56 protein-coding genes and 1 riboswitch (2 of these 57 only partly in view) are annotated in these 57,671 nt (G+C 37.0%); of the genes, 50 read left to right on the top strand and 6 right to left on the bottom strand.

The genetic code is table 11. The annotated features are described in order from the left end of the window. The 5 genes in view from coaD to holA are tightly spaced (at most 59 nt apart) and all read left to right on the top strand, a layout consistent with a single transcriptional unit that may run on beyond the window. On the top strand, window positions 1–369 hold the 3' portion of the coding sequence (coaD, locus tag ACFQ32_RS02300) for a pantetheine-phosphate adenylyltransferase (RefSeq protein ID WP_046324770.1). 111 nt of this gene lie to the left of the window's left edge; only the last 369 of its 480 coding nucleotides appear in the window; its start codon lies off the left edge, out of view; its stop codon occupies window positions 367–369. Next, complete coding sequence (locus tag ACFQ32_RS02295) at window positions 366–1,415, top strand: SepM family pheromone-processing serine protease (protein ID WP_046324771.1); 1,050 nt, start codon at window positions 366–368, stop codon at window positions 1,413–1,415. The genes coaD and ACFQ32_RS02295 overlap by 4 nt, the downstream gene beginning before the upstream one ends. Window positions 1,416–1,474: 59 nt before the next feature. Further along, entirely contained in the window at window positions 1,475–2,188 is a 714-nt protein-coding gene (locus tag ACFQ32_RS02290; protein ID WP_046324772.1) for a helix-hairpin-helix domain-containing protein, read from the top strand. Next, the gene (locus tag ACFQ32_RS02285) at window positions 2,157–4,445 is read left to right on the top strand and encodes a DNA internalization-related competence protein ComEC/Rec2 (protein ID WP_046324773.1); all 2,289 of its coding nucleotides are present in this window, start codon (window positions 2,157–2,159) and stop codon (window positions 4,443–4,445) included. The genes ACFQ32_RS02290 and ACFQ32_RS02285 overlap by 32 nt, the downstream gene beginning before the upstream one ends. Next, the gene (gene holA / locus ACFQ32_RS02280) at window positions 4,442–5,428 is read left to right on the top strand and encodes a DNA polymerase III subunit delta (RefSeq protein WP_046324774.1); all 987 of its coding nucleotides are present in this window, start codon (window positions 4,442–4,444) and stop codon (window positions 5,426–5,428) included. The genes ACFQ32_RS02285 and holA overlap by 4 nt, the downstream gene beginning before the upstream one ends. Before the next feature lie 78 nt (window positions 5,429–5,506). Here holA and rpsT read toward each other — a convergent pair whose 3' ends face one another. Next, window positions 5,507–5,758, bottom strand: a complete 252-nt coding sequence (rpsT, locus tag ACFQ32_RS02275; RefSeq protein ID WP_046324775.1) for a 30S ribosomal protein S20 — start codon at window positions 5,756–5,758, stop codon at window positions 5,507–5,509. 200 nt (window positions 5,759–5,958) lie between these two features. On the opposite strand from rpsT, the gene rpsO reads away from it, so the two are divergent. The 7 genes from rpsO (at window position 5,959) to yihA (ending at window position 13,827) form a co-directional block, all read left to right on the top strand. After that, entirely contained in the window at window positions 5,959–6,228 is a 270-nt protein-coding gene (gene rpsO / locus ACFQ32_RS02270) for a 30S ribosomal protein S15 (protein WP_034979304.1), read from the top strand. Window positions 6,229–6,388: 160 nt separating this feature from the next. Continuing rightward, a complete protein-coding gene (locus ACFQ32_RS02265; RefSeq protein ID WP_046324776.1) occupies window positions 6,389–8,173 on the top strand; it encodes a ribonuclease J in 1,785 nt (594 codons plus the stop codon). Continuing rightward, entirely contained in the window at window positions 8,174–9,007 is an 834-nt protein-coding gene (locus ACFQ32_RS02260; protein ID WP_046324777.1) for a hypothetical protein, read from the top strand. A 185-nt stretch (window positions 9,008–9,192) separates the two neighbouring features. After that, window positions 9,193–10,383, top strand: coding sequence for an elongation factor Tu (gene tuf / locus ACFQ32_RS02255; RefSeq protein WP_045928030.1), 1,191 nt, complete (start codon window positions 9,193–9,195; stop codon window positions 10,381–10,383). 143 nt (window positions 10,384–10,526) lie between these two features. Next, window positions 10,527–11,852 (top strand): trigger factor, encoded by a 1,326-nt coding sequence (gene tig / locus ACFQ32_RS02250; RefSeq protein ID WP_046324778.1) that lies wholly within the window; start codon window positions 10,527–10,529, stop codon window positions 11,850–11,852. A 123-nt stretch (window positions 11,853–11,975) separates the two neighbouring features. Further along, entirely contained in the window at window positions 11,976–13,253 is a 1,278-nt protein-coding gene (gene clpX / locus ACFQ32_RS02245; RefSeq protein WP_046324779.1) for an ATP-dependent Clp protease ATP-binding subunit ClpX, read from the top strand. Continuing rightward, complete coding sequence (yihA, locus tag ACFQ32_RS02240; RefSeq protein WP_046324780.1) at window positions 13,243–13,827, top strand: ribosome biogenesis GTP-binding protein YihA/YsxC; 585 nt, start codon at window positions 13,243–13,245, stop codon at window positions 13,825–13,827. The genes clpX and yihA overlap by 11 nt, the downstream gene beginning before the upstream one ends. A gap of 38 nt (window positions 13,828–13,865) precedes the next feature. Here yihA and ACFQ32_RS02235 read toward each other — a convergent pair whose 3' ends face one another. After that, window positions 13,866–13,988 (bottom strand): SPJ_0845 family protein, encoded by a 123-nt coding sequence (locus tag ACFQ32_RS02235; protein ID WP_255409580.1) that lies wholly within the window; start codon window positions 13,986–13,988, stop codon window positions 13,866–13,868. Between the two features lie 197 nt (window positions 13,989–14,185). Here ACFQ32_RS02235 and uvrC point away from each other — a divergent pair, with 197 nt between their 5' ends. The 8 genes from uvrC (at window position 14,186) to ACFQ32_RS02195 (ending at window position 23,210) form a co-directional block, all read left to right on the top strand. Next, window positions 14,186–15,988 carry an excinuclease ABC subunit UvrC gene (gene uvrC, locus ACFQ32_RS02230; protein ID WP_046324781.1) on the top strand — a complete coding sequence of 601 codons (1,803 nt, stop codon included), beginning with the start codon at window positions 14,186–14,188 and terminating at the stop codon, window positions 15,986–15,988. Window positions 15,989–16,054: 66 nt separating this feature from the next. Further along, entirely contained in the window at window positions 16,055–17,359 is a 1,305-nt protein-coding gene (obgE, locus tag ACFQ32_RS02225; protein WP_046324782.1) for a GTPase ObgE, read from the top strand. Between the two features lie 21 nt (window positions 17,360–17,380). Continuing rightward, the gene (locus ACFQ32_RS02220; protein ID WP_046324783.1) at window positions 17,381–19,300 is read left to right on the top strand and encodes an acyltransferase family protein; all 1,920 of its coding nucleotides are present in this window, start codon (window positions 17,381–17,383) and stop codon (window positions 19,298–19,300) included. Between the two features lie 11 nt (window positions 19,301–19,311). Next, entirely contained in the window at window positions 19,312–20,253 is a 942-nt protein-coding gene (gene rnz, locus ACFQ32_RS02215) for a ribonuclease Z (protein ID WP_046324784.1), read from the top strand. Then, on the top strand, window positions 20,246–21,040 hold the full coding sequence (locus ACFQ32_RS02210) for an SDR family NAD(P)-dependent oxidoreductase (protein ID WP_046324785.1): 795 nt from the start codon (window positions 20,246–20,248) through the stop codon (window positions 21,038–21,040). Before rnz ends, ACFQ32_RS02210 begins: the two co-directional genes overlap by 8 nt. A gap of 8 nt (window positions 21,041–21,048) precedes the next feature. Beyond that, window positions 21,049–21,270 (top strand): lipopolysaccharide assembly protein LapA domain-containing protein, encoded by a 222-nt coding sequence (locus tag ACFQ32_RS02205; RefSeq protein ID WP_046324786.1) that lies wholly within the window; start codon window positions 21,049–21,051, stop codon window positions 21,268–21,270. Between the two features lie 109 nt (window positions 21,271–21,379). Beyond that, window positions 21,380–21,571 carry a 50S ribosomal protein L32 gene (gene rpmF / locus ACFQ32_RS02200; RefSeq protein WP_034979275.1) on the top strand — a complete coding sequence of 64 codons (192 nt, stop codon included), beginning with the start codon at window positions 21,380–21,382 and terminating at the stop codon, window positions 21,569–21,571. A gap of 91 nt (window positions 21,572–21,662) precedes the next feature. Further along, the gene (locus tag ACFQ32_RS02195; protein WP_046324787.1) at window positions 21,663–23,210 is read left to right on the top strand and encodes a bifunctional metallophosphatase/5'-nucleotidase; all 1,548 of its coding nucleotides are present in this window, start codon (window positions 21,663–21,665) and stop codon (window positions 23,208–23,210) included. 37 nt (window positions 23,211–23,247) lie between these two features. Here the strand turns inward: ACFQ32_RS02195 and ACFQ32_RS02190 are convergent, their stop codons facing one another. Next, window positions 23,248–23,454: a YjzD family protein gene (locus tag ACFQ32_RS02190; protein WP_046324788.1), complete on the bottom strand. Its 207-nt coding sequence runs from the start codon at window positions 23,452–23,454 to the stop codon at window positions 23,248–23,250. Between the two features lie 107 nt (window positions 23,455–23,561). On the opposite strand from ACFQ32_RS02190, the gene ACFQ32_RS02185 reads away from it, so the two are divergent. The 16 genes from ACFQ32_RS02185 to ACFQ32_RS02110 all read left to right on the top strand — a co-directional run bounded on the left by ACFQ32_RS02185 (window position 23,562) and on the right by ACFQ32_RS02110 (window position 40,692). Then, the gene (locus tag ACFQ32_RS02185) at window positions 23,562–26,702 is read left to right on the top strand and encodes a DNA polymerase III subunit alpha (RefSeq protein WP_046324789.1); all 3,141 of its coding nucleotides are present in this window, start codon (window positions 23,562–23,564) and stop codon (window positions 26,700–26,702) included. A gap of 164 nt (window positions 26,703–26,866) precedes the next feature. Further along, a complete protein-coding gene (gene pfkA / locus ACFQ32_RS02180; protein WP_046324790.1) occupies window positions 26,867–27,826 on the top strand; it encodes a 6-phosphofructokinase in 960 nt (319 codons plus the stop codon). 29 nt (window positions 27,827–27,855) lie between these two features. Next, window positions 27,856–29,625, top strand: coding sequence for a pyruvate kinase (gene pyk, locus ACFQ32_RS02175; RefSeq protein ID WP_046324791.1), 1,770 nt, complete (start codon window positions 27,856–27,858; stop codon window positions 29,623–29,625). A 173-nt stretch (window positions 29,626–29,798) separates the two neighbouring features. After that, a complete protein-coding gene (locus tag ACFQ32_RS02170; RefSeq protein ID WP_046324792.1) occupies window positions 29,799–30,686 on the top strand; it encodes a CvfB family protein in 888 nt (295 codons plus the stop codon). Next, window positions 30,679–31,587, top strand: a complete 909-nt coding sequence (gene xerD / locus ACFQ32_RS02165) for a site-specific tyrosine recombinase XerD (protein WP_046324793.1) — start codon at window positions 30,679–30,681, stop codon at window positions 31,585–31,587. The genes ACFQ32_RS02170 and xerD overlap by 8 nt, the downstream gene beginning before the upstream one ends. 9 nt (window positions 31,588–31,596) lie before the next feature. Further along, window positions 31,597–31,956 carry a hypothetical protein gene (locus tag ACFQ32_RS02160; protein WP_046324794.1) on the top strand — a complete coding sequence of 120 codons (360 nt, stop codon included), beginning with the start codon at window positions 31,597–31,599 and terminating at the stop codon, window positions 31,954–31,956. After that, on the top strand, window positions 31,953–32,690 hold the full coding sequence (locus ACFQ32_RS02155) for a segregation and condensation protein A (protein WP_046324795.1): 738 nt from the start codon (window positions 31,953–31,955) through the stop codon (window positions 32,688–32,690). The genes ACFQ32_RS02160 and ACFQ32_RS02155 overlap by 4 nt, the downstream gene beginning before the upstream one ends. After that, window positions 32,680–33,288, top strand: a complete 609-nt coding sequence (gene scpB, locus ACFQ32_RS02150; RefSeq protein ID WP_046324796.1) for an SMC-Scp complex subunit ScpB — start codon at window positions 32,680–32,682, stop codon at window positions 33,286–33,288. Before ACFQ32_RS02155 ends, scpB begins: the two co-directional genes overlap by 11 nt. A 2-nt stretch (window positions 33,289–33,290) precedes the next feature. Continuing rightward, window positions 33,291–34,007: a pseudouridine synthase gene (locus ACFQ32_RS02145; protein WP_046325201.1), complete on the top strand. Its 717-nt coding sequence runs from the start codon at window positions 33,291–33,293 to the stop codon at window positions 34,005–34,007. Between the two features lie 29 nt (window positions 34,008–34,036). Further along, a riboswitch (FMN riboswitch) is annotated at window positions 34,037–34,151 on the top strand. 83 nt (window positions 34,152–34,234) lie between these two features. Then, window positions 34,235–34,921, top strand: coding sequence for an ECF transporter S component (locus ACFQ32_RS02140; RefSeq protein WP_046325202.1), 687 nt, complete (start codon window positions 34,235–34,237; stop codon window positions 34,919–34,921). A gap of 103 nt (window positions 34,922–35,024) precedes the next feature. After that, entirely contained in the window at window positions 35,025–35,501 is a 477-nt protein-coding gene (locus ACFQ32_RS02135; RefSeq protein ID WP_046324797.1) for a LysM peptidoglycan-binding domain-containing protein, read from the top strand. 38 nt (window positions 35,502–35,539) lie between these two features. Next, the gene (gene cmk / locus ACFQ32_RS02130) at window positions 35,540–36,226 is read left to right on the top strand and encodes a (d)CMP kinase (protein ID WP_046324798.1); all 687 of its coding nucleotides are present in this window, start codon (window positions 35,540–35,542) and stop codon (window positions 36,224–36,226) included. Window positions 36,227–36,286: 60 nt separating this feature from the next. Continuing rightward, window positions 36,287–37,492, top strand: coding sequence for a 30S ribosomal protein S1 (rpsA, locus tag ACFQ32_RS02125; protein ID WP_046324799.1), 1,206 nt, complete (start codon window positions 36,287–36,289; stop codon window positions 37,490–37,492). 58 nt (window positions 37,493–37,550) lie between these two features. Then, window positions 37,551–38,858, top strand: a complete 1,308-nt coding sequence (gene der / locus ACFQ32_RS02120) for a ribosome biogenesis GTPase Der (protein ID WP_046324800.1) — start codon at window positions 37,551–37,553, stop codon at window positions 38,856–38,858. 185 nt (window positions 38,859–39,043) lie between these two features. Beyond that, window positions 39,044–39,319: an HU family DNA-binding protein gene (locus ACFQ32_RS02115; RefSeq protein WP_046324801.1), complete on the top strand. Its 276-nt coding sequence runs from the start codon at window positions 39,044–39,046 to the stop codon at window positions 39,317–39,319. A 116-nt stretch (window positions 39,320–39,435) separates the two neighbouring features. Beyond that, the gene (locus tag ACFQ32_RS02110) at window positions 39,436–40,692 is read left to right on the top strand and encodes a tetratricopeptide repeat protein (RefSeq protein WP_046324802.1); all 1,257 of its coding nucleotides are present in this window, start codon (window positions 39,436–39,438) and stop codon (window positions 40,690–40,692) included. Window positions 40,693–40,832: 140 nt separating this feature from the next. On the opposite strand, the gene ACFQ32_RS02105 is transcribed toward ACFQ32_RS02110, so the two are convergent. Then, window positions 40,833–41,720, bottom strand: coding sequence for a YitT family protein (locus tag ACFQ32_RS02105; protein ID WP_046324803.1), 888 nt, complete (start codon window positions 41,718–41,720; stop codon window positions 40,833–40,835). An 84-nt stretch (window positions 41,721–41,804) separates the two neighbouring features. Here ACFQ32_RS02105 and ACFQ32_RS02100 point away from each other — a divergent pair, with 84 nt between their 5' ends. Further along, window positions 41,805–43,004, top strand: a complete 1,200-nt coding sequence (locus tag ACFQ32_RS02100; RefSeq protein WP_046324804.1) for a CCA tRNA nucleotidyltransferase — start codon at window positions 41,805–41,807, stop codon at window positions 43,002–43,004. Window position 43,005: 1 nt separating this feature from the next. On the opposite strand, the gene trhA is transcribed toward ACFQ32_RS02100, so the two are convergent. Beyond that, window positions 43,006–43,671, bottom strand: coding sequence for a PAQR family membrane homeostasis protein TrhA (gene trhA, locus ACFQ32_RS02095; protein WP_046325203.1), 666 nt, complete (start codon window positions 43,669–43,671; stop codon window positions 43,006–43,008). A gap of 121 nt (window positions 43,672–43,792) precedes the next feature. Between trhA and ACFQ32_RS02090 the strand changes: the two genes are divergently transcribed. From ACFQ32_RS02090 to ACFQ32_RS02040, 11 genes are all read left to right on the top strand, one after another. Then, a complete protein-coding gene (locus ACFQ32_RS02090) occupies window positions 43,793–44,653 on the top strand; it encodes a DegV family protein (RefSeq protein ID WP_046324805.1) in 861 nt (286 codons plus the stop codon). Between the two features lie 3 nt (window positions 44,654–44,656). Then, window positions 44,657–44,887, top strand: a complete 231-nt coding sequence (locus ACFQ32_RS02085; protein ID WP_046324806.1) for a YozE family protein — start codon at window positions 44,657–44,659, stop codon at window positions 44,885–44,887. A 51-nt stretch (window positions 44,888–44,938) separates the two neighbouring features. Continuing rightward, window positions 44,939–45,778, top strand: coding sequence for a ribosome biogenesis GTPase YlqF (gene ylqF, locus ACFQ32_RS02080; RefSeq protein ID WP_046324807.1), 840 nt, complete (start codon window positions 44,939–44,941; stop codon window positions 45,776–45,778). After that, a complete protein-coding gene (locus tag ACFQ32_RS02075) occupies window positions 45,775–46,530 on the top strand; it encodes a ribonuclease HII (protein ID WP_046324808.1) in 756 nt (251 codons plus the stop codon). Before ylqF ends, ACFQ32_RS02075 begins: the two co-directional genes overlap by 4 nt. A 45-nt stretch (window positions 46,531–46,575) precedes the next feature. Next, window positions 46,576–47,406: a DNA-processing protein DprA gene (dprA, locus tag ACFQ32_RS02070; RefSeq protein ID WP_046324809.1), complete on the top strand. Its 831-nt coding sequence runs from the start codon at window positions 46,576–46,578 to the stop codon at window positions 47,404–47,406. 81 nt (window positions 47,407–47,487) lie between these two features. After that, on the top strand, window positions 47,488–49,599 hold the full coding sequence (gene topA, locus ACFQ32_RS02065; RefSeq protein WP_046324810.1) for a type I DNA topoisomerase: 2,112 nt from the start codon (window positions 47,488–47,490) through the stop codon (window positions 49,597–49,599). 85 nt (window positions 49,600–49,684) lie between these two features. Next, on the top strand, window positions 49,685–51,001 hold the full coding sequence (gene trmFO / locus ACFQ32_RS02060) for a methylenetetrahydrofolate--tRNA-(uracil(54)-C(5))-methyltransferase (FADH(2)-oxidizing) TrmFO (protein ID WP_046325204.1): 1,317 nt from the start codon (window positions 49,685–49,687) through the stop codon (window positions 50,999–51,001). After that, on the top strand, window positions 51,002–51,928 hold the full coding sequence (gene xerC / locus ACFQ32_RS02055) for a tyrosine recombinase XerC (RefSeq protein ID WP_046324811.1): 927 nt from the start codon (window positions 51,002–51,004) through the stop codon (window positions 51,926–51,928). After that, window positions 51,928–52,452, top strand: a complete 525-nt coding sequence (gene hslV, locus ACFQ32_RS02050) for an HslVU peptidase proteolytic subunit (protein WP_046324812.1) — start codon at window positions 51,928–51,930, stop codon at window positions 52,450–52,452. The genes xerC and hslV overlap by 1 nt, the downstream gene beginning before the upstream one ends. An 18-nt stretch (window positions 52,453–52,470) precedes the next feature. Continuing rightward, window positions 52,471–53,880 carry an ATP-dependent protease ATPase subunit HslU gene (gene hslU, locus ACFQ32_RS02045; RefSeq protein ID WP_046324813.1) on the top strand — a complete coding sequence of 470 codons (1,410 nt, stop codon included), beginning with the start codon at window positions 52,471–52,473 and terminating at the stop codon, window positions 53,878–53,880. 18 nt (window positions 53,881–53,898) lie between these two features. After that, entirely contained in the window at window positions 53,899–54,789 is an 891-nt protein-coding gene (locus ACFQ32_RS02040; protein ID WP_046324814.1) for an aldose 1-epimerase family protein, read from the top strand. Between the two features lie 154 nt (window positions 54,790–54,943). Here the strand turns inward: ACFQ32_RS02040 and plsY are convergent, their stop codons facing one another. After that, entirely contained in the window at window positions 54,944–55,579 is a 636-nt protein-coding gene (gene plsY / locus ACFQ32_RS02035; protein ID WP_046324815.1) for a glycerol-3-phosphate 1-O-acyltransferase PlsY, read from the bottom strand. A 95-nt stretch (window positions 55,580–55,674) separates the two neighbouring features. Here plsY and parE point away from each other — a divergent pair, with 95 nt between their 5' ends. After that, window positions 55,675–57,633 carry a DNA topoisomerase IV subunit B gene (gene parE, locus ACFQ32_RS02030; RefSeq protein WP_046324816.1) on the top strand — a complete coding sequence of 653 codons (1,959 nt, stop codon included), beginning with the start codon at window positions 55,675–55,677 and terminating at the stop codon, window positions 57,631–57,633. A 16-nt stretch (window positions 57,634–57,649) separates the two neighbouring features. Next, window positions 57,650–57,671, top strand: the beginning of a protein-coding gene (gene parC, locus ACFQ32_RS02025; protein ID WP_046324817.1) for a DNA topoisomerase IV subunit A. It continues 2,432 nt past the right edge of the window; the window shows 22 of its 2,454 coding nt (coding positions 1–22); the start codon lies at window positions 57,650–57,652; the stop codon falls past the right edge of the window.

The following is a 57,671-nucleotide window of genomic DNA, read 5'->3' as shown; positions in this document are numbered from 1 at the left end:
AATACGGCTAAAAAATATCTTTTTAAGGATAACGAAAGGCAAAAATTATGCCAAGCTGCTGTTAAAAGCCTGCCAAATGTTGAGGTGCTGCTAAAGCCTGATCAGCTGACAGTTAATGTAGCACGAGATTTACACGCAAATGTTATCGTGCGGGGAGTCAGAAACACTACAGACTTCTTATTTGAACAACAGATTGCGGAAATGAATAGAAAAATGGCAAATGATATTAGTACAGTCTTGCTTTTTACTAAACCGGAAAATAGTTATGTTGCATCTAGTATTATTAAAGAAATTGCACAATTTAATGGTGATTTTAATAGTTTCTTGCCCAGCGAGGCTGCAAAGGCTTTAAAGGAAAAATTCTCATGAATAAAGAAGAAAATCATGCTAAAAGAAATAGTAAAACACGTAAATGGCTGCTTTTTATTCTGACTCTTTTTCTAGTTTTTATTGGGTTGAACTGGCCAACAAATTATTATATTGAAATGCCGGGAAGCGCAGTTCCAGTAGGACAATTTGTGAAAAGTAAGGCCAAGGCGCCCAATAATTTCTATCTAGTTACAGTTAGTGAAACTAGCCAGCCGGCATCTGTCTGGGAGTACCTTTTTAGTTATACTCAAAAATATGCCAGTCGCATTCCCAAGTCTGAATTACTGGGTAATTCAAGTAACAGTCAGTATCAGGAACTACAAAATTGGTATATGCAAACAAGTCAGCAAAATGCACTTTATTGTGCGGCTAAAAAGGCAGGTCTTAAGCCTAAACTGCATTATAAAGGCGTATATGTTATGCAGGTACAAAAGGGTTCCAGTTTTAGAAATAAGTTGCAAATAGGAGATACCGTTTTGGGAGCAAATGGTCATAAATTTCGCTCAACTGAAGAAATGATCAATTACTTTCAAAAGAAAAAGATTGGCTCTGAAGTTGTAATTAATGCTTTGCGTGAACAGAAAAAAATAGATTTCAAAGGGAAAATCGTTAAAGTTGCAGGGACAGGAAAGCCAGGTATTGGCATTCAATTGGTTGAACATTTACAGGTCGAAACCCATCCTCAAGTAACGATTAATGCTGGCGCAATTGGTGGCCCTTCAGCTGGTTTAATGTTTACCTTGACCAGTTACGAAGTTTTTTCGGGTAAACATTTGGCTCAAGGACATAAAATAGCTGGGACTGGAACTATCAGTCCTACTGGCAAAGTTGGCATGATTGGCGGCGTTGATAAAAAAGTAGTAGCTGCTGACAAAGCCGGCGCTGAAGTGTTTTTTGCCCCGACGGATACTGCAGGAATGAAAAAAGTCACCAGCAATTATTTATTAGCTAAAAAAACAGCTAAGCAGATTGGTACTAGAATGAAAATAGTTCCCGTTCGTACTTTTGATGATGCACTCCATTATTTACAACAAAAATATCAATAATTACTAAAAGCCCAAGTTTTTGGGCTTTTTTTGCGTACTTATCAATGGGGGTTGAAAAAATGAACTGGGAAAAAATTAAAGCTTTTATTGAGGAACACAAACAATATTTTTTCATTGGAATAGTCCTTTTGGGCATTGTTCTAGTAGTTTGGTCTCAAAGGCCAAACTCAAATGACACTTTTGACGAATTAGATTATAAAAATGAGAATACTGTGCAAAATAAAAATCAGTCCGGCAGTGACGCAAGTAAACAGTTGTCAAATACTGAATCTGTTACCAAAAAGGTAGCCGCGACTAAGCCTAAAGATGTGACCTGTGATATATCAGGCGCGATTAATCACCAAGGCGTTTATACTTTAAAAAGTGGAGCACGTTTAAACGATTTAATTGCCACTGCAGGGGGGATTAAGAATAATGCACAGCTAAAGAATGTTAATCGAGCATTGATATTGAAAGATCAAGATAAAATTCACATTCCATACAAAGGTGAAAAAATTAAAGCAGAACAAGTCGTTGAATCGGTTTCTTCCAATGCTTCTAATTCTGCCCCTGAGACAACAAGTGACCAAACTAATGCCGGTAACAAGGTGAATATTAATACTGCAAACGTAAGTCAACTGCAACAACTAAATGGTATTGGTGAAAAAAAGGCTCAGCAAATTATTGCTTACCGTCAAAAAAGCGGAGAATTCAAATCTGTTGAAGATTTAATGCAGGTATCAGGAATTGGAGAAAAGACTTTTGCTGCGCTTAAAGACCAACTGGAAATTTGATATTCTGCGACCTGGGTTTTTCCTGCTACTGGCCTTATTACTAATTAATTTAAGTTTCTTGAAATATCAATGCTATACCTTTGTGCAAAAATGTACTTGCCTATTAATAGTTTTTTATTTAGGTTTTGTACTTTTACTTAAATTTAATTCTTTAAAATGGCTAATTTTTATTATTCTTTTGGCAACTATTTTTGGTTTTCACTCTGACATGAGTAAAACTAATTTTGCACTTAAACCCAATACAGCTATTACCTTTTTTCCAGACAAAATGAAGATTTCCGATGACTGGTTTACGGTTGAAGGGCAGACGGCTGGAAGTAAGATTTTAGTTTCTGGCAAATTGAGTTCAAGTCAGCTAAAGCAATTAAATTATGGCTATAAAGTTATATTACATGATTTGTCTGGTGAGGTTAACCCAATTGAACCAGCTTCTAATTATGGAGAATTTGACCAGCAAAAATATTACCGCAGTAAAAAGATTACTCAGCAAGTTAATTTAACGAGCTTTAAGATCCAAATTAAGAAAGGAGGATTAGCAAATTACCTGCATTACTGGCGTTTTCAGTTAAAGAGATTTTTGCAAAAGTTTCCACCGATTTTGTCTTTTTTTAGTAATGAACTTATATTGGGAGAAAGCCCTGACCAGAAATTCCAAACAATACTCAATAATTATCGTGACCTCGGTGTCATTCATATCTTAAGCATTTCCGGTTTGCATGTTGGTATTTACACGCTAGTAATAAGCACAATGTGCTATTACTGTAAATTAACTGAAAAAGAAACTTTCATTTTTTGCTTGTTTATCTTATTAGTCGGTATTTTTCTAAGTAATGGTCAAGCTGGATTTATTAGAGCGAGTTTAACCTATATCTTGGGGCAAATTTTTTCGTTGCATAAGCTAAAAATTAATAAGGCAGATCTGCTAGGATTAACGGCTGTTTTGCATATGTCCGTCAATCCTCGACTCATGATGAGTACTGGAGCTCTTTTAAGTTACACTTTAGCCTTGGGCCTTGAAATGACTAAAAGCCTGACTAAGTTTAGACAGTCCTGGGCTTTAAACAATTTGTTATTGCCACTACTTTTATTTCATTTCTTTCAGTTTAATCTGCTAACGGTCTTTTTTAATTTGTTAGTAGTACCATATTTTAACTGGGTTGTTATGCCCTTGACTTTTTTTAATTTAATTATTTTTAACATTAGTCCCCGATGTAGTTATTTCCTTGAAAAGATACTTGAACAAGGTGAGAAAGTAATTGCGAAGTTTTCTAATAGTAAAATTGGTCTTTTAACATTTGGGAAAATTAATTGGTGGCAATGCCTGTTTTTATTACTGTTAACTTCTATATTGTTGGTATTAATAAATGAAAAGTCTAAAAATCAAAAACTAATCAGATATCTTTTTAAGCTGGCCTTAATTATATACGGACTAATCTTCTTAACGATTCATTTTCCCCTCAAGGGTCAAGTAACTTTTATTGACGTAGGACAGGGGGATAGTATCTTAATATCTACGCCTCTTTTTAGGCATGTTTATCTCATTGACGTTGGTGGAAAGTTAAATTTTAATGGTAAAAAAATAACCCCGCAGATTAATAAAATCACCGTGCCTTTTTTGAAAGCACAGGGAATAAATAAAATTGACGGAATTTTTATCAGCCATCAGGATGCCGATCACGTAGGGGACTTAAGGCCACTTTTGAGTCAAATTCGGGTAAAAAAATTGTATATGGCGCAAGGATTGATAAGGAATCCGTCATTTTGCAAAAGAATAATAGGCCGGATTCAAAAAGGGCAGATTGTACAGGTGTTAGCCGGTGAAACAATAAATGAGCCACCAATTTCCTTCAAAGTTGTATATCCCTTTAAGCCAGGTATTGGTAAAAATGAAGATTCACTTTCGTTATTATTTAAATTAGCAAACAAAAACTGGCTTTTTACCGGAGACCTGGGCCAAAAAGGGGAACTGGAAATATTGAGCCGTTATCATTTACATGCTGATTATTTTAAGTTAGGACATCATGGAAGTCGAACCGCTTCCAATAAAGAATTTTTGCAAGCTTTGCAACCAGAAAGAGTCTTTATTTCTGCTGGCCGCAAGAATCGCTTTGGGCACCCTCATCCAGAAACTATTGCTACTCTTCGAAGCCAACATATTCCATGGGCTTCGACTCAGGACTGTGGTATGATAACTTGGAACTATGGTGTTTTAATAAAACCCAAATTTAAAAGATTTTTGCCGGTGATTAAAAAATGACATTACTTTCTTTATTTAAAAACTCAAATAAAAAAATTTTGCATACTTTAATTAATGGAAATGATAGTTTTTTAAATGAATATCTTACTAGCTCGTATATACATGATGAGATTTTCGCAGACTATGAAAAAGTATCCGTTGATTGCGAAGCAGAGGGGCTAGACGAATTAATTGCTGATCTTACTGAATCAAGTCTTTTTAGCCAGAAAAAAGTAATAACAATTAAGAACCCTTTTTTCTTAACGTCAAAGGTTCCCAAAAAATATCAAAAGCAGATCACCCAGCTGCAAAATATTTTTGTAAATACTGCAAAACTTGAAGATGTCATAGTTATTGTCGCCTCTTACGAAAAATTAGATCGGCGCAAAAAAATAACGAAGTCCGTCACGCAAAATTTTAACGTTGTTGAGACTCAAGTTCGGCCTTATGATCTGAATAAAGTAATTAAAGCAATTATAACGACCGAGGGCTATCATATTACAAATTCTGCTGCAACATTGTTGCTTGAACGCAGTGACCAGGTTTTAGATATAGTTTTAAGTAATTATAATAAGCTGAAGATGGTAGCTGTTGACAGAAATATCACTACTGAAATAGTTGAAAAGAATGTTGATTTATCACTAGCACAAAATATTTTTGCAATTTTAGATTCAGCTTTAGCCCAAAACTACCAAGAAGCTATCGCTCGGTTAAATAATCAACTTCAAAACGGAAATAATCCAATTCAAATACTTGCGGTTTTTGAAAATCAATTAGAAATGATTTTGCTAGTTAAAATACTTAAAGCAAGAGGGAGAAGTGAAGCTGAAATTGTAAGAAAACTTGGTGTTCATCCTTATCGTGTTAAGTTGGCGCTAAAAAATAAGTTAGCAAAAGAAAAAGTAGCACAGCTATTAGAGCAAGCAATTAAACTGGATTATAATTATAAAAATGGTCAATATCGAGCCGATAATTTTTTGAAGCTCTTTATTCTTAATGTCTAATTACGTATAAATTTTGGTAAATAAAAAGACAGAAATGATTTTCACTTCTGTCTTTTTGATTATCATTTAATCAAATTATTATTTTGCAAGTTTAGCTAAACGGCTCTTATCACGGCTAGCTTTATTCTTGTGAATAAGTCCTTTTGAAGCTGCCTTGTCAATAGCACGAGCAGCAGCTACATGTAATTCGGAGGCGTTATCAGCACCGGCAGCTTGAGCAGTCTTAAACTTCTTAACGGCAGTTCTTAACTTGTTCATTTGAGCAGCATTGCGCTTTCTAGCAGCATCTTGAGTCTTAACACGCTTAATAGCTGATTTGATTTGTGGCATAAAATTCACCTCCATTGATCGTAATTCTACTTTATAGATTATACTGAAAGATAATTGCAGATGCAAGATAAATTATACTTGCTTTTTAAAAAAATTGTCTGTATTATACTATTGTTGTGAACCGTTAACGCTGTTTGCACGCTCACACCTGACGGTTAACGTTGTTAACGGCAATTATTTTAGTGAAAGGTGAAAATATTATGGCAATTTCAAAAGCTGAAAAAGATGAAATCATTCAAAAATTTGCGACTCACGAAGGTGATACAGGTTCAACTGAGGTTCAAGTGGCAATCTTGACTACAGATATTAACAATCTGACTGAGCATATGAGAAATCACTCACATGACCACCATTCTTATGTTGGCCTGCTGAAGAAAATCGGTCACCGTCGTAACTTGCTTCGTTATTTACAAAACAAAGATATTAATCGCTATCGTGAATTAATTAAGAAGTTAGGCTTACGTCGTTAATTTTAATTGAGATCTAAAAAAGCTGGTTCGAGTATTGAATCGGCTTTTTTATTTTTGTCATAATACCATTTTATGCTAGAATAAAAAAAGATACTTTTTACGTTGTGATCATCTGATCCATAAATAACAACTGAATAGCAATTAAAGAAAAGGAAATATAATGACTGATCAAGTTAAAATTATGATTCTGAGCGGTGTTCGTGAGCAAGGAAAAGACATGTTCGCTGTTCAAGTTAATGATGAAATTTTTGTTCTTGATGCCGGCCTTAAATATCCCGACAGTACATTGTTTGGAATAGATCTGGTTATTCCAGATCTGGATTTTTTCGAGCAATATGGTGATCAGGTAGTCGGCATCTTTTTGACACATGGACATGCAGATTCAATTGGGGCACTACCTTATATTCTACGAAAATATGACATTCCAGTTTTTGGCTCCCAATTAACAATTGAATTGGCTAAGATAACAGTAAGACGTGAGAATAAACGGTGTAAAAACAGTCTCTTTCACGTGATTGATGCGGAAACAGAGATTGAATTTAAAAACGCCAATATTTCTTTTTTCCCAACTACGCATTCCATCCCTGATTCTCTTGGCATTGACGTGCATACTCCAGCCGGAGAGGTGGTTTACACAGGCGATTTTAAATTTGACCCTTCCGCTGCTCCTAAATACCGGACTGATCTAGATCGATTAGCTGAAATTGGTCAAAAAAAGGTATTGGCTTTATTAAGTGATTCTTCAAATGCAGAGGCATCTTTACCAAATGTTGCTGAACAGGACATTGGAGATTATGTTACAAATGTTTTTCGTAATGCAAATGGTCGGGTAATTGTTGCTGCAAAAGCCTCGAATTTGATTAGAATTCAAGAAGTTTTAAACGCGGCCTATCAAACGGGTAGACATGTTTTACTAACAGGTAGAGATTTAGCCAAAATCGTTCGTACTGCAATGAATCTGGGTTATTTGAATGTCCCTAAAGGTTTATTAATGAGGGTTAAAAATTTAAAAGAAACTCCAGATGAAAAGACGGTTATTTTGGAAACCGGTCAAATGGGTGAGCCCTTAAATTCATTGCAAAAGATGGCTAAGAACCGTCACAGCATGATCACAATTCATAAGGGAGACCTAGTCTTTATTGCGACGACACCTTCTCATTCTGTGGAAACGGTTGTGGCACAAACCAGTGATCTGGTTTATCGTGCTGGTGGGACCGTTATTCAATTAGGTAAGGCAAAGCATACCAGTGGACACGCGACAGGCCGTGATTTGCAACTACTTATTGATATTTTGAAACCGCAATTTTTAATTCCCGTTATTGGTGAATATCGACTGCTTGAAGTACACAAGGACTTAGCTATTAGGGCAGGAATGGATAAAGATAATATTTTTATTACCAAGAATGGAGATTGCTTAAACTACGATTTCAATCAAAAGCGCCTTTATTTAACAGATCCGGTCCCAGGTGAGGATACGATGATTGACGGTTCTGGTATCGGGGATGTTGGTAATATTGTTTTACGAGACCGAGAAGTATTATCAGATGACGGTATTTTCATTGCTGTTGTCACAATTGATCGCCGTAAGAAAAAGATTATTGCTCAACCACAAGTTACCAGTAGAGGCTTTGTTTACATTAAGGCCAATCAGCAACTGATGCGTGACAGCATTGAACTGATTAAAAAAACTATCACTAATAACTTTGAACATAAAAAATTTGATTGGACTGAAATTAAGCAGGATGTTCGAAATGATTTGGAAAAGTTTCTCTACCGCAAAACGAATAGACGCCCAGTAGTTTTACCAGTAGTAATGGAAGTTAACCAAAACCGCCATCGTGCTATGCAAAAAAGAAACAACAAGAGCGAGTTGCCCAAGAAAGAAACTCATCATCCTGTTGATGTCAATAAAACCGGTCAGAGAATTATCAAGAAAGATAAATAAATGACCTCATTAAGTCAAAAAAATCTGCTTAGTTTAGCCAAAAAATCCGCAGCAAAAGGAGATTTTGCTCAAGCAATACAAAATCTTGAAGAGGCATTAAGAATTGGACCAAGTAATGAAATCGTACTTTGTCTTTGCGAGCTTTATCTCAAGGATAAACAAAATTATTCAGCTTATGAGTTAATTAAAGAAGAAAAAGACTTGTTTACTAATCCTAAAATTTTTCGTGAATACAGTAGAATTCTGAAAATGAATCACTTTTCTATTGAAGCATTAGAGGTAAAAAATATTACTGCCTACGAGTTACCGGATTTAGTTGAACCTGTTAGTAAGACAAAGCAGCAGCAAATAATGGTTACTTTCAAGCAAAAAAGCAAGCCGACAAAATTTGATTACGAACAATTATTTAAGTTAGATTTACCAAATTTTAAAAATTTTGCTCAGAGTTTGTTGCTGGATCCCAGTTTAAACTTTGCAATTCGTCTGGTTTTAATTGAGGATTTGTTTCGCCTGGGACTTCAGGAAACATTTAGGGTTTTGGTATTGGGGCAGGAAGAGCAATTTATTCCACAAAAAATAAATTTACTCGAAAAAGATGCGATATATCGAGAAGTTGTATCAGGCATCGGCGCTCGGTATTATCATAAACCGAGCCAGCTTCCTGCAGTTTTAGGCGAAGTAAATTTGATTTTAGGCAGTCTTTATCCTAAACTATATAAGTATGTTGATAATCCCGACAGTTTTGCCAGCGATATTGCTTCTTATATTGAAAATCATGATGGCCGAAGCAATCAAAAACTGTTTGAGAAAATCGATAATAATATATCCGAATAAAATTGGATAAAATGTCTTTACTTTTTCAAAGTATTTAGTATAATAGCAAAGGACGTTTTCATTAGGCATGGCTCTATGCATTAAAATACTAGGCATTTGCCTATGAAAGTAGTACAATATTCAACAGAGAACTATCCGTTACTTACTCAACGGACTTCTTGCAAATTTACAGGAGGGTCATTTTAATGGCAGAAAAAGAACATTACGTTAGAACAAAGCCACACGTAAACATTGGTACTATCGGTCACGTTGACCATGGTAAGACCACTTTAACAGCGGCTATTACTAAAGTTTTATCAGAAAAGGGCTTGGCTAAGGCAGAAGATTATTCAGAAATCGATGCAGCTCCAGAAGAAAAGGAACGTGGTATTACTATTAATACCGCTCACGTAGAGTACGAAACTGAAAATCGTCACTACGCCCACATGGATGCCCCAGGTCACGCCGATTACATCAAGAACATGATTACTGGTGCCGCACAAATGGATGGAGCTATTTTAGTTGTTGCCGCAACTGATGGTCCTATGCCACAAACTCGTGAACACATTTTACTTGCTCGTCAAGTTGGTGTTAACTACATTGTTGTTTTCTTAAACAAGACTGACTTAGTTGACGACCCAGAATTAATTGACTTGGTTGAAATGGAAGTTCGTGACTTGTTGACTGAATACGATTATCCTGGTGATGACATTCCAGTTATCCGTGGTTCAGCATTGAAAGCTTTACAAGGTGACAAGGAACAAGAAGAAGTTATCATGAAGTTGATGGACACAGTTGATGAATACATTCCAACTCCTGAACGTCAAACTGATAAGCCATTCTTGATGCCAGTTGAAGATGTCTTCACTATTACTGGTCGTGGTACTGTTGCTTCTGGCCGTATCGATCGTGGTACAGTTAAGATTGGTGATGAAGTTGAGATTGTCGGTTTGGTAGATAAAGTTCTTAAATCAGTTGTAACTGGTTTGGAAATGTTCCACAAGACTTTGGACTTAGGTGAAGCTGGAGACAACGTTGGTGTATTGCTTCGTGGTATTGACCGTGACCAAGTTGTTCGTGGACAAGTTTTGGCTGCACCTGGCTCAATTCAAACTCACCACGAGTTTAAAGGCCAAGTTTACGTTTTGAAGAAAGAGGAAGGCGGACGTCATACCCCATTCTTCTCAGATTACCGTCCACAATTCTATTTCCACACTACAGATATTACTGGAGAAATTGAATTACCAGAAGGTACTGAAATGGTTATGCCTGGCGATAACACAGAATTTACTGTTAAATTAATTAAACCAGCAGCCATTGAAAAGGGTACTAAATTCACTATCCGTGAAGGTGGTCGTACTGTTGGTGCTGGTCAAGTTACTGAAATTCTTGACTAGTTCGTTAAAAACAGTTTAAAAAGATGTACTTCTTCATAGAAGTACATCTTTTTTTGCCTAAGTTTGTTTTTTGCGAGCGTTTAATGTAAGATAATTTAGTATGTAACGATGCAATTTAACTTGACATTGGAGGTATTTAATTAATGTCTGTAAAATGGAATAAAACCGATAAAACTACCGGTGAACTTACTTTTGATATTCCCCAAGCTGATGTAAAGCGTGGGCTAGATCAAGCCTTTAAAAGGGTAAAGGGTAGCCTGCGTGTTCCCGGCTTTAGAAAGGGACATGTTTCTCGTGTGATCTTTGATCAATATTACGGTGAGGAATCTTTATATGAAAATGCATTAAACATTGTGCTGCCAAATGCTTATTCTGCAGCGGTTAAAGAAGCTGGTATTGCTGCTGTAGGTCAACCCCAAATTTTGCCGGTTTCAATGGAAAAAGGTCAAGATTGGCAAATGAAAGCCACTGTTACTATTGAGCCAGAAGTAAAATTGGGTGAATACAAGGGAGTTGAAGTTCCAAAACAAAACACTCGTGTATATGCTAAAGATGTTGATGCCAAATTAAAAGAAGAGCGTGAAAAGAACGCTGAATTAGTATTGAAGAAGAGCGCAGCTGCTAACGGAGATACTGTTACTATTGATTATAAGGGAACAGTTGATGGTAAGGCATTTGAAGGCGGCTCAGCTGATGATTATTCACTTAGTTTAGGTTCAAATACTTTTATACCAGGCTTTGAAGATCAATTGGTCGGTCATAAGGCCGGTGACGAAGTTGATGTTGTTGTCACATTTCCTGAAGACTATGGTGCAAAAGACTTAGCTGGTAAAGAAGCTCATTTTGCTACTAAGATTCATGAAGTTAAAACTAAGCAATTGCCTAAGCTAGATGACGAATTTGCTAAAGATGTAGACGATTCAGTTGATACTCTTGATGATTTAAAAGAAAAAATCAAGAAGGACTTAAAGTCTCAAAAAGAAGAGGCTGCAAGAGACGAAATCGAACAAGCTGCTATTGAAGGTGCAGTTGCTAATGCTACTATCGATAAGATTCCGGATGCTATGATTCAAGAAGATATCGACACGCAAATGAATCAATATTTAGGCAATATGCAGCGCCAAGGCATCAGCCCTGAAACATATTACAAGATAACTAATACGACAGAAGCACAATTGCGTTCACAATTCAGTAAAGATGCTGAAGAAAGGGTTAAAACTAACCTTGTCCTTGAAGCTATTGTCAAAAAAGAAGATATTAAAGCTTCACAAGAAGAAATTGACAAGGAAATTAAGGACCTGGCAGCCGAATACAACATGGATGAAAAAACTGTGCGCAATACTTTGACTGATGATATGCTTTCACATGATATCAATGTTCGTAAGGCTATTAAAATTGTTGCTGACAGCGCAAAGCAAGTTGCTAAATCCAAAACAAAAAAAGATGAAAAAAAGTCTGACGAAAAATAGGATTTTAATATCTAGGTAAAAAGGTGGTGTCAAACTGCCTTTTTATTTTTCTCCAAGCAAATAATTCATATACATAGCGCAATTTATGCTAATCTAGGACTTGTAGATATTAGGAGGAAAAGAATGGCATCACAATTTACTGATCAAGAGGAAATAAGATGTTCCTTTTGTGACAAAACACAAGATCAAGTTAAAAAGATGATTGCGGGTAACGGGGTTTATATTTGTAACGAATGTGTTGATCTGTCTAAAAGAATAATTGATGATGAACTAAAATCTGATTCTTTGAAAAAAGCACAAGATTTACCTAAACCAATGGAAATCAAAAAGCAGCTTGACCAATATGTTATTGGCCAAGAACGTGCCAAAAAGATTCTTTCAGTAGCCGTTTATAATCATTATAAACGGATTACTCAAATGGATGTTGACTCTTCAACAGAATTGCAAAAATCGAATATTGCTTTAATAGGACCAACTGGTTCTGGCAAAACTTATTTGGCACAAACTTTGGCACGAATTTTGGATGTGCCTTTTGCGATTGCTGATGCAACGACCTTAACAGAAGCCGGTTATGTCGGTGAAGATGTCGAAAATATTTTGCTTAAGCTTTTGCAAAATGCCGATTACGATATTGAACGTGCAGAACGTGGCATCGTTTATATTGATGAAATTGATAAGATTTCCAAAAAATCTGAGAATGTTTCAATTACAAGAGATGTTTCAGGTGAAGGCGTTCAACAGTCTTTACTGAAGATTTTGGAAGGAACTGTTGCTTCTGTTCCCCCTCAGGGCGGGCGTAAACATCCCCAACAAGAGTTAATTCAGATAAATACTACTAATATTTTATTTATTGTTGGTGGAGCTTTTGACGGTATTGAGCAAATCGTTAAAAGTCGTCTGGGCAAAAAAATAATCGGTTTCAGTGCCGAAAAAGAACTTAATAAGGTGCAAGATGATTCTTGGATGAAACATTTGACAACCGGAGATCTCGTCAAATTTGGCCTGATTCCAGAGTTTATTGGACGTATTCCGATTATCGCAACACTTGATAAACTTGACAGAAACGATCTGGTAAGAATTTTAACCGAACCAAAGAATGCTTTGGTAAAACAATATAAAAAGTTGCTATCACTTGATCAAGTTAACTTGGAGTTTACACCAAGTGCTTTGAACGCTATTGCAGATTTGGCAATTGAACGCAATATGGGGGCTCGTGGTTTAAGAACCATTATAGAAAATGCAATGATGGGTATTATGTATCAAACACCGAGTGAGCCTGATATTGAGAGTGTCAGAGTTACAAAAGAAGTGATAGAAGATAGTGCTGAACCGGTAGTAACTCGTCGCTCAAATGATGAACAAGACGACGGAGAAGAAATTAAGGCAGCCAATGATCATTAAAAATAGCTCGTATGCGATTAGTGCCGTGCGTGAAGACCAGTATCCAACAGATAATTTGCCTGAAATCGCGCTTTCCGGTCGTTCAAATGTAGGTAAATCCAGCTTAATAAATACACTGCTGAGTCGCAAAAACTTAGCAAGAACATCAGCACAGCCTGGGAAAACTCAAACACTAAATTTTTATTTGGTAAACCAAGAATTTTACTTAGTTGATGTACCCGGTTATGGTTATGCTAAAGTTTCGCAAAAAAAGCGACAGCAGTTTGGAACTATGATTCAGGATTACCTTGAAACGCGAGCAAACTTGCAAGGGCTAATTATCTTAATGGACTCACGGCATGAACCTACCAAAAATGATGTGGCCATGTATAATTATGCACTTTATCTGAATTTACCTATTTTGATAATCTGTACCAAAATTGATAAGGTCAAGAAAAATCAGCAAAATCAAGTTATTAATACTTTAAAACAAAAGATAAACTTAAATTATGACAATGTAAGTGTAATTACTTTTAGTTCTGTTCAAAAGTTGCATGTAAAAGAAGTATGGCAATGGATAGAAGAAAATCTGTAAATTTGTAAGAAAAAATGGTTCTCGTTGTAGAACCATTTTTATTTATTATCTTTGACTTTCTGATTGTTTTTAGATATTTTTTTCTTTTTATCTTCAGGAACAGTAGCAAATTTATCAAATAATTTTTCTAATTCATCTTGTTTTTTAAAAGTTAAACCCATAATAATTTTCCTTTCTATTTTTATTATATTAAAAATAGAATTAACAAGCTAGAAAAACAGGTTTTAATTAACTTGAAATAATTAATTTTATGTAAAATATTTTCATCCTTTACTTAATCTGATTCGTTAAGCAAAAGCAAATTTCAAATTACGAATTGTATGTTAAAATATGATAGCGAATTTGGGGGAGTGATTTTTTGGCAACTCAGTTAATTGAAAACAAATTAAAACTTTTGCCGGCTAAACCAGGCTGTTACTTAATGAAAGATGTTAACGGTAAGGTAATATATGTCGGTAAGTCGAAAAATCTTAGAAGCCGTGTACGGTCATATTTTAAGAGTACCCAAGTTGGCAGAAGGGCAGAACTGGTCGAAAATATTCGCGATTATGATATTATCACCGTTTCAACCGATAAAGAAGCCTTTCTACTTGAAGTAACTTTAATTAAAAAATACCAACCGTATTATAATGTGCAGTTAAAGCAAGGTACTGGTTATCCCTATATTGAGATTACTAACGAGCGGGATCCCCAGACCAAATTAACTAGTATTATTAGAAAAGACGGAGGCTATTATTTCGGACCGTATCCAAATGTCTACGCTGCACAGGCAACTCTTAAGTTTATTCAAAAAGTTTTCCCTTTAAGGCGCTGTCATGGCAAACAGGGAAGACCTTGCCTGTACTATCATATGGGACAATGTTTAGGTGCTTGTTTTAAAACAGTACCAAAGTCTGTTTATGAGGCACAAATAAAAAAGATCAAAAGCTTTTTAAACGGTGATATTGGCTGGGTTAAAAAAGACCTTAACCAAAAAATGGCTGTTGCATCCAAAAATCTTGAATTTGAGCGTGCTGCCGAAATTCGTGATCAACTTAATTACATTGAAGAAACAGTTGAGAAGCAGAAAATTATTTCTCACGATAATACTCAACGTGATATTTTCAATTTCTACGTTGATAAATCATGGATAGCTATTCAAATTTTCTTTTTAAGGCAGGCAAAGTTGCTTAGAAGTGAAACCAGAATGTATCCTTTGACCGATACTAATGACCCCGAAGATACATTTTCCTCATTTATTGTTCAATTTTACGGGCAAAGAAACAGAATCGTACCTAAAGAAGTTTTAGTACCTGCTAAAATTGATAATGAAGCCCTAAGTGAAGTTTTGCATGTACCGGTCAGAACGCCTAAGAGAGGGCAAAAACGGTCTTTGTTAAATATGGCTAAGGATAACGCCAAACTTAAATTAGATGAAAAGTTTCGTCTCTTAGAGCTGGGCAATAGGAAAACTAAAGGCGCACAAAAAGAAATTTTCGATTCTTTAGGACTGCCATATGGTCACGTGATTGAAAGCTTTGACCATTCGCATATTCAGGGAGCCGACCCTGTTTCTGCTCTAGTTGTCTTTAAAGACGGTGAACCTGATAAAAATTCCTATCGCAAATATAAACTAAAAGGTGAAGTAGAACACCAAAATGGTGGCGATGAAGTGCGCAACACTCGTGAAGTGGTGCGCAGAAGATACAGCAGACTACTTAAAGAACATAAACCCATGCCAGATTTGATTTTGATGGATGGTGGCCAAATCCAAGTAGATGCTTGTGAGGATATTTTACGCAATGAATTAAATCTTAATATTCCTGTTGCCGGTATGGTAAAGGATAACAAGCACAGGACTAATCATTTACTTTATGGCGATCCTATTAATGGTATACCCTTGAAACTAATTCCTTTAGATCCTAAATCTCAAGGCTTTTATTTAATGACTAGAATTCAAGATGAAGTACATAGATTTGCAATCACTTTTCACCGAAGAACACATGCTAAAAATGCTTTGTCCAGTAAACTAGATGCGATCAAAGGAATAGGTCCAAAAAGTAGAAATAAGCTTTTAAGACAATTTGGCTCTCTAAAGAAGATTAAGGAAGCTTCTATTGACGAGTTACGTTCTGCTGGTTTAACTTTGCCTCAGGCGCAAACAGTTAAGTTAACCTTATAACAAGTGATATTAAACATAATAGTGTGGTATAGTAATGTAGTTAAGAAAGACGGAAGGAGATTCTATATGCCTACATTTGTCGATCAAACTAAGATTGAAGTCCAAGCTGGTAAAGGCGGAGACGGCATGGTCGCTTTCCGCCATGAAAAATATGTGCCGAATGGTGGCCCTGCCGGCGGCGATGGTGGCCGCGGCGGAAGCATTATTTTTGTTGCCGATAGTGGCCTTAGAACATTAATGGATTTTCGCTATCGCCGTAAGTTTAAAGCAGAAAATGGTGAAAATGGTCGTATTAAGTCCCAATATGGTCGCGGAGCTAAGGACTTATACTTAAAAGTGCCAATTGGAACGACTGTTTATGATTTCAACACTAATGAAGAAATTGGTGATTTAACTAAGAATAAACAAGAATTAGTTGTAGCCCGCGGTGGCCGTGGTGGTCGCGGCAACATTCACTTTGCAACGAGTGTCAATACTGCGCCCGAAATTGCAGAGAATGGGGAACCGGGAGAAGACCGTGTTTTACGCCTGGAATTGAAAGTTTTGGCTGATGTCGGACTGGTGGGCTTTCCCTCAGTTGGTAAGTCAACATTATTATCAGTCGTAACTAAGGCTAAGCCGAAGATTGCAGCGTATGCTTTTACCACCCTAACACCAAATTTGGGTATGGTAATTTTACCTGATGGCCGAGATTTTTCAATGGCTGATTTACCCGGCTTAATTGCAGGAGCCAGTCAGGGAGTCGGGCTCGGTCTACAGTTTTTGCGTCATATTGAGAGAACAAAAGTAATTTTGCACTTAGTAAGTATGGATCCTAACAATGGGCGAGATGCAATCAAAGACTACCAGACTGTTAGGCAAGAACTACTTGAATATGATCAAAGTCTTAAAAACAGGCGCGAGATTATCGTAGCTACTCAGATGGATCTTCCAGGTTCCGCTGAAAAGTTGCAGCAATTTAAACACGACTTAGAAGATCAACAAATTAAAAAACCTGTATATGCTGTTTCCAGTGTGACACATCAAGGCGTTGATCAGTTAATGCAGGATACAGCATCACTAATAGAGCAGGTAGAAAAAGAGCAGCAAAAGCAGGAACCACAATCTCAGCAAGTTGTAAAAGAATATAAGTATCAAACACAGCAAAAGAACACTTTTACAGTCACAAAACTGGAAGACCATGTTTTTGAAATTAAAGGTGAGAGTCTGGAAAGACTAGTAGCTCGAACCAATCTCGATTACCAGGATGGTGTCATGAGATTAGCTAGAAAGCTTAAAAATCTAGGAGTAGATGATGCTCTGCGTGAAAAAGGAGCCGTTGACGGCGATGATGTAATCATTGGCTCATTCAATTTTGAATTTGTCCAATAAAATAGAAAAGTTTTGAAAAATATGGCAAAAAATCGATACATTACAGGATATTCTGGACTTAGGGCTTTAGCGGTAATCGGTGTGATACTTTATCACCTCGACCCTAATACTTTTGCAGGCGGCTATCTTGGTGTACCGATTTTTTTCGTACTATCAGGATATTTAGTTACCTGTCAGATGCTTAAGTCATATGAGGAAAGTGGCTTTTACGATGCTAAAAAGTTTTACTTGAGCAGATTAAAAAAGATTTATCCGCCATTAATTGCGGTATTATGGCTATCTGCGGCATATATAATTCTGTTTCAACGCAATTTATTGGCCAAGTTAAGTCAAATAGTCGTGACTAATTTACTCAATGTTTATAATTTTTGGCAGATTTTAAACGGACAAAGTTATTTTGAACGTTTTGCAGCTAATGAATCACCTTTTGTTCATTTATGGACAATGTCCATTAACGGTCAGTTTTACATATTATGGCCGCTAGTTATTTTTTTATTAGTGAAGTACGGTAAAAAGAGAAAAAACATTTTTAAAATTATTTTGTTTTTCACTTTACTTTCTGCAGTTGAAATGACGGTATTGTACAACTCTGGCGCCGACATCAATCGCATATATTATGGCACCGACACTAGATTTTTTTCTTTGGGCTTAGGGGCGGCTTTAGCAGTTATTTGGCCAATGGACAAGTTAAAACCTACTATAAAGCATAATGATTCAATTATTTTGGATATCATTGGTATGATTTGTCTCGTTGGTATAATCGCTTTGCTGTTTAATCCGTTAATGGCTGCTGAAAAGCCCTTTACATATTGCGGGGGAATGCTTTTGTTTACGCTGCTCGTAACTGTACTTGTCGGTATAATTGCTCATCCGGCAAGTCGCTGGAACAGGTGGTTAACTAATCCAATTTTTAACTGGATTGGATCTCGAAGCTATGAAATTTATCTTTACCAATTTCCCGTAATGATATTCTTTGAAGATAAAGTTTTTGACATGGCCGATCACGTGCAACTTTACCATCTAATTGAGCTTGTTCTAATCATTTTTTTAAGTGAAGCTGCGTACAGGCTGGTAGAAAAGCCTTGTGGAAAAATTTCAGGGCAAAAAGTTAAAAAATACTGGCAACAAATTTGGGATAAAAACACTAAAAATTATCTAATGAAAGCAAAAGCGGTACTGGCAGGTTTAATTTTTCTTACAGGGAGTACTGCAATTTTGATTTCACCAGCAGTTAAAGCGCAAAACTTTAATCAAAGTCAATTAGCGCGCAGAATTAGAGCTAATCGCAAACAACAAAAAAGAGATAATAATGAGTTAATAGCACAATATAAAAAAATTAGGCCTAAAGAGCAAAAAAAAGCTAAACTATTAAAAGAAGCTGAGCGAGCTGCAAAAAAGCATCCCGTTAATAAGTCTTTTACAAAATTTGGTATTTCACAAACGGAGTTACAGTTGGCACGAAAGGTAGAATTAACTGCAATTGGTGATTCTGTCATGGCGGGTTCGAGTGCAGACTTAAATCGTCTGCTGCCTAAAGCTGTGATTGATGCCGCAATTTCCCGGCAGCTGAATGTTTCCTTCGGCTTATTAAAACAATATCAAAATAAAAAAGTTTTAAGTAAAAATGTCTTAATCGGCTTAGGAACTAATGGCCCTTTCAAAATGTCCGATATAGATGATTTGATGAAACAACTAGGAAATAAACGACAAGTATTTTGGATTAATACCTATGTGCCGGCTAAACCCTGGCAAAATGAGGTTAACGGCTTATTAGCCAAAGCTGCCAAAAAGTATCATAATTTTGTAGTAATTGATTGGCACGCTGATGCAGAAAAGCATCCTGACTGGTTTTATGAAGATAGAACACACCCTACGCCATTAGGATCGAAGCATTATAGCGTCTTAATTGTTAAAAAAATAGTTGAAAAAGCTAAGTATTAGATAGGAATAAGATGGAGTTACAATTTTTAGGAACTGGAGCAGGACAACCTTCAAAGAAACGTAATGTATCAAGTATTGCTTTGAAAATGCTTGATGAGATCAATGAGATTTGGTTATTTGATGTGGGTGAAGCAACACAACACCAAATTTTACGAACCAATATTAGGTTGCGTAAAGTCACCAAAATATTTATTTCCCACAATCATGGTGATCATATTTTTGGGCTACCGGGATTACTGGCAACGAGATCTTTTCAAGGTGACGTGGGACCAATTACCATTTATGGTCCTGCCGGCTTAGAACAATTTGTACGGACGGCTTTAAAAATTTCTCGTACAAAAATTAGTTATCCGATCAAATTTGTCGTTTTGGACGAAGGTGGGTTAATCTATCAAGGAAAAGGTTTTAGAGTTTATACAGAAAAATTAGCCCACCGAATACCTAGTTTTGGCTATCGTGTAGTTGAAGATGATAAACCGGGAGAACTTTTAATGGATAAATTAGCGCAATATAATGTACCTAATGGTCCGTTACTTGGTAAACTTAAAAATGGGGAAGAAATAACTCTAGAAAATGGTACTATATTAGATGGTAAGAACTTTTTGGGACCTGATAAAAAGGGCAGAATAGTTACTATTATTTATGATACGCGCTCAACTCCTGCAATAGCCCAGTTGGCACAAAATGCGGATGTTTTGGTACATGAATCAACTTTTGCGGGTAATGAAACTAATTTAGCTCATTCGTACTATCATTCTACAGCCGTTGAAGCAGCAAAGATTGCACGTGATAATAATGTTAAATATTTATATTTAAATCATATTTCTGCCAGGTATTTGGGTGCTAAGGCCAAAAAATTGGAAAATCAGGCACAAAAAGTTTTTTCAAACACTAAATTGGCTAACGATTTTGATCGGATTGTAATTCCTATGAAAGGGGAAAAAAATGAGTGATTCTCTTAGAAATAAAGTAGTGGTAATTACTGGCGCTTCCAGTGGGATAGGTCACTCTATTGCGCTCGAAAGTGCTGGTAGAGGTGCAACAGTTATTCTAATCGCCAGAAATAAAGCCAAACTGGAAAAAGTGGCTTCTGAAGCCCATGAATTGTCGGGAGCTGCTTCTTATACAATAGCAACGGATATGAGTCAAAGTGATCAAATTGATACTGCTTTTACTAAAATTATTAAACTAACTAAGCATATTGATTATTTAGTCAATTGTGCTGGCTTTGGCAAATTTGAAAACTTTGTGGAATCTGATCGTCGCGAAGTTACTGCGATGTTTCAAGTTAACGTTTTAGGATTAATGTATTTTAGTCGTTTAGTGGGCCGCCTAATGATGGAACAAAAAGCTGGTCAAATCATTAATATTGGTTCGATTGCCGGCAAAATTCCTACTGTGAAATCGGCAGCCTACAGCGCGTCAAAAGCGGCAGTTATTCAGTTCTCCAATGTATTGCGGTTGGAGCTAAAACCATTTGGTGTTAAGGTGATGACGGTCAATCCTGGCCCTGTTTACACGAATTTTTTCAATATTGCAGATACTAGCGGCCATTATGCCGACAACGTCCAAAAATTCATGCTGGATCCGGATGATGTTGCTTGGCAAGTAGTTCATTTCTTCGGCAGTAATAAACGGGAACTAAATTTACCTGTCAGTCTGGCTGTTTTAGCGAAATTATATAACTTGTTTCCCAAGATTGGTGATAGGCTGTCACTTAAGTTTGCTTCTAGAAAGTAGTGCGGATTATGAAAAGTAAAACTAGTCAAATTAAACTTATTTTTACCTTAATTTTAACGTTATTGGCAGTGGTATTCGTTGTTTTGAATACTAATAATGTGGCTATTAATTTTGGCTTGTTCAAACTGAAATTACCTTTGATCATTATTTTAGTATTAATGATTATAATCGGAGTTTTGATTGGTTATTTTTGGGGCTCTTACGGTCATAATCAAGACAAGAATAACTAATATAGCTTGATTTATTTGGGATACAATAGTATCATTAACAAGCGTGAAGTATTTTGGGCGACTAAAAGCAGCCTAAAATCGTAATTCTACAAAAAAGGAGATCAGTTCAATGGCAGTTCCTAAAAGACATACTTCTAAGCAAAAGAAACGTTCACGTCGTGGTCATATTAAGCTAACTGTGCCAGCAATGCACTATGATGCAACTACTGGTGAATATCGCTTAAGCCACCGCGTTTCACCTAAAGGATATTACAAGGGTCGTCAAGTTGTTAGTCAAACTAACTCAAATGACAATCAATAATTAAGAGGCACCAAGAAGCGGTGTCTTTTTTTATGCAAAAAGATACTGATTTTTATTTGCTTAGTTTGATTAGAAAGATTAAAAAGACGAAATGAAATTAGTAATTTTACATTCTAGCGATATTCATGGTTTTATTATGCCTACTGACTATCAAAACCAGAATGACTATTCGGCTCCTTTCGGACTTAGCCGGCTAAAAAGCGCAATAGAAGAGCAAAAAAGAAAATATGGACCTGAAAACGTGATAGTTACGGATGCAGGTGACAGCCTGCAGGGTTCACCTTTAGCAGCCTATGTTCACGAAAGTAAAAATAACTCTGCATTAAAAAAGTTTGCTGAGTGCTATAACCAAATTAACTATGATGCGCGCTGTTTGGGTAATCATGATTTTAATTTTGGCTTGGATTATTTAAAACAGTATCTCTCATATAGCAAAGCGCCCTTTGTAAACAGTAATATTTTAGCCAAAAAAACTGGTCGACCGGCTTTTGGTCAAGATTATATCATTATAAATAAAAATGGCATAAAGGTGGGAATTATCGGAATTGCTACGCAGAGAATACCTTTTTGGGAACCAGCAGAACATGTTGCAAACTTGGAATTTATGTCTGCTTTTGCACAGGTTAAGCATTTAATACCATTTTTAAGGCCAAAAGTTAATGTTTTAGCTGTCCTTTATCATGGCGGCTTCGAGGCTGATATTGAATCAGGAATTAACACGGAACCAGCTACAGGGGAGAATGAGGGTTATCGTCTTTTACAAGAAATTCCCGCCATAGATCTATTGTTAACTGGGCATCAGCATCGCAAACTGAGTGCAGTAATAAATAAAACGGCGCTTGTCCAGCCGGGTTATCGTGGAGAAGCTCTGGGCAAGATAGTGCTGGAGATTGACAAGCATAGTAAGAAGATTAAATCAATGTCAGCTGAATTAATTGATGTAAGTGCTTATAAGCCCGCTGACGCAATTAATTCAGTCAGCTTAGCTTTAGACAAAAAGACGCAAAAATGGCTTGATCAGCCAATCGCTCATTTAGATAATCCTGCACCTGTAGCAAATGCTAATCAGGCAAGAATTGAGGGTTCACCTTTTATCAATTTGCTGCAAAATATGCAGCTTTATTTTACCCATGCAGATATTTCAGCAACTGCATTAATGAGCGAAACTGCCAAGGGCTTTGGCAAAAATGTTTCAATGCGCGATATTTTGTTAAATTATCCTTTTGCTAATCAATTGTGTGTTGTTAAAGTAACCGGTAAAGAATTACGCCATATTGTTGAATACTCACTTAAATTTTTAACTAAAGATCCCAATGGCCAGGTTAGCTTTGCCCCGCAATATCAAAGTCAACTTTTTAATTTTGATTTGTTTTACCCGCTTGTTTATGAAGCTGATATCAAAAAACCAGAAGGTGAACGTTTGACAAAGTTGGAATTACACGGACGAGCAATTTTAGCAAACAAAACATATCGCTTAGCTGTTAACAACTATCGTGCTATGGGTGGGGGTTTTTATCCTGAATACAGTATTAATAAGATTGAAAAAATTTGGGATAAAGATTATATAGAAATGTTTCAAGAATACTTAACTAAAGGTCAAATTAAAAGCGAAGTAACACATAACTATCATTTTAAGTAAGAAAAAAGTCATCAGCGGTAAGCTGATGACTTTTTTCTTACTTAAGTTTAGAATATTTGCTCTTGTCTTTATGAGAATGTGCTGTAATTGTAGGAATAATTGCTGCAAATAGCAAGCCGAAGATTAAACCTACAATAGCAGCCTCGCCAAAATTAAAAACATGTTGGGTTAACGGAGCGGCAATAAAGCCTACAATTAGCATGTAAACGACGCTCCAGCAAATAGTTACAATATATCGACCCATAGCGTTTCCTTCTTTCATACCCTTGAATTCTAACAAATATTATGCAGGTTTTCAATCCAAAAGATAGCTTTTTGGTATACTAAATTATATGGAGGGTGACCCGAAAAATGAAATATGCTGCATTACAGAATCTTAGTTCTTTCACACTTTTAGAAAGTCCAGTAAAAATTTATGATTTGGTTACTACTGCCAAAAAATTAGGCTATGAAGCTGTTGGATTGACCGATGTCAATGTCACATACGGGTTAGTTAACTTTTTTGAAGTTGCTCAAAAAGTTGGTATTAAACCACTTTTAGGGATGCAATTAAGATTAAACGGCTTAATTGACAGTGCTCACCAATATGATCTGATAGCACTGGCAAAATCTGATGAGGGTTACCGTAATATTTTGCGTTTATCAAGTAGAATTAACCTTTTGACGGATAATGGCAATAAGCAAAAAATCTTAACTTTAGCAGATTTGACTAAGGATTTGCATGAACTGATTTTGATAGAACCGGCAAATTCTCACAGTGAGTTGTTGAACTTGCAGGTACAAAATGACAAATTAGGGACAGATTTTTTGCGACAATTAATCAGTTTAGTACCTAAGTCAAGTTCTCTTTATATTGGTGTTTATGGCAATGAAAAGCAAAAAAAATACATTCAATATGTTAAAACTTTGTCAAAGCAATTTGAAGTACCATTAGTTAGCGTTGAAGATACTTGTTACTTAAAACCGCGTGACCAGTTTTTACGCAAAACTTTGCAGGCCATTAAAAAAGGAGAGGTGTTACAGGATACTGCCGAACTGGCAAAGCAGTCAGGTTCACATTATTTACCAGCCGTTCAGGAATTAAGTAAGCGCTACCATGAATTAGACTTGGATGACGCATTAAGTAATACCGGAAAGATAGCCTCTTTATGTAATGCTAAAGTTATTTTTCAAACGCCTGTCTTACCGAAATATAAGCAAAAAAAATTTACAAGCTCAAAGGATTACCTAAGGTATTTGGCCGAGAACGGCTTAAAGAGTCGTTTTAAGCAGCGCCAAGTTCCTGCAAGTTATCAAAAGCAGCTCAATTATGAGTTGCAGGTGATCGATCAAATGGGCTTTAACGATTATTTTTTGATTGTTTGGGACGTAGTAAACTATTGTCATCGAACTGATATTGTGATGGGTCCTGGCCGGGGATCGGCATGTGGATCTTTAGTTTCATATGCACTTAACATCACAGAGGTTGATCCACTTGAATATCATTTGCTTTTTGAGCGTTTTCTTAATCCAGCTCGCCACGAAATGCCTGATATTGATTTAGATATTCCTGACAATCGCCGTGACGATGTCATTAAGTACATGTTTACCAAATATGGTATGGATCACGCGGCACAAATTCTTACTTTTGGTACATTAGCGGCCAAACAGGTTTTGCGTGATACCGGACGGGTTTTTGGCTTGCAGGAAATGCAATTGAGTGAATGGTCAAAAAGCGTGCCTTTTGCAAAGGGTAAAATTAGTCTGGCTCAAGCCTATAAGGAATCTAAAAAAATGCAAATGCTGGTAAACGCTAGTGATACCAACAAACTGCTTTTTCAAACTGCCAGTGGCTTAGAGGGGTTACCACGACATTACTCAATTCATGCTGCTGGTTTAGTTGTCAGTGATAATTCTATTGCTGCCATTGCGGGCTTACAGGCAGGCCAACTGGGGATACCCTTAACGCAGCAAACTAAGAAATACGTGGAAGCTCTGGGTTTGTTAAAGATCGACTTTTTAGGGTTGAGAAACTTGACTATCCTCGGTGATACCGTAAAAATGATGCGTGAACAAGGTAAAAAAATCGCTTTTAATCAGATTCCTTTGGACGATCCGGCAACTTTAAATATTTTTCAAAAAGGCGAAACAGAACTAGTTTTTCAATTTGAATCTGCTGGGATTCGTAATGTGCTTCGGGAACTGCACCCAGATAATTTTGAAGATCTGGTAGCAGTTAATGCACTTTATCGTCCAGGTCCAATGCAGAATATTAACACTTTTATTGCTCGCAAAAAGGGTAAACAAAAAGTCACATATCCTGATCCCAGTTTAAAGACAATCCTGGCTCCAACATATGGAATTTTAGTCTACCAGGAACAGGTTATGCAGACTGCTCAGGTTTTAGCAGGCTTTTCTTTAGGCGAAGCTGATATTTTACGCAGGGCAATGTCAAAGAAGGACCAAAAAGTTATTGCACAGGAAAAATCTAAATTTATCTCTGGTGCTGTAAAAAAGGGTCATAGCATTCAAGTTGCCACTCGGGTATATGATTATATTGAACAATTTGCTAATTATGGCTTTAACCGTTCTCACGCTGTTGCGTATACTATGATTGCTTTTTGGCTGGCTTATTTGCAGGTTCATTATCCCGCTGAGTTTTATGCGGCGATGCTTAATTCTAATATCGGAAATCAAAATAAAGCAAGCGAATATATAATGCGTGCACAAGAAGACGGCGTTAAAATTTTGCCACCTGACATTAATAAAAGCACTTTATGGTATCAGGTAATTGATGGTCAAATTTTAGTTGGTCTCAGAGCAATTAAGGGTGTTAGAATTGATTTTCTTAAAGAGATAATCGCTAAGCGCCAGACAAAACCATTTACTTCTTTAGCAGGCTTTTTACGGCAAATTGATACTAAATTTATTAAAGCCAACAGTATTACAAATGTCATTGAGGCTTTAATTAAAGCAGGCTGTTTTGACCGGATAAACAAAAATCGTAACGAATTATTGCAAAATTGCCCTGAAACTATTGAAAATGTGAAATTGACAGGAGAGAATTTAGCTTTATCAGAAGGTCTGGGAGGTATACCCCTCAAAGCTGCCCCTGAACCAAGTAAACAGGAAAAAGCAGTCATGGAGGTAGAGTCTTTAGGCTTTTCCACGTTAACATCACCGTTAATAACGGTAGAAAAATACGCGCAAAAGTTTAATGCCAAAGCACTAAGTGAATTTCAAATTCATGAAAGCGGCATAGCTGTAGGAAAATTGATGTCATTAAAGTTAGTCAGAACTAAAAAGGGTCAAACCATGGCTTTTGGTAATTTTGCCGATACGACTAGTAAGCAGGATATTGTAATTTTTCCTGGTGTTTATGATAAAATTCAATCGAATTTAAAGGAGGGTAATATTTATTTATTAGGCATTAGAGTTCAGAATAATCGTTTCGATTCGAGAAAAAAACAATATATTCTAACAAATTTAAAGGTTGTTAATTTACAAGAGTAGGTTTTTGGGTTAAGCGTTAACAAAACAATTAATGTTACCGCTAACATCAAAAAAGACCGTCAAATCAAGAATTTTAATCCTTTTTTGTGAGATTTTTTCGTGAAAGAATGTTAAAATTTAATGGATGTGAGAAATTACACAATAAATCTTGATGAGGTGAATTCATGAAGCGAATTGGAATTTTAACGAGCGGTGGCGACGCTCCGGGCATGAATGCGGCTGTTAGGGCAGTAACTAAAACCGCTATTCATCATGGACTTGGTGTTGTTGGTATTCGTTATGGTTTTGCCGGGCTTGTAGCTGGTGACTTTGTAACCTTAACTGCTGAAAATATTGATCACATGATTAATGCAGGTGGTACTTTTCTCTACAGTGCCCGTTACCCAGAATTTGCACAAAAAGAAGTGCAAGAAAAGGGAGTGGAGCAATTAAAAAAGCATGACATAGATACCGTAATTGTTATTGGCGGTGACGGTTCATATCATGGTGCGCTGGCATTAACCCGTTTGGGAATTAATTCTATTGGTTTACCAGGTACCATTGATAATGATATTCCTTACACTGAGTATACAATTGGTCTTGATACCGCCTGCAATACTGCTATGCAAGCCATCGACAGAATTCGTGATACTGCCAGCAGTCATCACCGTGTTTTTGTTGTGAATGTAATGGGACGAGATTGTGGTGACATTGCTATGCGCGTTGGTTTAGCCAGCGGCGCGGATGCTATCGTCGTTCCAGAACGGCAATTTGATATTAAAGAAATTGCGGACAGATTAAAACGTGGTTTCAAAGACGGCAAAGACAATGGTATTATTATCTTGGCTGAAGGTGTCATGAATGCTGCTGATTTTAGAACCGAGCTTTTAAAATACGGCGATTTCGATTGCAGAGCCAATATTATTGGTCATATGCAGCGTGGCGGATCACCTACAGTTTTGGATAGAATAAATGCTACAAAAATGGGCAATTATGCAGTTAAGTTACTTCTTGATGGTAAAGGCGGTTTAGCTGTCGGTATGGAGAATGGCCAACTGGAAACCCACGATATTCTGGATTTATTTGATGAAAAACATGCCAGCGAAGAGTCGTTAATTGATATTAATGAAGAAATGACTAAATAATTAGTCGATTTTGGGGAGATTTTTAAATAATGAAGAAAACTAAAATTGTTAGCACCTTAGGGCCAGCTTCAAATGATATTGAAACTATTACAGCTTTGGCTAAGTCAGGCGTAAATGTATTTCGTTTCAACTTTTCACATGGTGATCATGCTGAGCATCTGTCACGGATGAAAATGGTTCGTCAAGTCGAAAAAGAAACTGGCTTAGTACTTGGTATCGCATTAGACACCAAAGGTGCTGAGATTAGAACCACTGATCAAGAAGGTGGCAAGTTTACCATTAATACTGGAGACCAAATTCGTGTATCGATGGATGATTCCAAGCCGGGTAACAAGGACATGATCCATGTTACTTACGAAGGTCTTTATGGTGACACCCACGTTGGTGGTCATGTTTTAATTGATGATGGTTTAGTTGACTTATTAATTAAAGAAAAAGACGAAGAAAAGAAAGAGCTAGTTTGTGAAGCGCAAAACACTGGTGTTATCGGTTCTAAAAAGGGTGTTAATGCACCAGGAGTTGAAATTCGCCTACCAGGAATTACTGAAAAAGATACTGATGACATCAAATTTGGTTTAGCTCATGGCATTAACTTTATCTTTGCTTCGTTTGCACGTAAGGCGCAGGATATACTTGATATCCGTAAGCTGTGTGAAGATGCAGGTTGTGATTATGTTAAGATTTATCCTAAGATTGAATCACAAGAAGGTATTGATAATGCTGACGAAATCTTGCAAGTTTCAGATGGTTTAATGGTTGCTCGTGGTGACATGGGTGTTGAAATTCCATTTATTGATGTCCCATTTGTTCAAAAAGATTTAATCAAGAGAGCAAACGCACTTGGTAAGCCAGTTATTACTGCTACCCAAATGCTTGACTCAATGCAAGAAAATCCTCGTCCAACTCGTGCTGAAGTATCAGATGTTGCCAATGCAGTTCTTGATGGTACTGATGCAACTATGCTTTCTGGTGAATCCGCTAACGGTTTGTACCCAGTTAAAGCTGTTTCAGCAATGGCTGAAATTGATGAAAGAACTGAACAAGAACTTCTTAAGCGTAATACTTTGGCTCTGCAAAGATTTGAAGAATACAAGGGTTCAAACGTTACTGAAGCTATTGGTGAATCTGTTGTGCGGACTGCCCAAGAATTAGGTGTTAAAACCATTATTACTGCAACTAATTCAGGCTATACTGCCAGAATGATTTCTAAATATCGTCCAAACGCCAATATTTTGGCCTTAACTTTTGACGAAAAGATCCAACACTCACTTGGCATTTCTTGGGGCGTTCAACCTTTACTTACTGACAAACCAGCTTCGACTGATGATATGTTTGAAGTAGCAGCTAATGTTGCCAAGGAACAAGGCTATGTTAAAGATGGTGATTTAGTAATCATTGTTGCTGGTGTTCCTGTTGGTGATTCAGGTACAACCAACTTAATGAAATTACAAATCATTGGTAGCAAATTAGCTCAAGGTCTAGGTGTTGGTAACGGCTCAGTTGTTGGCAAGACAGTTGTGGTTAATAGTGCTGAAGAAGCTATCAGCAAGGTTAAAGAAGGCGACATCATGGTTGCCAGAACTACTGATCCTGATTACATGCCAGCTATTAAGAAGGCTTCAGGTTTAGTTGTTGAAGCTTCTGGATTGACTTCACACGCTGCGGTTGTCGGGTTATCATTAGGAATTCCAGTTGTGGTTGGTGTTACTGATGCTACTGAAAAGATTGGCAGTGGTATTACTATTACTGTTGATGCTCGTCGTGGTGCTATTTACCAAGGTGAAGTTTCAAATCTTTAATTAAAGTAAAATGTGAAAATAGCCAGTAATCAGTACTGGCTATTTTTGTTTGCCTTTGATCGTGGTAAATTAAATGAAAATCATTAGTTAATTTGGTTTGACTGATATCAATTTAATCCGCTAAAATGATATACTTATTATCAGATCCAATATCTAGACTTAGGAGAATAATCATGCTAGGCACTATTGCAACTGGAAAAATAATAGATCAAAATGAAAATTCTTTTTTTGTTCAAGTCGAAGGTTTGACTTACGAATTGAAAAGAAAGGAAATTACTCAAGAAGAAAAGCCAGAACTGGGGGATCAAATCAAAGGATTTCTGTATGATAATAAACAGCATAATCGGGAAATGACCCAGTTTCTACCCTTTGCTCAAGAAGATCAGTATGCTTGGAGCAAAGTGACTGAAGTCAAGTATAGCTTAGGTGTATTTGTAGATATTGGTTTGCCAGATAAAGATATAGTGATTTCCTTGGATGATCTCCCTTATGACAAACAACGCTGGCCTGAAGTTGGTGATCAACTGTTAGTTCATCTTGAAACTGATGAAAAAGATCGTATTTGGGCAAAAATGGCGGATGAAAATATTTTTGAACAACTTGCAGCTCATTTTCCAGACGGTATGAATAATAAAGATGTTTTTGGGACTGTCTATTCAGCCCGTGAAGTAGGAGCATTTGTAATTACTAAAGAATATTATTTAGGCTTTGTTCATCCTTCACAAATGGCTCGTCCACTACGTTTAGGTGAACAGTTTAAGGGTAGAGTAGTTGGTGTCAGTCAGTATGGCCGCTTAAATTTGAGCAGCCTGCCGCGATCTTTTGAAGAAATAGATGATGACGCGCAGATGATTTTAATGAGTTTGCGCAGAAAAAAAGATAAAACATTACCTTTTTATGATAAATCTGATGCAGAGGATATTAAAAACTATTTTGGCATATCAAAATCAGCTTTTAAACGAGCATTAGGACACTTGTTGAAGGGAAAATACATAGTGGAAGATAAAACTACTGGAACAATTTCATTACTTAACGACCCCGAAGAAGACAAAAATGAATAAGTTGAATAAGTTAACAGAACAAGTTGAGGACTATTTAAGATTTAGTCAGATTGAGCGAGGATTAAGTGCTAATACAATCACTGCTTACAAGCAGGATTTAAGCTCTTTCATTGATTTTTTACAAAAGGAAAATTTAACTTCCTGGCCGACTAAAGCGATTGATATTGATGCTTTTTTGGCTGAGCAACGCGATCAAAAGAAGGCAACAAGTTCTATTAGTCGTTTAATTTCAAGTCTGCGAAAGTTTTACCAGTGGCTGGTAAGACAAAATATTCAAAAATTGAATCCTATGCTTGAAATAGACTCACCCAAAAAGCGTCGTCCTTTACCAGTTGCTTTAACCACAGTCGAAGTTACTGACTTACTTAAGCAACCTGATATAAAAAAGAAGCTGGGATTACGAGACCGTGCTTTACTTGAAACGTTGTATGCAACAGGAATAAGGGTGAGCGAATTAATAAACCTTAAATTTACCGACTTGCATGAAGAATTGAAATTAGTCAAAGTTTTTGGTAAAGGCTCAAAAGAACGGTTGATTCCTATTAGTAAAGTTGCTTTGTCCTGGATTGATAGTTATAAAGAAAAAGTACGTGATCCCTTGATATTGAAAGTGGGAAAAAACACGGATTTTATTTTTCTGAACAGTCGCGGCGGTTCTCTAACTCGACAAGCTGTGTGGCAAATTATCAAGCATTACTGCAAGTTGGCTGGTATTCAGAAAAACGTTACCCCTCACACTTTAAGACACACCTTCGCTACTCACCTACTTGAAAATGGGGCTGATTTGCGTGTGGTTCAAGAAATTTTAGGACACTCGGATATTAGTACTACACAAATTTATACCAATTTGTCCCAGAAACATATCATACAAGTATACGAGAAAACTCATCCCCGAATTTAAGGTGATTAAATGTTAATTGAATGTAAAAATGACACGGAAAAAGTAGCAATGGGTTTGTTATCCTATTTACCGGATTTTAAAAATCTCGCAAATCTTAAGGATGAAATTCAATTAAATAAAAATAGTGCTGAATTTTGTCTATATCTTTATCGGTCTAAGGATCCTAATTTTATTGGTGTGATTGGCACGCAAGCGAATAAACAATTTGTTGTCATTCGCTACATTTCATTTGCTCCTGATTTTCGCAAAGCTAAATATGAAGCAAAGGCAGTACAAGAACTGGCCCAAAGTAATCCCCAAAAAAGAATTACGGCTGTTCCTGAATATATTGATCTGATTAAATATTTAAAAAAGGACTCAAAAATATGAGTGCTAATCTTACTTTGGAATTACCCAATTTTGAAGGCCCTTTAGATTTGTTGCTGCACTTAATTAAAGTACAGAAAATTGATATTTATGATATTCCGATAGCCCAAATTACCAGCCAATATTTAGCCTATTTACATCAAATGCAAAGTCTTAATTTGAAAATTGCCGGTGAATACTTTGTCATGTCATCATTGTTGTTACGCATAAAGTCTCAATCACTACTGCCGCAAAATGATTTCATAGAAAATGATGAGGAACAGGAAGATCCTAGGGATGAACTCGTACAGCAGCTTATTACCTATTCAATATTCAAAAAAATTTCGGTTTACTTTAAAAAGCGTAACGAAAAGGTTCCCATTACTGCTGCTAAAGAGGAAAGCGTGCCCCATAGTAAAAAGATTCAGCCGTTACCTCGAGGACAAATTACTTCCACCGAATTGGCTAATACGTTTATTTTAGTATTACAAAGAATGAAGATCAGACAGCCAGATATTGTTTCGGTTGAGGTGAAAGAGACCTCTGTTAAAGAGATGAGTACTTTTTTGCAAACCGAATTGGCAAAGTGCAAAAAGGTCAGTTTTTTTGCATGTTGTCAAAAAATGAAAACTTTATCTGATGTTATTGGTTTGTTTTTAGCATTGCTTGAACTTTGTAAAAAGCAAGAATTGCGGGTAACACAAAATAGAACATTTGGCGATCTGAACTTGGAAAGAATTGATAGCGATGATAACTAAAATTGCCCAGTTAGAGGCTCTATTGTATGTGGCCGGTGATAATGGCATTGAAAGCACTAATTTGTGTGAACTGCTGCAAATTGGCAAGCCTGCACTGCGCGAATTAACTAAAAGCTTGCAGGAAAAATTACAGCAAAATTCGGATTCAGGTCTGCAAATACAGCAGCTGAACGATTCTTATAAATTAACAACCCGGCCGGAAGTAAGCAAAACAATTGAAAACTTTTTTCAAAAAGATTTAACTAAAAGTCTTAGTCAGTCCGCTTTGGAAATATTAGCAATTGTTGCTTATAAGCAGCCTATTACTCGGATAGAAATTGATGAAATCAGAGGGGTAAATTCATCTGGTGCTTTACAAACATTAATTTGGCGGGGTCTTGTAAAGATAAATGGCAAAAAAGAGGCTCCGGGACACCCTAATTTATACGTGACCACTGACTATTTTTTGCAGTATTTTGGTTATCAAAGTTTAGCCGATTTGCCTCTAATTGAAGATTTTGAAGATGATAGTGTTAATGCCGAAGGTGAAATCGATTTATTTGCGGCTAAGGGTCAAGCAGATAAAAATATTGCTAAAACTCAAAAAGGAGAATCATAATGGTGTTAGAACGATTACAAAAAGTAATTGCTGAAGCTGGAATTGCTTCACGACGCAAGGCTGAAAAAATGATCACCGCAGGGCGGGTGACAGTTGATGGTAATGTAGTTACAAAATTAGGTACTAAGGTAGATACATTTAGTAATATTACCGTCGATGGTGAACCAATTGAGCGGGAAAGTTTGCACACATACCTTTTTTATAAACCGCGTGGTGTGGTATCGACTGCCAGCGATGACAAAGGCCGAAAAACCGTTGTTGATTACTTTAAAGAATTGCCCTACCGCTTGTACCCAATTGGCAGACTAGATTATGACACGTCAGGTTTACTCTTGATGACCAATGACGGAGAGCTTGCAAATTTATTGATGCATCCACGCAATAATGTAGCCAAAGTATATGTTGCTAAAATTACGGGTGTGCTTTCTCCTGCAGAAATCAGTCAGCTTACCCACGGAGTAAAAATTGATCGTCATAGATGTGCTCCGGCTAAAGTTAAAGTAATTAGAACTGACCGCAAAAAAAACAGCCAAATAGTACAGTTAACTATTCATGAGGGGCAGTATCATCAAGTAAAAAGAATGTTTAAGGCAGTTCATCATCAGGTTAAAAAATTAGCACGTGAAAGATATGCCTTTTTAACCCTGGATTCTCTGATTTCCGGAAGTTTTCGCGAATTATCCCATGAGGAAGTTGACAGATTAAAAGACGTAGATTAAGATGGTATTTGAAAATTAAATATTAAGTTTGTTGTCTTCATGGCAGGGTGAAAATCCCGACCGGCGGTGAGAGTCCGCGACCCACGAAAGTGGTGGAATCTATTGTGATACCGATAGTTAAAGTCTAGATGAAAGAAGACAGACTAAACTAAAAGCCAAGATCTTTAGCTTACTTTTACTCGGTCTGTTGCTAGAAGCAGCAGACCGAGTTTTTTTTGGAGGTAAGAATTTTGCAAAGAAAAGGCAGAAATAATTTGGTCAATATAGTAGCATATACTTTAATTGGAACAATTGCATATGTATTAATGCTTTTGGAAATACCATTGCCTGTCACCAGCTTTTTAAAATTTGATTTTTCTGATGTTGTAATTACTATTGGTACTTTTTTATTTGGTCCATTACCCGGCATTTTCATCGCGTTTGTGAGAATGCTAATTAATTTAATATATAAAGGTTTTGCGCTACCAAGTTTAGTGGGTCAATCTGCGGCCTTTTTAGCATCAATTTCATTTGCTTTGCCGTTTTATTATTTGACTAGAAATATCAATAAAGATGAAAAGAGTTTTACTAAAAAACATTTAAAACCAATCTTAGGTATAGTTCTTGGCATTATAGCGATGGCTTTTGTTTTGTCAGTTTTAAATGCTCTGGTTCTAACACCTTTTTATGCAGCAACTACGGTACCCAATTTGCCAGCTATTCATGGTTATTCAGGTCTATTGGCGTTTACTGAGAAAGTTTATTTGGGCAAATTGCTCCACATTCCATCAATGAGTGCCTATATTTTTGGCATTATTGTGCCGTTTAATTTATTAAAAGGGGCAATAAATGGTACGGTGGTTTACTTATTGTTTGAAACTGTTTTGAGAACAATCAAACCATTTGTCAGGAAAAACTTCAATTTAAAAAACTAAAATCAGAAATTGTGAAATCGGTCTATTAAATGACCGATTTTTTTATCCACTTAAATGGTAAATATGCTAAAATTAAACAAGTTAGGTAAGGAGGCTTTTTAAGATGACTAATAATCCTAAGGGACCATATCAACATTATAAACGTCCGCAAAAAACCAGAGTTGAAACATACAACTCTGTTTCTAAAGGTTGGATTGTACTCATTGTTTTACTTATAATGATACTAATTGGCCTTGTTCCAGTAGTACATCATTTAGCAGCGAATAATAATTCAAGTAATAAAATAGTTGAAGTACGCAAAACTCATAAAAAAGCTGCCAAAAAAGCAAACGTTAAAGCTTCTCCTGCAAAAAACAAACTTGTCGAAAATAAAACTAAGAGCAAACCGAAGGCAAAACCCAAACCTAAGGTTAAGCATAAAAAGAAACACGTGAAAACTAAACAATATATAGTTCAAAGTGGAGATTCTTTAAGTAGTATTGCTCGTCGTTTTAAAATTTCTGTTGGTCAGTTAGCTGAGTTAAATCAACTTGATCCTAACAGTCAGGTGGATATCGGACAAGTACTGCGTATCAAATAACTTAGAAAGGATAGGGACTGCAGTCCCTTTTTTATTGAATGCAAGTAGCAATTGATGGACCAGCTTCAGCTGGAAAAAGTACAGTAGCAAAGATAATAGCTCAAAAATTGAACTTTACGTATATTGATACGGGAGCAATGTACCGTGCTTCTACCTGGTTAGCACGTGAACACAAACTTAGTTATAGTGATGAAAAAGGCATATTGGCTGCTATTGACAAAGAAAAAATTGAACTGAAAAGCGAAAATGGCCAACAAAAAGTTTTTGCCGGCGATAAGGATATATCTCAAGATATACGTACACCGGATATTTCTGCTCACGTTTCTCAAGTATCAGCTTTGGCAGGTATCAGAACTAAAATGGTCAGTTTGCAAAGACAAATGGCCGGTCAGATGAATGTAGTGATGGATGGTCGTGATATTGGGACCACGGTTTTGCCTGCAGCTGACGTTAAAATCTTTTTAATTGCGTCTGCTCATTCTCGAGCCCAAAGAAGAATGCTTGATTTTAAAGAAAGAGGAATTAAAACTAACCAGTCCCTTGAAGAAATTGAACAAGACATAGCGGAAAGGGATTATAAAGATTCGCATCGTAAAATTTCACCATTAAAAAAGGCACTTGATGCTATTGAAATAGACACAACTTCTATGACTATAGACCAGGTAGTTAATGCAATCTTATCTGAAATTAAAAAAAGTCAAAAAAACTATAAAAAAAGGGTATAAAACAGTAGAAAAATATCAAACTTTCATTTAGAATTAGAGTATGATATTGGGAGGTAAATAATGTCAGAAAACAGTAATCAATTTTTAGATGCATTAAAGCAAATGCAAGGAGTTGAGGTCGGAGATATTGTAGATGTTGAAGTCTTAGACGTTGAAGAAGGTCAAATCGATGTTGGTGTTGAAAATGCCGGTATTGAAGGTGTAATTCCTCGTCGTGAATACACTTCAGATCGCAACGTTGACCTACGTGAAGCAGTTAAACCAGGCGATAAGCTCAAAGCTTTAGTTTTAAGAAAAGCCGGCGGAGACAAAGAGAATGGTGAATTCTTCTTCTCAGTTACCCGCTTGAAGGAAAGAGAAGCATACGATGAACTGCAAAAAGATTTTGAAGCCGGAAAGACAATTGAAGGCACAGTTACTTCTTCAGTTCGTGGTGGTTTGTTAGTAGATGTAGGCACTAGAGGATTTTTGCCTGCGTCATTAATTTCTAACCGTTATGTTTCGGATCTTAAGCCATTTATCGGCAAAACCATGAAACTTAAAATTACTGAAATTGATCCAAGTAAGAACCGCTTAATCCTTTCTCACAAAGATTTAATTGAAGAAGAACGTGAAGAAGCTTTTGACAAGGTTGCATCACAGTTAGTTGTGGGTGATGTTGTTGAAGGCAAGGTTTCCCGTTTAACTAATTTTGGAGCTTTTGTTGATGTTGGCGGTGTTGATGGTTTAGTCCACATTTCCGAGATCTCATACAAACATGTTGATAAGCCAAGCGATGTTTTAAAGGCTGGTCAAGATGTCAAAGTTAAAGTAATTGGTATTGATGATGATAGACATCGCATCTCCCTTTCAATTAAGCAAACTGAACCTTCTCCTTTTGAACAAGCTACAGCTGACTTACACGAAGGCGATGTGTTTGAAGGCGAAGTTAAATCTTTAACTAACTTCGGTGCTTTTGTTGAAGTAGCTGATAATATTCAAGGTTTAGTTCACGTTTCTGAAATATCATATAAACACGTAGACAAGCCAAGTGATGTTTTAAAGGTTGGTCAAAAAGTTAAAGTCAAGGTCTTAAACATTGACCCTGGTGAGCACCGCATTTCACTTTCAATGAAGGCTGCTGAGCCCAAGAACTCTGAAAATGAAGGCAATCGTTCACACAGTTCATATAACCGCAATTCAGTAAATAAAAAATATATGAACAATGATGACAGCGGCTTTGCTTTAGGTGACATCATAGGTGACCAATTAAAAGATCGTCGTTAATTTAATAAAAAAGCCGACTCTTAAGTCGGTTTTTTTATTTGTAAAAGGAGGCTGAAAAATGGTTTTACCCGTAGTTGCAATTGTAGGACAGCCTAATGTTGGTAAATCAACGCTTTTCAACCGGATTATTAATCAACGGTTAGCAATAGTTGAAGATAAACCTGGCGTGACTAGAGACCGTAATTATGCGCAAGCTGAATGGTTGGGGCACAAATTTGATTTGATTGATACTGGTGGAATAACTTGGGAAAATAGTAATATTGAAGAAGAAATAAGAGCCCAAGCTGAAATAGCAATTGAAGAAGCTGATGTAATCATCTTTTTAACTAATGTCGCTAATCATGTAACAAATCTTGATGAGCGCATTGCCCAAATGCTTTATCAAACTAAGAAGCCAGTGATTTTAGCTGTAAATAAAGCTGATAATCCAGAGCAGCGGATGGACATTTATGATTTTTATAGCTTAGGTTTTGGCGATCCTATTCCTGTTTCAAGCGTGCATGGCACGGGTATTGGAGATTTGCTGGATCAAATAGTGCAAAGTTTGCCTAAAGACTTGGAGCAAAATGAGAAGGAGCAAATTTCTTTTAGTGTAATAGGTCGGCCTAATGTAGGAAAATCATCAATTGTCAACCGCCTTGTCGGTGAAAATCGTGTAATTGTTAATAACGAAGAGGGAACGACCCGTGATGCAGTTGATACCCCTTTTGAAACAGATGGTACTAAATTTAGAATTGTTGATACAGCTGGTATAAGGCGCCGGGGAAAAGTTTACGAAAAGACTGAAAAATACTCAGTAATGAGAGCAATGGGTGCAATTGAGCATTCTGATGTAGTCTGCCTAGTACTTGATGCCAGCACAGGCATTAGAGAGCAGGACAAGCATGTTGCTGGATATGCCCACGATGCTGGAAGAGGAATTATTATTGTTGTCAATAAATGGGATTTGCCTAAAAAAACAAGTAACAGTGGCAAGGATTTTGAACAAATTATTCGTTCAGAATTTCAGTGCCTAGATTATGCTCCTATTTTGTTTGTTTCTGCAAAAACGGGGCAGAATCTGGCTAAAATTCCGGAGATGGTTCGAAGAGTTTCTCATAATCAACAACAAAGAATTAAATCCAGCGTTTTAAATGATCTCTTACTAGAAACAAGTAAGTTAGTTCCGACGCCTATGATTAAAGGAAAAAGATTACGAGTTTACTACATGACGCAGGTAGCCACTAATCCACCAACTTTTGTCGTATTTGTCAATGATCCTGAATTAATGCATTTTTCATATCAGCGCTTTTTAATTAACCAATTAAGGGAGAATTTTGACTTCTCCGGCACTCCCATAAAAATTATTGCTCGAAAAAGAAAATAGTTTGTATCTACCAAAGACACAAAAATCACATTTTTAGAGGTAATTGCTTGTTGTATCAAGGGTTTTGTGCTATTTTGAAATCAAGGAAAAAAGTGGTTCCAATAATCATTTATTCCCTGTTCCTCAATTGAGGAATTAAATAAGGATCTTACTAAGAGATTCAAGTTACAGGAGGTGAATTCCCAATGGCAAATAAGGCAGAATTAGTCACTGAAGTTGCAGCAAAAGCTAAATTAACTAAAAAAGATGCAGCTACAGCAGTTGATGCAATTTTTAGTTCTATCCAAGAAGATCTAGCTAAAGGTAAAAAAGTACAATTAATTGGCTTTGGCACTTTTGAAGTGCGTAAGCGCGCAGCTCGTAAAGGACGTAATCCACAAACAGGCGATGAAATCCAAATTCCAGCAAGTGTTGTACCTGCATTTAGACCTGGTAAAGCTCTTAAGGAAGCTGTTAAATAGCTCAATGACTTTATTTAAAAGATGGTGGCTTAATTCGCCATCATCTTTTTTGTTTGATATTATTTGTAGCTGTAATTGATCTGATCGGCTAAAATAAAATAATGGAGGAATGAAAAATGAGCTATTCGGAAAAGCTGCTTGACGCAATTGAGCGGCAAGATTTTTCTCAAGAAAAGACATTATTACAAAAAGCCTTGGACAAAGATGAACCAGAGATTTTAGCATCACTAGCTGAGAACTTGGTGGGGTTAGGATTTACCGATCTAGCAAAGGAAATTTATCGCAGTTTAATTGCCCGTTTTCCAAAAGAAGACTTGTTTAAGATATATTTAGCTGAGATATTATTAAATGACGGTCAAGATGATGATGGTTTAACTTTGCTTTATAACATTAGTCCTGACTCCTCCGCCTATCTCGACAGCTTGCTTGTTCAAGCTGACTATTATCAGACTAACGGTCTGCTTGAAACGGCCTATAAAAAATTGCTAGCAGCTGAAAAAATTGCACCTGATGAAGATGTCGTAAAGTTTGGTTTGGCTGAACTCGATTATCTGAGTGGCCATTATGAACAAGCACTTTCCAGATACCAGGATTTGTTGAAGCGTCATAAAACATTTAGTGAAGTCAATTTAAATGACCGTCTGTTTCAAACTTTAGCCAAATTAGGTCGTTACGAAGAGGCAGGGGAAGTAATTGCTAAAAATGGCAATGATATTCTTGATATTGACAGTAAGTATCAGGCTGCCTTGGTAATGTTAACTCTGCATAAAGATGACCAGGCAATTAAGTATTTGAATGAAGTAATCGATCAAAGTCCTGATTACGTTAATGCTTACAGGTTGTTAACTACAGCATATGAGCATAAAAACGATAACGAACAAGAATTACGCTCGGCTCAATTAGGAATAGCATATAATGAACTTGACCCCGTTCTTTATAAAAAAGGAGCACAAGCAGCTGTTAGGTTGAATGACTTAGATACAGCTAAAAACTTGTTACAAAAAGGAATAAAAAAACTTCCTGAAAACTTTGATTTGCGTTTGCAGTTATCTAATCTTTACGTTAGAGAAAATGACAATGAAGCAAACATTGCTCTTTTTGCCAAGGTTGACGATGAAGACTTAGAACCACAGGTTCACTGGAATTTAGCTCTTTCTTACCAAAATTTGGATCAAAGTGCAAAAGCAAAAAGTGAGTTTTTATTAGCCTATCCAGAATTTAAAAATAATAGTGCTTTTTTAAAGCAAATGCTGCTATTTTTTAATACTGAACCCAATTCCCAAAATATTGTAAAGGAATTATTAGAAGCCTATCTAAAACTCGAACCCGAAGATACTGAGATGCAGGAAATGTATGATGAATTACTGTCATAATTGCTAAATTAATATGATTACCTGGATTTGAAAAAAACAGATAGTTTTGTAATCATCCACCTTAAATTTAATAATTAAAAAAGGTAAATAAACTAGTTGCGAAAAACTTGAGTTATTTGCCTTTTTAAATCTTTATGAAGCTATTTCCTAATCAGCAGGTGGTGGCTTTTTTGTTTATAAGTAAAGCCTTCGCCTAAAACCTCATGAACTTCAATAACGCTGACAAATGCCTGGGGATCTTCTGCAGCTATTAATTCTTTTACTAGGGGAATTTCTCTGGGAGAAACTACTAAGTAAATTACTGGTCTTTTAGTTTTTTTATAACCACCACGAGCCTCAAGATAGGTGAAACCGCGATCCAGCTTTAAGTCAATCATTTTTGCAATTTCTTGATAATGATCAGAGATAATAAGAAGACCACGTGCAGAATATGCACCCTGTTGAACTGCATCCATAACACGTGACAGAATAAACGCTGCTACTAGGGTATACATGATATGCTTGAGGTCAAGGTACGTTAAAGAAGATAATAAAATAATGGTATCGCAAAACAGTAAAACTTTGCCAGAAGATATGCCATATTTCATTTGCATAATTCTGGCGATAATATCTGTACCACCCGAAGTACCATTAAAACGAAAAACTAACCCTAACCCAATGCCAGAAAGCGTGCCCGCCAGAATTGCTGACAAGAAGAGGTCGTGTTCTAGGTTCAATTGAGATATAATAGGAATTAAGCGCCAGAACCATAGGAAAAAGGACAGCCATAATGTTCCCCAAATAGTATAGGCCAACAGTCTTTTGCCCATAAAACGGTATCCTAGGATGATTAGCGGTATATTAAGTAGTAAGGACGATAATCCCATATTAATGCCCCAGAAGTGTCTTAATAATAAGGTAATACCGCTGATACCACCATCTGTGAGTTTATTTGGTACTGAAATCATGTCAAGGCTGAGAGCATAAATCGCACAGCCAATCATAATCATTAACAGTTCCATAATGCTTTTTTTGTTAATTTTTTGCATAATAAAAACTTTCTTTTCTAAATCATTACCTTAAGACTACCATAAATTAAAGACAAAAAAACTAATAAATGAGTTGATTTAATAATGATGAAAATAAATAATTTACCCGCTATTTTTACAGCAGCTTTTCCCGTACTTCAACAGTTAGAACAAGCAAATTATGAAGCATATTTTGTTGGTGGTTCTGTTCGTGACCTACTTTTAAAAAGGCCGATACATGATATTGATATTGCCACCAGTGCCTATCCAGAAGAAGTTAAACAGCTTTTTCCTAAAACAATTGATACCGGAATTAAGCATGGTACAGTTACCGTTTTGCATGGCGGTTCAAGCTATGAAATAACTACCTTTAGAACAGAATCAGGTTACCAGGATTTTCGCAGACCTGATCATGTTACTTTTGTGCAAAATTTAGCTGAAGATTTAAAAAGGCGTGATTTTACCATTAACGCTTTAGCGATGAATAGAAAGGGTGAAATAATTGACCTTTTCAACGGCATAGGAGATTTACAAAAGCACCTCATTAAAGCAGTAGGAGATCCAATGAAGAGGTTTCATGAAGATGCTTTACGGATGATGAGAGCTGTTCGTTTTATGAGTCAGCTTTGTTTTGATCTGGAACCTCAAACTGAAAAAGCCGTAAAAGATATGCATCAACTATTGCCCAAAATTTCAGTTGAAAGAATTCGTGATGAATTTGTCAAAATGGGGACTGGCACCAACTCACGCGCAGCTTTTAAAGTTTTTTTACGGACGAAATTAAGTGACGGTGTGCCAGATTTTGCTGGTAAAAGTGAGTTGCTGGCGATCTATCCCAAATTGAAATTTAACCCAAGTATGGAAACGAGTTTGTGGGCTATCATAATCATTTTATTGAAAATTACGGATAATCAGATAACTCAATTTATGCGTGATTGGAAAAATTCAAACGCCATGACGGAAAAAGTTAAAAAAATTGTAAATTTGTTTGATTTAATTTCTGCAAAATCTCCTTCTGACCTTGAATTATTCAATGCTGGTAAAGAGACTCTCCTTAACACTATTGATGTAGCTCATATTTTAGGACAACCAATCAATTCCGAGGCTTTAGTAGATCGCTATACAGCATTGCCGATTAAATCAATTTCTGAACTTGCCATTGACGGGCAATTCTTAATAGCTAATGGCGTAAAGCCAGGACCTAATTTAGGCCTAATACTTGATCAAATAAAGCAAAAAGTGATTGCAGGCGAATTAGTAAACTCTAAAGATGATATTCAAGAATATTTGGAACAAATTAAGTAATTCAGACGTACAATAGCACAGAAAAGAACATCAGGGTTGAGCCTAAAATAACGAACAGATGCCAGATTACATGAATAAAAGGAATACCTTTCATTGTATAAAAAAGGGCACCAACTGTATAAGCTACGCCACCGCCAACTAAAAGCCAAAACCCCACAGGACTGAGACGAACATAGAGGTAGTTGCCAGCCAAAATTACGAGCCAGCCCATTGCGACATACAAAATAGTATCAAGTATTACATGCTTACCCCTATTAAAAATATAGTAAATGATGCCAAATATAGCGATGATCCATACCAGACTGAACAGTAAAATCCCCCATTTCCCACCAATGGCGACTAGTGAAAAAGGGGTATATGAACCCGCAATTAGCAGAAAAATTGATGAGTGATCAAAAATTTGAAAAACATTACGGGCGCGAGTGAAAATTAAACTATGAAAAAGTGTAGAGAATAAATAAAGCAGAAGTAAACAGGAACCATAAATAGTAAAAGTGACAATTCTTAAAAGGCTATGAGTTGAAACTGCTTTAATGATCAACAAAACTAGACCTGCTACTGCTAAACAGAAGCCGATACCATGGGTGACAGCACTTAAAATGTTATCTACTAAGTAGTATGTTTTGGATCTATGAGCAGGTTCCTGCCACAATTTTTGCAATTTCATCATGAAACAGTTTGTTCGCTTTCTTTTATTTACAAGTTTTTTTGCTATAATAATTTATAATTAATACAGTTCACATTCTATCATAAATGAGAACATCTAAGCAGAATTGAGGGCGAGTACGTTGTCAGAAATTAAAATTTTGACTGATTCTTCCGCACAGTTAACGCCGGAAGAAATAAAAAAATATCATATTACCGTTGTGCCTTTGTCGGTCACAATTGACGGCAATACCTATATTGATGGGGTGGAAATAACCAGACAGCAATTTGTCCAAAAAATGAGTGAATCTAAAAAGTTGCCAACCACGAGTCAGCCGCCAATCGGAACAATAGTTGATACCATTAATGATTTGACTAAAGATGGCAGTGAAGTTATCGGTATCTTTCTAGCCAAGGTATTAAGTGGAACAATTGACGCTGCTCGTCAGGCTGTGAAATTAACGGGTAAATCCGATCTGGTTCATATTGTTGACTCTGAATTGACGGATCGTTCTGAAGGTTTTCAGGTTCTGGCTGCTGCACGCGATGCAGCTGCAGGCAAAACTATTCCTGAAATTTTAGCTCATATTGAAAAAATCAAAAAAACTCAACGTTTGCATTTACTAATTGTCAATTTAGAAAATGTTATTAAGGGTGGACGTTTGGGTCCTTTAGCCGGCAAAATTGTTAACATGCTTAATATCAGAATTGAATTGCAGATGCCCAATGGCCATTTGAAAATTGCTAAAAAAGGTCGAGGCAAGAAGTTCTCTTTAGCTTTTGATAAGCGCATTTTAGATGAGATCGAAGCTAATAAAGAAAAAATTAAAGAAGTTGGCATATCTTATGTCGCAAATGGTAGTACGCCGCAGAAGCTTCTTGATTTAGCCCAGAAAATTAAAGATATCAATTCCAAGATAGATGTTTTGGTAAGAGAAACCAGTCCTATTATTGCCACACACGCAGGGATGGGTGCTTACGCAATTTTATATTATACGGAGTAGAAATTGGCCTATAGAGAAAGTTTTTATCGTTATTTGATGACTCAGCGTAATGCTGATTCAAATGATGAAGTTGCACAATTTGCCAATAACGCACAAAATGATCAGACTTTTCCTAAACAGGAACAGAATTATGAGAAATTATCTGATTATCTTGAGCTCAATGCTGGCTATTTACCAAGTATGAGCATTTTTGATAAAGCATATCAAATGTATCGTGAAAAGATGACGTATTAATTTAAGGCTTCCTTGAAATTTGAAGCCATTTTAGTTGGGGAAAGGCAGATAATGGTTAACATTCAATGGTATCCGGGGCATATGAATAAAGCTCGGAATCAACTTGAAGATAAAATGAGCTTGATTGATGTCTTCGTTGAAGTTTTGGATGCAAGAATTCCTCAGTCTTCACGTAATCCAATGATCGAAAAATTGGTAGGAGATAAGCCACATTTAATTATTTTGAATAAGGCAGATTTAGCTGATCCAGTAATGACCAAAAGATGGCAAAAAAAATTTACCACCAAAGGAAAATATGTGATGGCTTTGGATTCTCTTCATAACACCAATATGCAGATATTAGTGAAAATGATTAAAAAAGCTGCTGCTAATAAAATTAATAAGTTGACCCAAAAAGGGGCAGTCAGCCCAGTGATTAGAGTAGCTATTGCCGGCATACCTAATTGTGGTAAATCAACCATTATTAATCGTCTTGTAGGCCGAAATGTGACTCAAGTTGGTAATAAACCGGGAGTGACAAAGGGCCAAAATTGGTTAAAAACTACTGAAAATATTCAAGTCTTAGATACTCCAGGTATTTTATGGCCTAAGTTTGAAGACCAAACAGTTGGATTAAAGCTTGCCGCTCTTGGTGCCATCAAGGATACTGTTTTTAGTGCCGATGATGTTGCTTTATTTGTTTTATCAAAATTGCGCAAACATTATTTAAACGATTTAAGTAAGTTTGCTCGCACACCAAAAGCTGAAATTGAACGAATTAATGATACTGATTTGTTATTGGCATTAACTGAAGAATACGGCATGCGTGATGATTATGATCGCTTTTCTATGTACCTACTACAAAGGCTGCGCAAGGGAAAAGTAGGAAGGATTACATTAGATCGCATATGACGATTGGAGAAATTAAAAAATTACTTGCTAAGGATGCAGTTAGTTCAGAAGATTTGAATATCTTAAAAAATGATACGCGTGTTGGTGTGCAGAAACTACTACTTAGTTACAATAATCGTCAGCAAAAATTAGCTAAGAAGAAAGCCGCTTTTTTAAAAAGATTTGCATATGAAAAAACTTTTTGGGCAAAAAGCCAAATAGTTGCAGGTGTAGATGAAGTAGGCAGAGGTCCATTAGCGGGTCCGGTCGTGACAGCGGCTGTAGTTATTGATAACAGTTTTGATTTAATTGATGTTAATGACTCTAAAAAAATCAGTGCCAGTAGACGTTTAGAATTATATCCATTAATTTTAGAAAAAGCAGTTGATGTGGCAATTGGAGTTAAAGGTCCTGAAATTATTGATAAAGTAAACATATACGAGGCAGACCGGTTAGCGATGGCCGCAGCCGTAAGGGATTTATATGTTAAACCTGATGCCTTGCTGGTTGATGCTATGCAAGTACCGGTGAATCTACCGCAAATTCGATTAATTAAGGGAGACTCTAAGTCAAACTCTATTGCCGCAGCTTCAATTGTAGCTAAAGTTTTTAGGGATAAATTGATGGCGGATTATGCGCGAATTTATCCTGAATACCATTTTGACGAAAATGCTGGTTATGGCACTCAGACTCATATTCAAGCACTTAAGAAATACGGACCATGCCCGATTCACCGCAAGACTTTTGCACCTGTAAATTCCTTTTATCATTAAAAAATATTCCTCCTTTTTACGTATTTGTATTTAGGAGGTTTTTTTATGAAAATTACCAGCTTTCTTTTGCGCTTGAAATTACAAAAAAACATCGGTTATGTTAAGATGTTACGGGTTGCAAGTCACTTAAATGTTGATGAGGTCACTATTCCAACTATCAAAAATTTGGACTTGACAAACAGCTTGATAAAAACCTGCATTAATGCCTATAATGACATGCGTGCAGACAAAATGATTAAAAGAGTAGAAAAGCAATGTCAAATTATCAGTTTTTTTGATTCTGAATATCCTGAGAACTTACGTCAAATATACCAGCCACCGTTAATTTTATTTTTACAGGGTAATGTGCAATTGCTGCAGAAAAACATTGTAACAATAGTCGGTTCGCGCCAGGCAACCAATTACAGCAGTATTGTTTTGAATAAGATTGTACCTAACTTAATAAAGAATGACTATGTTATTGCCAGTGGCTTGGCCAAAGGCGTAGACGTAATGGCACACAAAGCAGCATTAAAATATCATGGTCAAACAATAGCGGTGGTAGGTAATGGCTTAAATCATTTTTATCCCATGGTAAATTGTCACGTGCAGGAACAGATTGCACAAAAAGGATTAATTGTAAGTGAGTACCTGCCAGATACGCCGCCAAAGCCTTTCAGATTTCCTCAGCGAAACAGAATTTTGGCTGGCATAGCTGAAAGTGTAATTGTCACAGAAGCCAAGCAAAAATCTGGTTCTTTAATTACAGCTAATTTAGCTTTACAAGAAAATCGTAATATTTATGCTGTTCCAGGTCCAATTACCTGTGAGCTTTCTCAAGGTCCTAATAAGCTCATCCAGGCAGGAGCTTATCCCATTACTGATTTTGATTTCTAACTTGAAAGATTTGACAATTAGTAGTTAAATATTCTATTCTCAATTAAGTATTTAAAAAAGAATTTAATGAGGAGGCTGTTGATGCCTACTAAATCAAAGCCAAAGAAACGTAAAAAAACATTAGTCATAGTTGAGTCTCCGGCAAAGGCTAAAACTATTGAGAAATATTTGGGGCGTAATTACCGCGTTATTGCTTCTAAAGGACACATTCGTGACCTTCCTAAATCACAGATGGGTATTGACTTTGACCATAATTACAAGCCAAAGTATATTTCAATTAGAGGTAAGGGCGATACCATTAAGGAACTTAAGTCTGAAGCCAAAAAAGCTAAAGATGTCTATTTAGCATCCGACCCTGACCGTGAAGGTGAAGCTATTGCTTGGCACGTAGCCCATGTTCTTAATTTAGACCAAAATGACAAAAATCGAGTAACTTTTAACGAAGTCACTAAAGATGCAGTTAAAAACAGTTTTAAAAATCCTAGAACTATCGACATGGATACTGTTAATGCCCAACAGGCCCGGAGAATTCTGGACAGAATTGTGGGCTACTCTTTGTCTCCTATTTTATGGGAAAAAGTTAAAAAAGGCTTGAGTGCCGGACGTGTTCAGTCGGTTGCTTTAAAGCTGGTAATTGATCGGGAAAAAGAGATCAAGAATTTTAAGCCTCAGGAATACTGGACAATTGATGCCGAATTTAAAAAAGAGGCAAAGACTTTTAAGGGTCAATTTTGGGGTATAAACGGTAAGAAGACTGATTTACCCGATAATGATGCCGTACAAAAAGTTCTAACTCAAGTCGATAAAAAGAAAATTTTTCAGGTTGAGAATGTGGTTAAACGTGAGCGCCGGCGCCAACCAGCTGCTCCGTTTACTACTTCCACTTTGCAACAAGAAGCCAATAAGCGCTTGAATTATCGTACTAGAAGAACAATGAGTATTGCTCAACAATTGTATGAAGGAATTAGTCTGGGTAAGCAGGGTACTGTTGGTCTAATTACTTATATGAGAACGGATTCCAAGCGTACTTCTCCCATAGCGCAGGCTGAAGCTTCCAAATTTTTAAACGAGAAATACGGTAAAGAATACGCTGCCAAAGGGGCTCGCCATTTTAAAAATCAAGAAGATGCTCAAGATGCTCACGAAGCAATTCGTCCAACTAGCGTCTATCGAACACCAGAGTCGCTTAAATCCGTTTTAACAACTGAACAGTATCGTTTGTATAAATTAATTTGGTCCCGCTTTTTAGCCAGTGAAATGACCCCAGCTGTATATGATACGGTCAGAGCAGATATCACTCAAAATGGGATAATTTTCCGAACTACCGGTTCTAAAATGAAATTTGCCGGTTTTACCAAGGTTTATGACAACCAGCAGGAAACCAATATTGAACTGCCGGAATTAAATAATGGCGATGAAGTCAAACTGACTAAATCAGATAATAAGCAACATTTTACCATGCCACCTGCTAGATATACCGAAGCAAGTTTGGTTCATGCGCTAGAAGAAAATGGTGTCGGTCGGCCTTCAACTTATGCGCCTACTATTGATACAATTCAGCGGCGTTATTACGTTAAATTGGATGGTAAAGCGATTGTCCCAACCGAGTTGGGAGAGATCGTAGACAATTTAATTGAGCAGTTTTTCCCTGACATCGTCAATATCGATTTTACGGCTCAACTCGAAAATGACCTTGATGGAATCGAAGAGGGTAAGAAAAACTGGGTTAAAGTCATTGATGAGTACTACCATCCCTTTAAAAAAGAATTAGACAAGGCCGATGCCGGTATTAAAAAGGTGCAAATTAAAGATGAGCCTGCAGGATTTAATTGTGATATCTGTGGAGCACCAATGGTTATTAAAATGGGACGTTATGGTAAGTTTTATGCTTGTTCTCGTTTCCCTGATTGTCGTAACACTAAAGCAATAGTGAAAAAAGTAGGCGTTACCTGTCCTAAATGTGGTAAAGGTGACGTAATTGAGAAAAAGTCTAAGCGTAACCGTAAATTTTATGGTTGCTCGCGCTACCCGGATTGTGATTTTGTTTCCTGGGATAAACCGATTAACCGTAATTGTCCCAACTGTGGTCATTTTCTCATTGAAAAGAGAAATAAAAAGGGGCCTGTTGTCCTCTGCCCGAACGGTGATTATAAAGAAGAAGCTAATAATGAGAAAAACCCGATAGAAAGTTAAATTTATGTTAATATCATCAGATCATTTGTGGTTTGATGATATTCTTGTATATAAGAAAATAATTTTAGTAAAGGAATATGATGATATGCCTGAAAAAGTAACTGTAGTCGGTGGTGGCTTGGCTGGTAGTGAAGCAGCTTGGCAATTAGCCAAACGTGGAATCACGGTTGATTTTTATGAAATGCGTCCGCAAAAAATGACACCTGCTCATAAAACAGACCAGCTGGCCGAACTGGTATGTACCAACTCAATGCGTTCGAATCAATTATCTAATGCGGTTGGATTATTAAAAGAAGAAATGCGGCAACTTGATTCATTAATTATGGCGGCTGCTGATCAATCTCAAGTTCCTGCAGGAGGAGCACTTGCAGTTGATCGGACTGAATTTAGCGGCTATGTCACAAGCAAGTTGCACTCTTTACCTAACATTAATTTTCATACAAAAGAAATTACACAAATCCCGTCTGACACGATTGCCATTGTTGCAACGGGTCCTTTAACTAGTGACAAGCTTGCCGCAGAAATACAAAGGTTTTCTGGTGCAGAAAGTTTGCATTTCTTTGATGCCGCAGCTCCGATAATTGCTGCTGATTCGATCGATATGAATATCGTGTATAAGAAATCACGTTATGACAAGGGAGAGGCTGCATACTTAAACTGCCCCATGACAAAGCAAGAGTATGAGAATTTTGCGCGGGAATTAGTCAATGCCGAAACGGCTGAAGTTCATGATTTTGAAAATAGTGACGTTTTTGAAGGTTGCATGCCGATTGAGGTCATGGCAAAAAGAGGACCTAAGACAATGCTTTTTGGTCCCCTTAAGCCGGTAGGGTTAGAAGATCCGACTACTGGTAAAATTCCTTATGCTGTGGTTCAGCTCAGGCAGGATAATGCAATAGCATCAATGTATAATATAGTTGGTTTCCAAACGCATCTTAAATACGGTGAACAGAAACGGGTTTTTTCAATGATTCCCGGACTTGCTCATGCTCGTTTTATTAGGTACGGTAAAATGCATCGCAATACTTATATGGCTTCACCAGCAGTTTTAACTCCAGCGTATGAGGCAAAAAAGCAGCCTGGTTTATTTTTTGCTGGTCAAGTTACCGGGGTTGAAGGTTACGTTGAAAGTGCCGGCAGTGGTCTTGTTTGTGGAATTAATGCTGCCAGAAGAGCTAATGGGCAAGAACCGGTGACTTTTCCCAAATTAACTGCTTTAGGTTCGATGGCTAATTATGTCACTAGCGCCGATATTAAGCATTTTCAGCCAATGAATGCCAGCTTTGCACTAATTCCTAGACTAGAAGGGCGTAAGATCCGTAATAAGAAAGAACGTCATTTACAAATAAGCCAGAGAAGTTTAGAGAACTTAAAGGAATTTCAACAGAAAGTATTGAATTAAATGAATGAACAACAAGATGATTTACTAGTTCTTTTTACCGACTATTTACTCAATGAGCGTCAGTACAGCCCTAAAACAATTGTCTCCTATCAAACCGACTTAAAATCTGCAAAAAGGTTTTGGCAGGATTCAGGGGGATTTGATGGTTGGGAAAAAATAGGTAGAAGAGACATTGAAATATATCTGCAGCACTTAGCCGATCAAAATTTAGCGCGTTCGACACAGTCGCGCAAGATGTCTAGTCTTAGGTCGTTTTACCGCTTTTTAACTAGACGCAAAATTGTTAAAATAGATCCAACCCAGACTATAATTCTGCGTGCTAAGGAGCGCAAACTACCTCAGTTCTTTTATGCTCCTGAACTTAAGCAGGTTTTTGACTCATTATCTGGAACTGACCCGTTAACTTTGCGCAACTTGGCATTAATTGAATTGTTTTATACTACGGGGATGAGGGTCAGTGAAGCAAGCAATTTAAAAGGAAAACAAATAGATTTAGATTTAAAGATAATTTTAGTTCATGGTAAGGGCAATAAAGACCGTTATGTTGCTTTTGACGATCAGACTAAAGCTGCTTTAATCAAGTACCTAGAAGATGGACGCCAGCAGCTTTTAAATGATCAGGAAGATTCTGGCTATGTATTTCTAAATAACACGGGAAAGCGGCTAACAGAACGCGGTATCGAGTATATAATGCAAAAAGTTTTCAACAAAGCCGGCATTAATGGTAAAGTACATCCACACGAGTTGCGCCATTCATTTGCGACGGCAATGTTGAATAACGGCGCGGACTTGCGTAGTGTACAAGAACTCTTAGGCCATGATAATTTGTCAACTACTCAAATATACACGCATGTAACTATGAGTCATTTGCAGGCAAACTATGAAAAATACTTTGCTCGCAACGATAAGAAAGATGGGGCAAAATAATGACAACAATATGTTCAGTAAAATTTAATGGTAAAACCGCAATTGCTGGTGATGGACAGGTTACTTTAGGAGAAAAAGTAATAGCCAAAGCTACTGCCAAAAAAATAAGACGAATTTATCATGATCAAGTGGTAATTGGTTTTGCTGGTGGTGTAGCTGATGCTGTCAGTCTGCAGGATATGCTTGAAGGCAAACTGGAAGCTTTTGGTGGAGATTTACGCAGGGCAGCCGTTGAAATGGCCCAGGCTTGGCGTAAGGATGCCACTTTGCAAAAGCTGGAAGCAATGCTGATTGCGTTTAATGAAAAAGATCTTTTGCTAATCTCAGGTAACGGTGAAGTGCTTGAACCCGATGAAAATGTAGTGGCGATTGGCTCTGGTGGTAATTTTGCCCAAGCGGCTGCAATTGCAATGACCAGACATTCTTCTAATATGACTGCCAGTGAAATTGCTCATGAAGCCGTTGAAATAGCCTCTGGAATTGATATCTTCACTGATGATCAGATTATCACAGACGAATTGTAATAACGGAGCGTAAAAAATATGGAAACCAAAACACCTAAACAAATAGTTAACTTACTTAATGAATATATAATCGGACAGGATGAGGCCAAGAAGGCTGTTGCTGTTGCTTTGTATAATCGTTATCGCAGAATGCAACTGCCAAAGAAAATGCAGGAGGATATTACTCCTAAGAATTTGTTAATGGCTGGCCCTACTGGTGTTGGTAAAACAGAAATTGCTAGAAGGCTGGCCGCAATTGTCAATGCTCCGTTTGTTAAGGTAGAAGCGACTAAATTTACTGAAGTTGGCTATGTGGGTCGTGATGTGGAATCGATGGTCCGCGATTTGGTCAATGAAGCGGTTCGTATGGAAGAAAAGGATCAATTTGATCGTGTTCGCCCTCAGGCAGCTAAAGAAGCCAATAAAATTTTAGTGCGCTTGCTTGTACCCGGAATTAAGCGTGACAAACGCAAGAATCAAATGCAGGAATGGCAAGACATGATGTCGATGATTATGGCGGCTGGTCAAAACAATGATCAGAATTCACCAGCAGATCAAGAAGAAATAACAGATGATATTCGCAATGAGAGATTGACTGTTTCAGAACAGTTGAATAAAGGTCTACTTGAAAATCGTGAGGTTACAATCGAAGTTGAGCAGGCACCAAAGGTTAACCCGATGGGTGACATGATGGGGCAAATGGGAATTGATATGAGCTCAATGCTCAATGATTTAGTACCTAAGAAGAAAATCAAACGAACTCTCCTTGTCAAAGATGCCCGGGAAGTTTTAATTCAGCAAGAATCCCGTAAAATGGTTGATTATGATTCCTTATATCAAAAGGCAATTGAACGAACGGCAAATAATGGGATCATTTTTATTGATGAAATTGATAAGATTACAGCTGGCAACCAGAAAACTTCCGGTGAAGTATCGCGTGAAGGAGTACAAAGAGATATTTTGCCAATTGTTGAAGGTTCAACAGTTCAAACTAAATATGGCCCGGTAACTACAGACCATATTCTCTTCATTGCAGCTGGCGCTTTTTCAGAGTCCAAGCCGAGTGACCTTATCCCCGAATTACAAGGACGTTTCCCAATTAGAGTGGAACTTAATGCCTTGTCAAAGGATGACTTCGTTAAAATACTTAAGGACCCAGAGGACTCATTATTAGAGCAATATGTAGCATTGATGAAAGCCGATGGGATAAAGTTAGTCTTCACACAAGAAGCAGTTGAGCGGATTGCGCAAATTGCTTACGATGTTAACCAGGGAACAGATAATATTGGTGCCAGACGGTTGTCAACAATTCTTGAGAAGTTGCTGGAAGATGTCTTATACGAAGGCCCGGACATGACAATGGGAGAAATTACTGTAACTGAAGCATATGTTAATGAAAAACTTAGTGATATAATAAAAAATAAAGATCTAACTAAGTTCATTCTTTAACAAAGGTGATGATTAAACATGAATTACACTATCAAAAATAGCATTCTTAAAGTTGAAATCGCTAGTAAGGGTGCTGAAGTGCAAAGTGTAAAAAGTTTACATAGTGGATACGAGTATATTTGGCAGGCAGATCCTCAAGTCTGGAATCGGCATGCACCTGTTCTTTTTCCAATAGTCGGCAGACTAAAAAATGACGAATATACTTACCAAGGAAAAACCTATCATTTAACTCAACATGGTTTCGCCCGTGATTTAGAGTTTCAAGTGGTGCGTCATACAGATGAAAGCATTACATTTTTGCTGACCGACTCTGAAGAGACCAGGAAGGTTTATCCGTTCAAGTTTGAACTACGAGTGAATTACAATTTACTCAATAATCTCTTAGAAGAAAACTTCACTGTTGTTAACAAAACGGATGGCGAAATGATCTTTGGTATTGGTGGTCACCCTGGATTCAATATTCCTACAAGTAAAACCTTATCTAAGGAAGATTTTTACTTTAGTACCAAACCTTCTCGTGCGCGTGTTCATATTCCTTTGAAGGGCGCATTTCTGGATTGGCCTAATCGGTCGTTGGCTTCTACTAATAGCTTAATTACTCTTAGTGATCATCTATTTAAAAATGACGCGCTGATTTTTCAAATGCGCGGCCACGATAATAGGATATCTTTAAAAACTGATGCTAATAATTTTCATGTAAATGTTTGGTTGCGAGATGCACCTTTTGTGGGTGTGTGGTCACAATACCCGACAACTGCAGATTATGTCTGTATTGAACCGTGGTGGGGGATAGCAGACCGCTTTGATACCAACCAAAAGCTGGAAGAGAAGTATGGTATGAACCATCTGGAAGCGGGAGAAACTTTTACTGCTGGTTTTAGCATGGCTTTCCATGACCAAGACGAATAAATTTTGAGTTCAAGATAATAGACGCAAAAAAGGAAGTACCAGGCTTCCTTTTTTTATATCACCAAAATAAAAATTAAATATTGCGAACAAGTGTTCATACATCTATAATATAATAGCTAGCTGTTGAGGCTAGCCGTATTTATTTGCTATGCAATTATAGTTTGTGGTGCTTTTTCTTATACCAATACCACAAGCCAAAGGGAATAATATTTTCTTGGTGCTGCAATAAGCGTTTAATATTGCTTCTGTGACGAATAAACAAGATAATCATGATGCAGCCAACAATGATTTCCAAAAAAACATCATGAAAAAAGAAAGTTGCAATAAATATCAGAACCACAGCAATCAGGCTTGAAAGGCTGACATAAGACGTGATAAAAACTAATGGTAGAAAAATAAGAGCGCAAATGCCAAAGAACTTGAGATTATAACCTAAGAAGAGGCCGGCACTGGTTGCTACAGCTTTACCGCCCTTAAATTTGAGAAAAATAGAGAATGTATGTCCCAAGATCGCCAGACCACCCGAAATTAATAGGATATATTTGGGCACATTAAGATGGAATATCCTCGGCAAGTTGGTAGCGAGTGTTCCTTTTAAAACGTCAACGATGAGAACCACACTGCCGGCAAATGGTCCGAAGACGCGAAAAGAGTTGGTGGTACCGATATTGCCGGAGCCATAGTTTCTAATATCTTCAGCAAAAAAGATTTTACCGACGATCACGCCTGTAGGAAAAGACCCTATTAAATATGCTAGAATAAATATCAGAATTAAATTTAAATTTATCATTTTTATCCCACTCTCTTAAAGTCTAATGCTATTTTAGCAGAGATTATTGCGTTTGCGGGCTAAATAATAAATGATTTTTAACTGGAGGAGTCTATTTGGTTAAAACAAATAAAAAAATAAATTCTTATGATGACTCATCAATTCAGATTCTTCATGGTCTGGAGGCCGTGCGTAAACGGCCGGGAATGTACATTGGGTCGACTGATGTGCATGGCTTAAACCAGCTAGTCTACGAAATTGTAGATAACTCGGTTGATGAAGCAATGGCCGGATTCGGTAACGAAATTGACGTGACGATTCATAAAGATAACAGTGTGACGGTTCGTGACTTTGGCCGGGGTATGCCTACTGGAATGCATAAATCGGGTAAGCCCACTATCGAAGTCATCTTAACCGTTTTACATGCTGGGGGTAAGTTTACCGAGCAAAACTATAAAACTTCGGGTGGACTTCATGGGGTTGGATCCTCTGTGGTTAATGCTCTTTCCAGTTATATGGATGTGAAAGTTGTGCGAGAAGGCACTGCTTATGAAGAAGAGTTCAAAGATGGTGGTCATCCAGTTGGAACTTTAAAATGTTTGGGTAAAACTAAAGAGCCGACAGGCACTACCATTACTTTTAAACCTGATGAGAAAATTTTTTCAACAATCAGATATAAGTATGAAACTATTCAAGAGCGCATCAGAGAATCTGCTTTTCTGTTAAAGGGCGTACGCTTTGTTTTAACTGACGAACGTGAACCCGAACATCATGATGACTTTAAATATGATGATGGCATTAAAGCTTTTGTCTCATATCTCAATGAGGGTAAAGATTCTTTAAGCGATGTTTTTTATTTTTCCGGAAAACAAGATGAAATTGAAGTTGAGTTTAGCGGTCAATACAGTGACAGCTACTCAGAAAATCTGGTTTCTTTTGTTAATAATGTGCGCACATCAGACGGTGGTACTCATGAAGTAGGAGCTCGTAGTGGCTTTACGCGTGCTTTTAACGATTATGCCAAGAAACAAGGCTTGTTAGGGAAAAAAGATAAAAATATTGACGGGTCGGATTATCGTGAGGGCTTAAGCGCGGTTTTATCAGTTAAGATTCCAGAAGAGCTATTGGAGTTTGAAGGGCAGACTAAAGGTAAATTAGGCACTCCGCAAGCAAGATCTGTAGTTGATGCGATTGTCTATGAAAAAATGTCTTACTACCTAATGGAAAAAGGTGAGCTGGCTCAAGAGCTGGTAAAAAAGGCGCAAAGAGCAAGGGATGCTCGTGAAGCTGCCAAAAAAGCGCGCAATGAAAGTCGAAATGGTAAAAAACGGCGCAAAAAAGAAGTGCTTTCAGGTAAGTTAACTCCAGCACAATCACGCAACCCCAAAAAGAACGAATTATTTTTGGTTGAGGGTGACTCAGCTGGTGGTTCCGCAAAACAAGGTAGAGACCGTAAGTTCCAGGCTATCTTGCCTTTACGTGGTAAAGTTTTGAATACCCAAAAGGCCAAGCTCCAAGATATCTTTAAGAATGAAGAGATTAACACCATGATCTACACTATCGGTGCCGGAGTCGGAACCGAATTTAACGTGGAAGATTCCAATTACGATAAGGTAATTATCATGACGGACGCCGATGATGATGGTGCCCATATTCAGATTTTGTTGTTAACCTTTTTCTACCGTTATATGAGGCCAATGATTGAACACGGTAAAGTTTATATTGCTCTGCCGCCTCTTTATCGTCTGCAAAAAGGTCGTGGTAAAAAGGCTCAAGTGCAATATTCCTGGACCGATGAAGAGCTTGCTGCCGCTGAAAAGAAAATGGGTCGCGGTTATACTTTACAGCGATTTAAGGGACTGGGAGAAATGAATGCCGAGCAATTATGGCAAACAACTATGGATCCGGAAACCAGACTGCTTATTCGTGTCAAAATCGATGATGCTGCTTTGGCAGAACGGCGCGTTACCACATTAATGGGAGATAAGGCTGGAGCCAGACGAAAATGGATTGAAGAAAATGTTAAGTTTAGATTAGGCGATAACACTTCAATTTTAGAAGAAGAAAATGAATAAAAGAGGTTTTTAATTAATGGCTACAAAAGAACGAATTC

The organism is Lactobacillus melliventris, assembly GCF_042679465.1.
In the GTDB taxonomy this organism is placed as follows: domain Bacteria; phylum Bacillota; class Bacilli; order Lactobacillales; family Lactobacillaceae; genus Lactobacillus; species Lactobacillus melliventris.
Note: the sequence above shows the minus strand (reverse complement) of the source record. Positions and strands in the feature narration are given on the sequence as shown.

Excerpts from the sequence above, each read along its gene's own strand:
- tig (WP_046324778.1), top strand. The coding sequence starts at position 10,527 with ATGTCTGTAAAATGGAATAAAACCGATAAAACTACCGGTGAACTTACT.
- clpX (WP_046324779.1), top strand. The coding sequence starts at position 11,976 with ATGGCATCACAATTTACTGATCAAGAGGAAATAAGATGTTCCTTTTGT.
- der (WP_046324800.1), top strand. The coding sequence starts at position 37,551 with ATGGTTTTACCCGTAGTTGCAATTGTAGGACAGCCTAATGTTGGTAAA.
- ACFQ32_RS02210 (WP_046324785.1), top strand. The coding sequence starts at position 20,246 with ATGAGTGATTCTCTTAGAAATAAAGTAGTGGTAATTACTGGCGCTTCC.
- topA (WP_046324810.1), top strand. The coding sequence starts at position 47,488 with ATGCCTACTAAATCAAAGCCAAAGAAACGTAAAAAAACATTAGTCATA.
- plsY (WP_046324815.1), bottom strand. The coding sequence starts at position 55,579 with ATGATAAATTTAAATTTAATTCTGATATTTATTCTAGCATATTTAATA.
- tuf (WP_045928030.1), top strand. The coding sequence starts at position 9,193 with ATGGCAGAAAAAGAACATTACGTTAGAACAAAGCCACACGTAAACATT.
- pfkA (WP_046324790.1), top strand. The coding sequence starts at position 26,867 with ATGAAGCGAATTGGAATTTTAACGAGCGGTGGCGACGCTCCGGGCATG.
- dprA (WP_046324809.1), top strand. The coding sequence starts at position 46,576 with ATGAAAATTACCAGCTTTCTTTTGCGCTTGAAATTACAAAAAAACATC.
- ACFQ32_RS02075 (WP_046324808.1), top strand. The coding sequence starts at position 45,775 with ATGACGATTGGAGAAATTAAAAAATTACTTGCTAAGGATGCAGTTAGT.
- rnz (WP_046324784.1), top strand. The coding sequence starts at position 19,312 with ATGGAGTTACAATTTTTAGGAACTGGAGCAGGACAACCTTCAAAGAAA.
- trmFO (WP_046325204.1), top strand. The coding sequence starts at position 49,685 with ATGCCTGAAAAAGTAACTGTAGTCGGTGGTGGCTTGGCTGGTAGTGAA.
- xerC (WP_046324811.1), top strand. The coding sequence starts at position 51,002 with ATGAATGAACAACAAGATGATTTACTAGTTCTTTTTACCGACTATTTA.
- xerD (WP_046324793.1), top strand. The coding sequence starts at position 30,679 with ATGAATAAGTTGAATAAGTTAACAGAACAAGTTGAGGACTATTTAAGA.
- scpB (WP_046324796.1), top strand. The coding sequence starts at position 32,680 with ATGATAACTAAAATTGCCCAGTTAGAGGCTCTATTGTATGTGGCCGGT.
- ACFQ32_RS02265 (WP_046324776.1), top strand. The coding sequence starts at position 6,389 with ATGACTGATCAAGTTAAAATTATGATTCTGAGCGGTGTTCGTGAGCAA.
- ACFQ32_RS02170 (WP_046324792.1), top strand. The coding sequence starts at position 29,799 with ATGCTAGGCACTATTGCAACTGGAAAAATAATAGATCAAAATGAAAAT.
- rpsA (WP_046324799.1), top strand. The coding sequence starts at position 36,287 with ATGTCAGAAAACAGTAATCAATTTTTAGATGCATTAAAGCAAATGCAA.
- obgE (WP_046324782.1), top strand. The coding sequence starts at position 16,055 with ATGCCTACATTTGTCGATCAAACTAAGATTGAAGTCCAAGCTGGTAAA.
- ACFQ32_RS02110 (WP_046324802.1), top strand. The coding sequence starts at position 39,436 with ATGAGCTATTCGGAAAAGCTGCTTGACGCAATTGAGCGGCAAGATTTT.
- trhA (WP_046325203.1), bottom strand. The coding sequence starts at position 43,671 with ATGAAATTGCAAAAATTGTGGCAGGAACCTGCTCATAGATCCAAAACA.
- rpsT (WP_046324775.1), bottom strand. The coding sequence starts at position 5,758 with ATGCCACAAATCAAATCAGCTATTAAGCGTGTTAAGACTCAAGATGCT.
- ylqF (WP_046324807.1), top strand. The coding sequence starts at position 44,939 with ATGGTTAACATTCAATGGTATCCGGGGCATATGAATAAAGCTCGGAAT.
- ACFQ32_RS02185 (WP_046324789.1), top strand. The coding sequence starts at position 23,562 with ATGAAATATGCTGCATTACAGAATCTTAGTTCTTTCACACTTTTAGAA.
- ACFQ32_RS02155 (WP_046324795.1), top strand. The coding sequence starts at position 31,953 with ATGAGTGCTAATCTTACTTTGGAATTACCCAATTTTGAAGGCCCTTTA.
- ACFQ32_RS02100 (WP_046324804.1), top strand. The coding sequence starts at position 41,805 with ATGATGAAAATAAATAATTTACCCGCTATTTTTACAGCAGCTTTTCCC.
- cmk (WP_046324798.1), top strand. The coding sequence starts at position 35,540 with ATGCAAGTAGCAATTGATGGACCAGCTTCAGCTGGAAAAAGTACAGTA.
- ACFQ32_RS02235 (WP_255409580.1), bottom strand. The coding sequence starts at position 13,988 with ATGGGTTTAACTTTTAAAAAACAAGATGAATTAGAAAAATTATTTGAT.
- yihA (WP_046324780.1), top strand. The coding sequence starts at position 13,243 with ATGATCATTAAAAATAGCTCGTATGCGATTAGTGCCGTGCGTGAAGAC.
- ACFQ32_RS02220 (WP_046324783.1), top strand. The coding sequence starts at position 17,381 with ATGGCAAAAAATCGATACATTACAGGATATTCTGGACTTAGGGCTTTA.
- ACFQ32_RS02115 (WP_046324801.1), top strand. The coding sequence starts at position 39,044 with ATGGCAAATAAGGCAGAATTAGTCACTGAAGTTGCAGCAAAAGCTAAA.
- ACFQ32_RS02260 (WP_046324777.1), top strand. The coding sequence starts at position 8,174 with ATGACCTCATTAAGTCAAAAAAATCTGCTTAGTTTAGCCAAAAAATCC.
- ACFQ32_RS02105 (WP_046324803.1), bottom strand. The coding sequence starts at position 41,720 with ATGCAAAAAATTAACAAAAAAAGCATTATGGAACTGTTAATGATTATG.
- hslV (WP_046324812.1), top strand. The coding sequence starts at position 51,928 with ATGACAACAATATGTTCAGTAAAATTTAATGGTAAAACCGCAATTGCT.
- ACFQ32_RS02190 (WP_046324788.1), bottom strand. The coding sequence starts at position 23,454 with ATGGGTCGATATATTGTAACTATTTGCTGGAGCGTCGTTTACATGCTA.
- ACFQ32_RS02205 (WP_046324786.1), top strand. The coding sequence starts at position 21,049 with ATGAAAAGTAAAACTAGTCAAATTAAACTTATTTTTACCTTAATTTTA.
- ACFQ32_RS02160 (WP_046324794.1), top strand. The coding sequence starts at position 31,597 with ATGTTAATTGAATGTAAAAATGACACGGAAAAAGTAGCAATGGGTTTG.
- holA (WP_046324774.1), top strand. The coding sequence starts at position 4,442 with ATGACATTACTTTCTTTATTTAAAAACTCAAATAAAAAAATTTTGCAT.
- ACFQ32_RS02040 (WP_046324814.1), top strand. The coding sequence starts at position 53,899 with ATGAATTACACTATCAAAAATAGCATTCTTAAAGTTGAAATCGCTAGT.
- ACFQ32_RS02135 (WP_046324797.1), top strand. The coding sequence starts at position 35,025 with ATGACTAATAATCCTAAGGGACCATATCAACATTATAAACGTCCGCAA.
- ACFQ32_RS02290 (WP_046324772.1), top strand. The coding sequence starts at position 1,475 with ATGAACTGGGAAAAAATTAAAGCTTTTATTGAGGAACACAAACAATAT.
- hslU (WP_046324813.1), top strand. The coding sequence starts at position 52,471 with ATGGAAACCAAAACACCTAAACAAATAGTTAACTTACTTAATGAATAT.
- ACFQ32_RS02295 (WP_046324771.1), top strand. The coding sequence starts at position 366 with ATGAATAAAGAAGAAAATCATGCTAAAAGAAATAGTAAAACACGTAAA.
- pyk (WP_046324791.1), top strand. The coding sequence starts at position 27,856 with ATGAAGAAAACTAAAATTGTTAGCACCTTAGGGCCAGCTTCAAATGAT.
- rpsO (WP_034979304.1), top strand. The coding sequence starts at position 5,959 with ATGGCAATTTCAAAAGCTGAAAAAGATGAAATCATTCAAAAATTTGCG.
- rpmF (WP_034979275.1), top strand. The coding sequence starts at position 21,380 with ATGGCAGTTCCTAAAAGACATACTTCTAAGCAAAAGAAACGTTCACGT.
- ACFQ32_RS02195 (WP_046324787.1), top strand. The coding sequence starts at position 21,663 with ATGAAATTAGTAATTTTACATTCTAGCGATATTCATGGTTTTATTATG.